This is a genomic window from Thiocapsa sp. (genome assembly GCF_035467215.1).
Taxonomy (GTDB): Bacteria; Pseudomonadota; Gammaproteobacteria; order Chromatiales; family Chromatiaceae; genus Thiocapsa.
On the sequence record NZ_DATITZ010000225.1, the window covers coordinates 1 to 49618 of the forward strand.

At 65.1% G+C, this 49618-nt stretch carries 51 protein-coding genes and 1 tRNA gene; 22 read left to right on the plus strand and 30 right to left on the minus strand.

Going from position 1 to position 49618, the window contains the following annotated elements; genetic code table 11:
- Positions 1 to 2 precede the first annotated feature (2 nt).
- Positions 3 to 149, plus strand: a complete 147-nt coding sequence (locus VLR48_RS12660; RefSeq protein ID WP_325292186.1) for an AIR synthase-related protein — start codon at positions 3 to 5, stop codon at positions 147 to 149.
- A complete protein-coding gene (purN, locus tag VLR48_RS12665) occupies positions 142 to 804 on the plus strand; it encodes a phosphoribosylglycinamide formyltransferase (protein ID WP_325292137.1) in 663 nt (220 codons plus the stop codon). Before VLR48_RS12660 ends, purN begins: the two co-directional genes overlap by 8 nt.
- A 163-nt stretch (positions 805 to 967) precedes the next feature.
- Here the strand turns inward: purN and VLR48_RS12670 are convergent, their stop codons facing one another.
- The 3 genes from VLR48_RS12670 to VLR48_RS12680 form a co-directional block, all read right to left on the minus strand.
- Complete coding sequence (locus tag VLR48_RS12670) at positions 968 to 1222, minus strand: hypothetical protein (RefSeq protein ID WP_325292138.1); 255 nt, start codon at positions 1220 to 1222, stop codon at positions 968 to 970.
- Between the two features lie 43 nt (positions 1223 to 1265).
- Positions 1266 to 1556: a DUF6489 family protein gene (locus tag VLR48_RS12675; RefSeq protein WP_325292139.1), complete on the minus strand. Its 291-nt coding sequence runs from the start codon at positions 1554 to 1556 to the stop codon at positions 1266 to 1268.
- Positions 1557 to 1680: 124 nt separating this feature from the next.
- Entirely contained in the window at positions 1681 to 2160 is a 480-nt protein-coding gene (locus VLR48_RS12680; RefSeq protein WP_325292140.1) for a hypothetical protein, read from the minus strand.
- Between the two features lie 149 nt (positions 2161 to 2309).
- Between VLR48_RS12680 and VLR48_RS12685 the strand changes: the two genes are divergently transcribed.
- Both VLR48_RS12685 and VLR48_RS12690 read left to right on the plus strand, forming a co-directional pair.
- Entirely contained in the window at positions 2310 to 2624 is a 315-nt protein-coding gene (locus VLR48_RS12685; protein WP_325292141.1) for an MTH1187 family thiamine-binding protein, read from the plus strand.
- Between the two features lie 139 nt (positions 2625 to 2763).
- Positions 2764 to 3606, plus strand: a complete 843-nt coding sequence (locus VLR48_RS12690; protein ID WP_325292142.1) for a metallophosphoesterase family protein — start codon at positions 2764 to 2766, stop codon at positions 3604 to 3606.
- 56 nt (positions 3607 to 3662) lie between these two features.
- Here VLR48_RS12690 and VLR48_RS12695 read toward each other — a convergent pair whose 3' ends face one another.
- The gene (locus VLR48_RS12695) at positions 3663 to 3830 is read right to left on the minus strand and encodes a hypothetical protein (RefSeq protein WP_325292143.1); all 168 of its coding nucleotides are present in this window, start codon (positions 3828 to 3830) and stop codon (positions 3663 to 3665) included.
- Positions 3831 to 4084: 254 nt separating this feature from the next.
- Here VLR48_RS12695 and hslO point away from each other — a divergent pair, with 254 nt between their 5' ends.
- The 6 genes from hslO to VLR48_RS12725 all read left to right on the plus strand — a co-directional run bounded on the left by hslO (position 4085) and on the right by VLR48_RS12725 (position 12275).
- Positions 4085 to 4957: an Hsp33 family molecular chaperone HslO gene (gene hslO / locus VLR48_RS12700; RefSeq protein ID WP_325292144.1), complete on the plus strand. Its 873-nt coding sequence runs from the start codon at positions 4085 to 4087 to the stop codon at positions 4955 to 4957.
- Between the two features lie 15 nt (positions 4958 to 4972).
- Positions 4973 to 6223, plus strand: a complete 1251-nt coding sequence (locus tag VLR48_RS12705; protein ID WP_325292145.1) for a NupC/NupG family nucleoside CNT transporter — start codon at positions 4973 to 4975, stop codon at positions 6221 to 6223.
- Positions 6224 to 6325: 102 nt separating this feature from the next.
- Complete coding sequence (locus tag VLR48_RS12710; protein WP_325292146.1) at positions 6326 to 6694, plus strand: HIRAN domain-containing protein; 369 nt, start codon at positions 6326 to 6328, stop codon at positions 6692 to 6694.
- Between the two features lie 359 nt (positions 6695 to 7053).
- Positions 7054 to 9228 (plus strand): catalase/peroxidase HPI, encoded by a 2175-nt coding sequence (katG, locus tag VLR48_RS12715; protein ID WP_325292147.1) that lies wholly within the window; start codon positions 7054 to 7056, stop codon positions 9226 to 9228.
- Between the two features lie 446 nt (positions 9229 to 9674).
- A complete protein-coding gene (locus VLR48_RS12720) occupies positions 9675 to 11327 on the plus strand; it encodes a cation:proton antiporter family protein (RefSeq protein WP_325292148.1) in 1653 nt (550 codons plus the stop codon).
- Between the two features lie 51 nt (positions 11328 to 11378).
- A complete protein-coding gene (locus tag VLR48_RS12725) occupies positions 11379 to 12275 on the plus strand; it encodes a DMT family transporter (RefSeq protein ID WP_325292149.1) in 897 nt (298 codons plus the stop codon).
- 81 nt (positions 12276 to 12356) lie between these two features.
- On the opposite strand, the gene VLR48_RS12730 is transcribed toward VLR48_RS12725, so the two are convergent.
- Entirely contained in the window at positions 12357 to 12794 is a 438-nt protein-coding gene (locus VLR48_RS12730) for a rhodanese-like domain-containing protein (RefSeq protein ID WP_325292150.1), read from the minus strand.
- A gap of 235 nt (positions 12795 to 13029) precedes the next feature.
- On the opposite strand from VLR48_RS12730, the gene VLR48_RS12735 reads away from it, so the two are divergent.
- On the plus strand, positions 13030 to 13731 hold the full coding sequence (locus VLR48_RS12735; RefSeq protein WP_325292151.1) for a cupin domain-containing protein: 702 nt from the start codon (positions 13030 to 13032) through the stop codon (positions 13729 to 13731).
- A gap of 28 nt (positions 13732 to 13759) precedes the next feature.
- On the opposite strand, the gene fghA is transcribed toward VLR48_RS12735, so the two are convergent.
- The 5 genes from fghA to VLR48_RS12760 all read right to left on the minus strand — a co-directional run bounded on the left by fghA (position 13760) and on the right by VLR48_RS12760 (position 18781).
- The gene (fghA, locus tag VLR48_RS12740) at positions 13760 to 14605 is read right to left on the minus strand and encodes an S-formylglutathione hydrolase (RefSeq protein WP_325292152.1); all 846 of its coding nucleotides are present in this window, start codon (positions 14603 to 14605) and stop codon (positions 13760 to 13762) included.
- Positions 14606 to 14615: 10 nt separating this feature from the next.
- On the minus strand, positions 14616 to 15725 hold the full coding sequence (locus tag VLR48_RS12745) for an S-(hydroxymethyl)glutathione dehydrogenase/class III alcohol dehydrogenase (protein WP_325292153.1): 1110 nt from the start codon (positions 15723 to 15725) through the stop codon (positions 14616 to 14618).
- A gap of 103 nt (positions 15726 to 15828) precedes the next feature.
- Positions 15829 to 16533: a uracil-DNA glycosylase family protein gene (locus tag VLR48_RS12750; RefSeq protein ID WP_325292154.1), complete on the minus strand. Its 705-nt coding sequence runs from the start codon at positions 16531 to 16533 to the stop codon at positions 15829 to 15831.
- Positions 16530 to 17111, minus strand: coding sequence for a DinB family protein (locus tag VLR48_RS12755; protein ID WP_325292155.1), 582 nt, complete (start codon positions 17109 to 17111; stop codon positions 16530 to 16532). The genes VLR48_RS12750 and VLR48_RS12755 overlap by 4 nt, the downstream gene beginning before the upstream one ends.
- Positions 17108 to 18781 carry a glutamine--tRNA ligase/YqeY domain fusion protein gene (locus tag VLR48_RS12760; protein WP_325292156.1) on the minus strand — a complete coding sequence of 558 codons (1674 nt, stop codon included), beginning with the start codon at positions 18779 to 18781 and terminating at the stop codon, positions 17108 to 17110. The genes VLR48_RS12755 and VLR48_RS12760 overlap by 4 nt, the downstream gene beginning before the upstream one ends.
- A gap of 403 nt (positions 18782 to 19184) precedes the next feature.
- Between VLR48_RS12760 and VLR48_RS12765 the strand changes: the two genes are divergently transcribed.
- Together VLR48_RS12765 and VLR48_RS12770 are read left to right on the plus strand one after the other, a co-directional pair.
- Positions 19185 to 19508 (plus strand): DUF1840 domain-containing protein, encoded by a 324-nt coding sequence (locus VLR48_RS12765; protein WP_325292157.1) that lies wholly within the window; start codon positions 19185 to 19187, stop codon positions 19506 to 19508.
- Positions 19509 to 19659: 151 nt separating this feature from the next.
- Complete coding sequence (locus tag VLR48_RS12770; protein ID WP_325292158.1) at positions 19660 to 19848, plus strand: hypothetical protein; 189 nt, start codon at positions 19660 to 19662, stop codon at positions 19846 to 19848.
- Between the two features lie 76 nt (positions 19849 to 19924).
- Here VLR48_RS12770 and VLR48_RS12775 read toward each other — a convergent pair whose 3' ends face one another.
- From VLR48_RS12775 to VLR48_RS12805, 7 genes are all read right to left on the minus strand, one after another.
- Positions 19925 to 20602 carry a heme-binding protein gene (locus tag VLR48_RS12775; RefSeq protein ID WP_325292159.1) on the minus strand — a complete coding sequence of 226 codons (678 nt, stop codon included), beginning with the start codon at positions 20600 to 20602 and terminating at the stop codon, positions 19925 to 19927.
- A 78-nt stretch (positions 20603 to 20680) separates the two neighbouring features.
- Positions 20681 to 21703 (minus strand): hypothetical protein, encoded by a 1023-nt coding sequence (locus VLR48_RS12780; RefSeq protein ID WP_325292160.1) that lies wholly within the window; start codon positions 21701 to 21703, stop codon positions 20681 to 20683.
- 50 nt (positions 21704 to 21753) lie between these two features.
- The gene (locus tag VLR48_RS12785) at positions 21754 to 22983 is read right to left on the minus strand and encodes a glycoside hydrolase family 57 (RefSeq protein WP_325292161.1); all 1230 of its coding nucleotides are present in this window, start codon (positions 22981 to 22983) and stop codon (positions 21754 to 21756) included.
- Positions 22984 to 23108: 125 nt separating this feature from the next.
- Entirely contained in the window at positions 23109 to 25199 is a 2091-nt protein-coding gene (gene glgX, locus VLR48_RS12790) for a glycogen debranching protein GlgX (protein ID WP_325292162.1), read from the minus strand.
- Positions 25200 to 25388: 189 nt separating this feature from the next.
- A complete protein-coding gene (locus VLR48_RS12795) occupies positions 25389 to 26552 on the minus strand; it encodes an MFS transporter (RefSeq protein ID WP_325292187.1) in 1164 nt (387 codons plus the stop codon).
- A gap of 200 nt (positions 26553 to 26752) precedes the next feature.
- Complete coding sequence (aroC, locus tag VLR48_RS12800; RefSeq protein ID WP_325292163.1) at positions 26753 to 27844, minus strand: chorismate synthase; 1092 nt, start codon at positions 27842 to 27844, stop codon at positions 26753 to 26755.
- Positions 27845 to 27847: 3 nt separating this feature from the next.
- Positions 27848 to 29200 carry a TolC family outer membrane protein gene (locus tag VLR48_RS12805; protein WP_325292164.1) on the minus strand — a complete coding sequence of 451 codons (1353 nt, stop codon included), beginning with the start codon at positions 29198 to 29200 and terminating at the stop codon, positions 27848 to 27850.
- 174 nt (positions 29201 to 29374) lie between these two features.
- On the opposite strand from VLR48_RS12805, the gene VLR48_RS12810 reads away from it, so the two are divergent.
- Positions 29375 to 30352 (plus strand): hydrolase, encoded by a 978-nt coding sequence (locus tag VLR48_RS12810; RefSeq protein ID WP_325292165.1) that lies wholly within the window; start codon positions 29375 to 29377, stop codon positions 30350 to 30352.
- Here VLR48_RS12810 and VLR48_RS12815 read toward each other — a convergent pair.
- Both VLR48_RS12815 and VLR48_RS12820 read right to left on the minus strand, forming a co-directional pair.
- A complete protein-coding gene (locus VLR48_RS12815) occupies positions 30349 to 31191 on the minus strand; it encodes a hypothetical protein (protein ID WP_325292166.1) in 843 nt (280 codons plus the stop codon). The two genes, VLR48_RS12810 and VLR48_RS12815, sit on opposite strands and share 4 nt — an antisense overlap.
- 221 nt (positions 31192 to 31412) lie before the next feature.
- Entirely contained in the window at positions 31413 to 33491 is a 2079-nt protein-coding gene (locus tag VLR48_RS12820; protein WP_325292167.1) for a molybdopterin-dependent oxidoreductase, read from the minus strand.
- Between the two features lie 98 nt (positions 33492 to 33589).
- Here VLR48_RS12820 and VLR48_RS12825 point away from each other — a divergent pair, with 98 nt between their 5' ends.
- From VLR48_RS12825 to VLR48_RS12840, 4 genes are all read left to right on the plus strand, one after another.
- Entirely contained in the window at positions 33590 to 34342 is a 753-nt protein-coding gene (locus tag VLR48_RS12825) for an ATP-binding cassette domain-containing protein (RefSeq protein WP_325292168.1), read from the plus strand.
- An 8-nt stretch (positions 34343 to 34350) separates the two neighbouring features.
- Positions 34351 to 35955 (plus strand): glycine betaine ABC transporter substrate-binding protein, encoded by a 1605-nt coding sequence (locus tag VLR48_RS12830; protein ID WP_325292169.1) that lies wholly within the window; start codon positions 34351 to 34353, stop codon positions 35953 to 35955.
- 100 nt (positions 35956 to 36055) lie between these two features.
- Entirely contained in the window at positions 36056 to 36691 is a 636-nt protein-coding gene (locus VLR48_RS12835) for a Uma2 family endonuclease (protein ID WP_325292170.1), read from the plus strand.
- Positions 36688 to 37122, plus strand: coding sequence for a nuclear transport factor 2 family protein (locus VLR48_RS12840; protein WP_325292171.1), 435 nt, complete (start codon positions 36688 to 36690; stop codon positions 37120 to 37122). The genes VLR48_RS12835 and VLR48_RS12840 overlap by 4 nt, the downstream gene beginning before the upstream one ends.
- A 160-nt stretch (positions 37123 to 37282) precedes the next feature.
- Here the strand turns inward: VLR48_RS12840 and VLR48_RS12845 are convergent, their stop codons facing one another.
- Together VLR48_RS12845 and VLR48_RS12850 are read right to left on the minus strand one after the other, a co-directional pair.
- A complete protein-coding gene (locus VLR48_RS12845; RefSeq protein ID WP_325292172.1) occupies positions 37283 to 37981 on the minus strand; it encodes a DUF6064 family protein in 699 nt (232 codons plus the stop codon).
- Between the two features lie 8 nt (positions 37982 to 37989).
- Complete coding sequence (locus VLR48_RS12850) at positions 37990 to 38922, minus strand: aldo/keto reductase (protein WP_325292173.1); 933 nt, start codon at positions 38920 to 38922, stop codon at positions 37990 to 37992.
- A 261-nt stretch (positions 38923 to 39183) separates the two neighbouring features.
- Between VLR48_RS12850 and VLR48_RS12855 the strand changes: the two genes are divergently transcribed.
- Positions 39184 to 40467 (plus strand): RNA-binding domain-containing protein, encoded by a 1284-nt coding sequence (locus VLR48_RS12855; protein ID WP_325292174.1) that lies wholly within the window; start codon positions 39184 to 39186, stop codon positions 40465 to 40467.
- 21 nt (positions 40468 to 40488) lie between these two features.
- Here VLR48_RS12855 and VLR48_RS12860 read toward each other — a convergent pair whose 3' ends face one another.
- The 5 genes from VLR48_RS12860 to uvrC all read right to left on the minus strand — a co-directional run bounded on the left by VLR48_RS12860 (position 40489) and on the right by uvrC (position 44281).
- Positions 40489 to 40977 (minus strand): GNAT family N-acetyltransferase, encoded by a 489-nt coding sequence (locus VLR48_RS12860; RefSeq protein ID WP_325292175.1) that lies wholly within the window; start codon positions 40975 to 40977, stop codon positions 40489 to 40491.
- A complete protein-coding gene (locus VLR48_RS12865) occupies positions 40965 to 41258 on the minus strand; it encodes a DUF1778 domain-containing protein (RefSeq protein WP_325292176.1) in 294 nt (97 codons plus the stop codon). The genes VLR48_RS12860 and VLR48_RS12865 overlap by 13 nt, the downstream gene beginning before the upstream one ends.
- Before the next feature lie 368 nt (positions 41259 to 41626).
- Positions 41627 to 41701: transfer RNA gene (locus tag VLR48_RS12870), tRNA-Gly, on the minus strand.
- A gap of 129 nt (positions 41702 to 41830) precedes the next feature.
- Positions 41831 to 42406, minus strand: coding sequence for a CDP-diacylglycerol--glycerol-3-phosphate 3-phosphatidyltransferase (pgsA, locus tag VLR48_RS12875; protein WP_325292177.1), 576 nt, complete (start codon positions 42404 to 42406; stop codon positions 41831 to 41833).
- A 3-nt stretch (positions 42407 to 42409) separates the two neighbouring features.
- Positions 42410 to 44281 (minus strand): excinuclease ABC subunit UvrC, encoded by a 1872-nt coding sequence (gene uvrC / locus VLR48_RS12880; RefSeq protein WP_325292178.1) that lies wholly within the window; start codon positions 44279 to 44281, stop codon positions 42410 to 42412.
- Positions 44282 to 44591: 310 nt separating this feature from the next.
- Here uvrC and VLR48_RS12885 point away from each other — a divergent pair, with 310 nt between their 5' ends.
- Positions 44592 to 45773, plus strand: coding sequence for an NnrS family protein (locus VLR48_RS12885; protein WP_325292179.1), 1182 nt, complete (start codon positions 44592 to 44594; stop codon positions 45771 to 45773).
- Positions 45774 to 45791: 18 nt separating this feature from the next.
- Here VLR48_RS12885 and VLR48_RS12890 read toward each other — a convergent pair whose 3' ends face one another.
- The 3 genes from VLR48_RS12890 to VLR48_RS12900 are packed head-to-tail and all read right to left on the minus strand — an operon-like array spanning position 45792 to position 47460.
- Positions 45792 to 46202 carry a nitrous oxide-stimulated promoter family protein gene (locus tag VLR48_RS12890; protein WP_325292180.1) on the minus strand — a complete coding sequence of 137 codons (411 nt, stop codon included), beginning with the start codon at positions 46200 to 46202 and terminating at the stop codon, positions 45792 to 45794.
- Complete coding sequence (locus VLR48_RS12895; RefSeq protein ID WP_325292181.1) at positions 46199 to 46915, minus strand: c-type cytochrome; 717 nt, start codon at positions 46913 to 46915, stop codon at positions 46199 to 46201. The genes VLR48_RS12890 and VLR48_RS12895 overlap by 4 nt, the downstream gene beginning before the upstream one ends.
- A complete protein-coding gene (locus VLR48_RS12900; RefSeq protein ID WP_325292182.1) occupies positions 46912 to 47460 on the minus strand; it encodes an HPP family protein in 549 nt (182 codons plus the stop codon). The genes VLR48_RS12895 and VLR48_RS12900 overlap by 4 nt, the downstream gene beginning before the upstream one ends.
- A 369-nt stretch (positions 47461 to 47829) precedes the next feature.
- Here VLR48_RS12900 and VLR48_RS12905 point away from each other — a divergent pair, with 369 nt between their 5' ends.
- Positions 47830 to 48486, plus strand: a complete 657-nt coding sequence (locus tag VLR48_RS12905) for a CBS domain-containing protein (protein ID WP_325292183.1) — start codon at positions 47830 to 47832, stop codon at positions 48484 to 48486.
- An 84-nt stretch (positions 48487 to 48570) separates the two neighbouring features.
- Here VLR48_RS12905 and VLR48_RS12910 read toward each other — a convergent pair whose 3' ends face one another.
- Complete coding sequence (locus tag VLR48_RS12910; RefSeq protein WP_325292184.1) at positions 48571 to 48876, minus strand: hypothetical protein; 306 nt, start codon at positions 48874 to 48876, stop codon at positions 48571 to 48573.
- A 103-nt stretch (positions 48877 to 48979) separates the two neighbouring features.
- Here VLR48_RS12910 and VLR48_RS12915 point away from each other — a divergent pair.
- The coding region (locus tag VLR48_RS12915) for a Druantia anti-phage system protein DruA (RefSeq protein ID WP_325292185.1) at positions 48980 to 49618 on the plus strand (639 nt) is incomplete at its 3' end.

Sequence of the window (49618 nt, forward strand, 5' to 3'; positions counted from 1 at the left end):
GGATGGTGGTTGCCGTCGACGCGGGGGATCTCGACCAAGCACTCGCGCTGCTGCGCGCCGGCGGCGAGAATGCCCGGGTGATCGGACAGGTCGAGGCGGGACAAGGACCCTCGTCGGTACGTTATGTCGGCGAGGCCGCGCATGCCTGATGGCGGACGTCTGCGCGTCGTCGCCCTGATCTCGGGCAGCGGCAGCAACCTGCAGGCCCTGATGGACGAAGCGGCAAACGGCGAGGCCTTCGAGATCGTCGCCGTCATCAGCAACCGCGCGGATGCCTTCGGCCTGGAACGGGCCCGGCGCGCCGGCATCCCGGCGCAGGTGCTGGACCATCGTGACTACACGGGGCGCGAGCCCTACGAAGCCGAGCTGCGCGCCCTGATCGATCGCTATGCGCCCGGCTTGGTGATCCTGGCCGGCTTCATGCGCATCCTCACGCCGGCTTTCGTCGAGCACTATGCCGGGCGGATGCTCAACATCCATCCCTCGCTCTTACCCAAATTCAGGGGACTGCAAACCCATCAGCGCGCTCTTGATGCCGATGAGCGCGAGCATGGCGCCAGCGTCCACTTCGTCACACCGGAGCTCGACGGCGGACCTGTCGTCATTCAGGCTCGACTTGCAATCCATCCGGGCGAGGATGCCGCGACATTGGCGCAACGGGTGCTCGCGCTGGAGCACATCATCTATCCGCAGGCCGTCGGCTGGTTCGCGCAAGGGCGCCTGCGATTGGGGGAAGATAGACGACCCTGGCTGGACGACGCGCCGCTGATGTCGCCGATCGTGATCAATGCCGCGGTCGGTTGAGGGGATTTCCAGGCATAAGCATCCCGACTGCACGTGGCCCGTAGACGACTTTAGTCGTCCAGACCGGGTCGTCGCTCCTTCTAAACCGCGCCGACTCCAACGGTCGTCAAGTCTGCGGGGGCCGGTCCCATCCAAAAACATCGCATATCGGGCTGGGCGCGGTTTAATGCTCACACTTGTCGAGCTTCTCGCGAGCGCCCGGGATCACCGACAGGAGAAAGGTCGACACAAGCACGACCGGCGCAAGGATGATGAGCACGAGCGCGAAGAACAAGACGATCTGCTGCAGGTAGGCCAGGTCGGGCAGGACATAGCGCACGGCCATGAAGAGCAACAGGGCCGCGACGAAGAAGATCGCCGAAACGACCACCCCGTCGCGCATGGTCCTGCAGCCGAGGATCAGCAACCGATGAACCATTCGTCATCTCCTCCCCGTTGTCGTGCGCCCGTTGTCGCGCGCACTATTTTCGTCGCGGCGTGGACTCGGCGCTTGAGCTGTCGCTCCCCGAGCCCGTTGCGCCCGACGACGTGCTCGTCGCGTTCGTCAGCATCTTCTGGAACATGTCCCAAGAGGCCATGGTCCCGGTCACGTAGGGCTGGAAGAGTTTGATCGGGTCGTAACCCTCGGTGCCGGCGACCATGCGCTCGCGGATGTCGTCCATCAACTGGCGCTGAAAGGCTTCGACGTCCGGCAAGCCCAACAGCTTGCGCATCTCTTCCGGCGTCATCTCGACATCGAAACTCATCTTCATGCTTCTCTCCTCGGGAGCGCGGCGCGGCACGTTGCCCCGCCTGCCCGATAACTCTGGACGATGACGAGGGTCTAATCAAGCCGCCTCACAGCGACCCCCGAGCCCGAGATGTGTCCGGCTCGCGCTAGTGACGACTCGCGCGCGGGACCGAGTCGGTCGGCGCGGGATCCTCCACGGCCATGGTGCGACGCACACGACGCCCGACCAAGAGACAGGCGCGCTCGAATGCCTGACTGGCCTCGCGTGCGTTCCACTCCCACTCCGACGGATGCGCGGTCACCGGGAACTGCCAGTGTCCGGTGGTCAGCACGGTGCCGATGCGCACCTCGAGCGTCCAGTCGTGCCAGACGGTGCCGGGCTGATCGTCCTCGACGAACTCCTGCTCGGCGAGTCGGATATAGTTGCCGGCGCGATCCTCCATCGACACCAGGTCGGAGAGCACCAGGGAGTCGTCGATACAACTGGCCCAGCCGGTGTGGACCGCGCTGGCCGTCCCCATTAAAGAGTGGATGAGGAGCGACGGTGTCAAGGTCAGCGACAAGGGGGTTTCCCAATCCGGCTCGGCGACGTCGCTCGGGCTCTCGGGGTCGGTCTGGATGGCCATTGCAGATCCTTCATGGTCGACTTGTTCCCGGCTGATGCAGGGCGTCTAATGGGGTTCAGTCTATAGTTCAGGTCCGCCGCAGGGCAATCCTCGTTCGGTTTCCAGGCCGCGGCTCTCGGTCGGGCCAGGCGAATTTCCAAGGTTTCATCATGTCCGTTCTGCTCGATCTCAGTATCTTCCCGGTCGACCGAGGCGCCGGTGTCAGCGGCTTCGTCGCCCCCGTCATCGCCATGATCCGCGACAGCGGACACGACTACCGGCTCTCGCCGATGGGCACCGTCGTGGAGACGGACACCCTGCCGGAGGCGCTCGCGCTGATCGAGCGGGCCCATGAGATCCTCGATGCCTTGGGCTGCGAGCGCGTCTATGCGACGGCTAAGCTCGACATCCGGAAGGGTCAGGGCGGGCGGATGGAGGGGAAGGTCGAGTCGGTGCGCAAGCAGATCGGCCAGGTCGCCTCCTGAACCGCGTCTTCCGGGCGCGATACGCCGTTAAATACTTGAACCGCGTCGACGCCGACACCGCAGAGGGATGCCGAACCGGCCGCCCACTCGAAACGACGCATACTGCACAGGACGCGGTTTAACAGGAGACGCCCCAATCATGAAGGTTGCGATCTTTTCCGATGTTCAAGCCAACCTGCCGGCGATGGAGGTCGCGGTAGAGCGGATCCTCGACTGGGGTCCGGATCTGGTCGTGATGGACGGGGACCTGGTCAATCGCGGGCCGAGCAGCCTTGCCTGTGTGGAGCTGTTTGATGAGTTGCGCCGGACACGCGGATGGTTGCCGGTGAAGGGCAATCACGAGGCTTGGATCCTGCGCTGCGCTCAGGAGCCTCCCCGCACCGAGCTGGAGGGACAGATGCGGCGTTTTGCTGACTGGACCTACGAGCAGCTTCGCGAGCGCATCGTGGCGCTCGAAGGCTGGCCGGACCATCTGTGTTTCCACGGCGAGAGCGATGCCAGCTGGGTGCACGTCACCCACGGGACCATGGCCGGGAATCGCTTCGGGATCTCGGCCGGCGTTTCGGACGAGGAGATCCGCGGCAACCTCCCGTTGGATGTCGCCCTCTTCGTGACGGCGCACACCCATCGACCCTTGCACCGCGAGCTGGACGGTACGCCCATCCTGAACGTCGGCTCGGTCGGCTCGCCGTTCGACGGCGACACGCGCGGAAGCTATGCCTTGCTCGAAGAGCGTCGGGGGCGTTGGACCTGGGAGATCGTGCGGTTCGATTACGACCGTGCTCGCGCGGAGCGGGATTTTCGCGATTCGGGCTTTATCGAAGAGGGTGGACCCTTGGCGCGCATCCTCTTCGAGGAGTGGCGTCAGGCACGTCTGTTGATGCCCTATTGGAGGCGAGGATTCGAGCCGGCCGTTCTCGCGGGAGAACGCGACCTCGGCGAAGCAGTCGAGGAGTTCTTGCGGGATTCAGGTCAAGGCTGAGCGGGTCGGGCGCCGGTGCGCCGAGGCGCACCGGGGTTGGAGGTATGGCATAACGGTCACTGCTTCGCCTGCTCGCTCAGGATGAAGACGGTGACCCCGGATCCGAGCAGCCCCAAGAACACCATCGGGATCCAGGTGTCGGTCAGGAGTGCTTCGGCTCCGTAGGTCGCGCCGGCCAAGATCAAGAAGAAGGTTGCGGTGATCAGACTTAAGATAAGAGGCATCATGTTTGTTTCCTTTTAGCTACAACGTTGGCTCTAATATTAGTCTTTGCTTAAATACTTGCAAGCCTCGCCGAGCTGTCTAGAACGCCTGAAACCGACCTGCGCAGCCCATGTAACGGATTGAAACTAGAAGAGACGTCAGGCGCGATAAGGGCGTGCAGGAGAATCCGACGCTGCGGATCGGACACACGCCTCGATCGATGACAAATTGCAACAAGATGTAACAGAGCCACAGTGAGCCCTTGGAGTACCGGATGAGCGACTCGGACCGTCTTTACCGCTTCACCTTCGAGAACATCGGGATTCGCGGCAACCTGGTCCACCTGGATGCGACCTGGCGTGCCGTCCTGGGAGCACACCCCTACCCGGAAGCGGTTCGCGATCCGCTCGGCGAATCACTGGCCGCCGTTACCTTGCTTGCCTCGACGATCAAATTCGAAGGCTCGCTGATCCTGCAGGCGCAAGGGAAAGGCCCCATCCGCACCCTGGTTGCTCAGGCGACTCACGAACACAAGGTCCGCGGGCTTGCCCGCTGGGAAGGCGAGGTGCCCGCCGAGGGGACACTCGCGGCGCGGTTCGGGCAGGGCCATCTGGCCTTGACGATCGAGCGACGCGGCGCCGAGCCCTATCAGGGGATCGTGCCGCTGGAAGGGGCGGATCTCTCCGCGGCGATCGAGCGTTATTTCGTCGACTCCGAGCAACTCCCGACGCGACTCTGGCTCACGGCCGGAGAGCACCGTGCCGCCGGACTGCTGCTCCAGCGTCTCCCCGGCGAGGGTTTGAGCGATGAGGATTGGGCGCGGATCGGCATCCTCGCCGGCACGCTCACGCGCGAGGAGCTGACCGGCCAGTCCGCCGGCGATCTCCTCTATCGGCTCTTCAACGAGGAATCGATCCGGCTCTTCGAGCCCGAGCCGATCGCCTTTCGTTGCGGCTGCTCGCGCTCCCGCATCGAGGAGACGCTCAAGCTCCTCGGTCCGGCCGAGGTGGACGACATCCTCGCCGAAGAGGGCGCTGTCAGCGTCACCTGCGAGTTCTGCAACCGCAACTATGCCTTCGACGCGGTGGATGCCAAACAGCTCTTCGCGGAGCTGACCCGCCACGAGCCCTCGCCCTCGCAGCACTGATCCGGTCTCCGCCTCATGCCGAGCACCTTGCAGCCCTTGCTCGGGCTGGGCGTCATCCTCGCTCTGGCTTGGCTCGCGAGCGAGCGGCGTCGCGCGGTCAGTCCGCGCCTGGTTATCGCCGGTCTGGCCCTCCAGATCCTCCTCGCGCTCCTGCTGCTGAAGCTGCCGCTCGCCCAGTCGGCCTTCCTGTCGCTGACCGACCTGGTCCTGTCCGTGCAGCGCGCCACCCAAGCCGGCACAGAGCTGGTCTTTGGCTACATCGGCGGCGGCGCGACACCCTTCGAGACGCGCTATCCGCAGAACAGCTTCGTGCTCGCCTTTCAGGCGCTCCCGCTGATCCTGGTGATCAGCGCAGTCTCCGCCCTGCTCTTCCATTGGCGGGTGCTGCCGCTGGTTGTGCGCGGCTTCGCCTGGCTGTTGCGACGGACCATGGGAACCGGCGGCGCGCTGGGGCTGGGGGCGGCGGCGAACGTCTTCGTCGGCATGACCGAAGCGCCCCTCCTGATCCGGCCCTACCTGGCGGGACTGTCGCGCTCGGCGCTCTTCGCGCTCATGACCTGCGGCATGGCCACCGTTGCAGGGACTGTGATGGTGCTCTATGCCGGGATCCTCGCCGATACCGTGCCGGATGCGATGGGACACATCCTCACCGCCTCCCTGATCAGCGCACCGGCAGCCTTGATGATCGCCGGCATCCTGGTGCCGGAGCATGCCGACGCGGAGGACCGGGCGATCGTCGCCATCCCGATCGAGTCGCGCAGCAGCATGGACGCCATCACGCGCGGCACGCTCGACGCCGTCCCGCTGTGGTTCAACATCCTCGCAATGTTGGTCGTCATGGTCGCGCTGGTGAGTCTCGCCAACCAGATGCTGGGACTGCTGCCGACGGTCGCCGGCGAGCCCTTGACCGCGCAGCGCATCCTCGGCTGGGCCATGGCCCCGGTCGTCTGGTTGATCGGCATCCCCTGGTCCGAGGCGCAGGTCGCCGGCTCGCTGATGGGCATCAAGACGATCCTCAACGAGCTGATCGCCTACCTGGAGCTGGCCGGCACCGCGAGCGCCGAGCTCAGCGACCGCAGTCGGCTGATCATGACCTATGCACTGTGCGGCTTCGCCAATCTCGGGAGCCTCGGCATCATGATCGGCGGGCTCGGGGCCATGGCTCCGGAACGCCGCGACGAGATCGTCGCGCTTGGGCTGAAGTCGGTCCTCGCCGGGACCATGGCAACGCTGATGACCGGCGCGGTCGTTGCCTTGATCCTCTGAGGAGGTGACCCTCTCGATCCCGAAAAAAACCGCTGGGTGGCTCACCTTTTGAGCCACCCACCTCTGTAGGATCAGACTATCCGGATCCATGAGGCGACCGCGATGTCCCGTCTGCAACGATCTGCAACGAATCTCCCCGAGCCCTCCCTCGACGAGGCGATCATCGGCCGTCATCTCGTGATCCAGCGCAGCCGCCTCGCGGGTTTCCGACACCACGAGGCGCCGGCCGTCCTGCCCGTCCTGCGGGCCGGGTCACCCTTGACCCTGAGCGCGGAGCGCGACAACCCTTACGACAATGATGCCGTCGCCATCCATTGGCACGGCCATATGCTCGGCTACCTCCCGCGTGGCGAGAACCTGGTCGTCGCCCGACTGCTGGCCCGACAGCGCCAGTTGAGCGCCCGAGTCCGCCGCCTCGACCCGGACGCCGAGCACAACCAGCGATTGCAGATCGAGATCTTGCTGCATTGACTCGAAGAGCCGCCGCCGGCGATACCTCTGCGAACAGACCGCCGAAGACACGCCGACCCTGATCGTCGCCCGCCGCGCCCGCAACCCGCATGAGCGGCAGCAGAACCACTCGGCGGCGCCATCGAACGCTTCACCGACTTCGGCCCCGAGAGCGGCTTCTGGGGGCTGCGGCTGCCGGTGGGTAGCCAGATTACTCGCTTATAACTATCAAAGGTTTATATTCGATAGTCATAAACGATTTTCGGCATACAGCCAAACGATTAGCCATCTTCCTTTGCGGTCCGTATTCTCGTTTCGTGCTCGACGAGCACCCAAGATAAACCGACTTCAGACCATGAAGCCACGAACGGAGGTTAGAGATGGACAAGACTGTGACGACGACTGCGGGCAAATGCCCGGTGATGCACGGCGGAAATACCGCCGCCGGAACATCGGTCATGGACTGGTGGCCGAAGGCGTTGAATCTCGACATCCTGCACCAGCACGACACCAAGACCAATCCGATGGGGGCGGACTTCAACTATCGTGACGCCGTCAAGACGCTCGATGTGGAGGCGCTCAAGAAAGACCTGCACGCCCTGATGACCGACAGCCAGGACTGGTGGCCCGCGGACTGGGGCCACTACGGCGGCCTGATGATCCGAATGGCCTGGCACGCGGCGGGCACCTATCGAATCGCAGACGGCCGCGGCGGTGCCGGCACGGGCAATCAGCGGTTTGCCCCGATCAACAGCTGGCCCGACAACGTGAACCTGGACAAGGCGCGGCGTCTGCTTTGGCCGATCAAGAAAAAATACGGCAACAAGATCAGTTGGGCCGACCTGATCGTCCTCGCCGGGACGGTGGCCTATGAATCGATGGGTCTGAAGACCTACGGCTTTGCCTTCGGACGCGAGGACATCTGGCATCCCGAGAAGGACACCTATTGGGGCTCGGAGAAGGAATGGCTGGCCCCCAGCGACAACCCCGACAGCCGTTATTCGGGCGATCGGGAGCTGGAAAACCCTCTGGCCGCCGTGATGATGGGTCTGATCTACGTCAACCCCGAGGGTGTCGACGGCAACCCCGACCCGCTGCGGACGGCACACGATGTACGCGTGACCTTCGCACGTATGGCCATGAACGACGAGGAGACCGTCGCACTGACCGCCGGTGGTCATACGGTCGGAAAGTGCCACGGAAACGGCGACGCGGGCCTGTTGGGGCCTGCGCCCGAAGGGGCCGATGTCGAGGAGCAGGGGCTCGGTTGGATCAACCACACCAGCCGCGGCATCGGCCGCGACAGCGTGACCAGCGGTATCGAAGGCGCCTGGACGACCCACCCGACCCGGTGGGACAACGGTTATTTCGCCATGCTGCTCGAGCATGATTGGGAGCTCAAGAAGAGCCCGGCAGGCGCCTGGCAGTGGGAGCCCAAGGACATCAAGGAGGAGGACAAACCCGTCGACGTCGAGGATCCTTCGATCCGCGACAACCCGATCATGACCGATGCCGATATGGCCTTGAAGATGGACCCGGCGTATCGAGAAATTTCCGAACGGTTTTACAGGGATCCCGACTATTTGTCGGAGGTCTTCGCGCGTGCCTGGTTTAAGCTGACGCATCGCGACATGGGCCCCAAGGCGCGCTACATCGGCCCCGATGTCCCGCAGGAAGACCTGATTTGGCAGGATCCGGTGCCCGCAGGCCGCACCGATTACGAGGTCGATTCGGTGAAGGCCAAGATTGTTGACTGCGGCCTGAGCGTCGGCGACATGGTCGCCACGGCATGGGACAGCGCGCGAACCTTCCGTGGCTCGGACATGCGCGGCGGCGCCAACGGTGCACGCATCCGTCTGGCCCCGCAAAAGGACTGGGAGGGCAACGAGCCCGCGCGTCTTGCGAGGGTTCTGGGCGCCCTCGAGGGCATCGCGTCCGAGACCGGCGCCAGCCTGGCCGATGTCATCGTCCTGGCCGGCAACGTCGGCATCGAGCAGGCGGCCAAGGCAGCCGGTGTCGACATCCGCGTCCCCTTTGCCCCCGGTCGCGGCGATGCCACCGACGCGATGACGGATGCCGAGTCGTTCGAGCCTCTGGAGCCGATCCATGACGGCTACCGTAACTGGCTCAAGAAGGACTACGTCGTCGCCGCCGAGGAGCTGATGCTCGACCGGACGCAGCTGATGGGGCTCACCGCCCATGAGATGACGGCGCTCGTCGGCGGCATGCGCGTGTTGGGCACCAATTACGGCGGCACCAAGCACGGTGTGCTCACCGATCGGGAAGGCGTTCTGACGAACGACTTCTTCGTGAATCTGATGGATATGGGCTACACCTGGAAGCCGACAGGCAACAACCTGTACGAAATCCGTAGCCGCAAGACGGATGAGTTCAAGTGGACGGCGACCCGGGTGGATCTCGTGTTCGGGTCGAACGCGATCCTACGCGCCTATGCCGAGGTCTATGCGCAAGACGACAACAGGGAAAGGTTCGTGCGGGACTTCGTTGCGGCATGGACGAAGGTCATGAACGCCGACCGCTTCGACTTGGCTTAAACCGCGCCCGGCGCGGTATGCGATTTTTTGGATGGGATCGGTCCCGGCAGACTTGACGACCGTTGGAGTCGGCGCGGTTTAAGATATTCAAAAGATTATTTTAAACCGCGTCGCCGCTAAGTGTCGTGGATGCACTGAACGTCGATCTCACACGAAAATGCGCATGTCGCTCTGGACGCAGTTTAGGTTTCGGCGTCGCTTCCCGCACCTCCCACGATCGTCGCGAGTACGTCGCAAAGCCACCGGAAGCCTCTGAGTGACAGCGGCTCCCGGTCGTTCATGAATGACATGCTCAACGAGCCCCGGGCCTCCCGAGATCCTAAAGATCCGCCCGAGCGCCCTGCGATCGCGATCGATGATGTCGCATCGCCCCCGAGAACGCGACGACACCACACGAGGATGAGCGAGCACATGTGGAATGCGGCAGGTCGAACGACGGGATTGCGATGACCGACGCCTTTGCCGAGCTTGCCTTCCTTCTCGTGATCGCCGCCGTTGCGGGCGCGATCGCGGTGCGCCTGAAACAACCGCTGCTGATTGCGTACATCGTCGTCGGCATCGCGGTCGGCCCGGCGGGATTCGCGTTGGTCACCTCCCACGATCAGATCGAGGTGCTCGCCCAAGTCGGCGTGGCGGTGCTCTTATTCGTGGTGGGGCTGAAGCTGGACCTGACACGGGTGCGCGACATCGGCCCGGTCGCCTTGGCCACCGGCTTGGGCCAACTCGCCTTCACGATCGTCTTCGGCTTTCTGCTTATCCTGGCCTTGGGCAAGGGACTGGTCGAAGCACTCTATGTCGCGGTCGCGCTGACCTTCTCGAGCACCATCATCATCGTCAAGCTGCTCTCCGACAAGGGCGAGCTCGACTCGCTGCACGGGCGCATCGCGATCGGTTTCCTGATCGTGCAGGATATCGCCGTCGTGCTCGCGATGATGGCGATGAGTGCGCTCGGCACGGGCGTCGACGCCTCGGTCTGGAGTGTCGCGATCGCGCTGACGGGGCGCATCACGGCCGCGGCGGTCCTGATGTTCGTGCTGATGCGCTACGTGCTCCCGGATCTCCTGCACCGTATCGCGCGCTCGCAGGAGCTGCTCCTGATCTTCGCGATCGCGTGGGGCACGGGGCTCGCGGCTCTCGGCGAATGGGTCGGATTCTCCAAGGAAGCAGGCGCCTTTTTGGCCGGATTCTCATTGGCGTCGACCGCCTATCGTGAGGTGATCAGCGCGCGCCTGACGGGCATCCGCGACTTTCTGCTGCTGTTCTTCTTTATCCATCTCGGTGCCGAGCTTGACCTGACGACCCTCGGTGCCGAGGTCTGGCCCGCCGTCTGGCTCTCGCTGTTCGTGCTCATCGGCAATCCGTTGATCGTCATGGCCATCATGGGCGGGATGGGTTATCGCAAGCGAACGGGGTTTCTGGCGGGCCTGACGGTCGCCCAGATCAGCGAATTCTCGATCGTCTTCGTGGCGATGGGGATCAGCCTGGGTCATGTCGGGGTCGAGGCGCTCGGGCTGACGACCTTGGTCGGGCTGATCACCATCACCCTGTCGACCTACATGATCCTCTACTCGCACCCCTTGTATCGCACCCTCGCGCCTCTGCTCGGGGTGTTCGAGCGACGTCGGCCCTACCGCGAGCTCGCCGCCGAAAGCCCAGTGTCGGACGAGGAGCAGCCGGAGGTGCTGGTGATCGGGCTTGGCCGCTACGGACTGCGCTTGGCGCGACGCCTGGGCGAGGAGGGTCTGCAGGTGATCGGCGTAGACTGTGATCCGGACGTCGTACGCCGCTTATCGGAGACCGGCTTGAGCGTGCGCTTCGGCGATGGACATGACGCGGCCTTTCTGGACAGTCTCCCCATGGACGGGCTGCGCTGGGTCATCAGCACCTTGCCCGACCTGGACTCAAACCGCGTGCTGCTCTACGCCTTGGCCGAGCGGCGTTTCGCCGGCGAGATCGCCGTCGTCGCCCGCGACGACGCGCAGGGTGCACAGCTCTGGCAGATCGGCGCCCCCGTCATTCTGTACCCCTTCCGCGATGCGGTGGACTTCGCCGCGGACAACATCATGGCCATCATGCGCCGCCGGAGCCAAGCGGATTGACCGCCGGGCTCGCAAAGCCATCGCTTGATCCTGCACCGGATTCGCCGGCCTATGAACGCCATTCCTCCGATTTGGTTGTTGGCCGCGCTGCCGCCGCTGTTTTGGGCCGGCAACTTCGTGTTGGCCCGGGCACTGCACACCGACATCAGCCCCTTCGCACTCTCCTTTTGGCGCTGGGCAATCGCGCTGCTCGTTCTGCTGCCGTTCGCGTACACCGACCTGTGGCGGCAGCGTGCACTGCTGCGGCGTCATTGGCCGGTGCTCACCCTGTTCGCCTTGCTGGGGATCACCAACTACAACACCTTCGCCTACCTGGGCCTTCAGAGCACGACGGCGACGAACGCCGTGTTGCTGACCTCGGTCACGCCCGTGGTGATTCTCGGCCTGTCCGTCCTGCTCTTTCGCGCACCGCTGCGGCGCGCGCAGGTTCTCGGCATCCTGCTGTCGCTCGCAGGGGTGGTCCTCGTCGCGACCGAAGGTCGACCGCAGATGCTCGGGGAGATGAAGCTCAACCGCGGCGACCTCTGGATCCTGGCCGCAAGCCTGGACTGGGCGCTCTATTCGGTCTTCCTGCGTTGGCGTCCGGCGGAGCTGGAGCCGAAACCCTTTCTCGCCGCGATCATCGCCATCGGTCTACTCCCGCTGCTCGGACTCTACGCCTGGGACCTCGCCTCGGGACATCGCTTCAAGCCGAACCAGACCAATCTCGCTGCAATCGGCTATGTGGCCGTGTTTCCATCGGTGCTGGCCTACGTGTTCTGGAACCGCGCCGTTGTGGAAATGGGGCCGAATCGCACCGGGCAGTACATGCACCTGATACCGATTTTCGGTGCAGGACTGGCTGTCGTCCTGCTCGGGGAGCGTCTGCATGTCTACCATCTGTTCGGCGCACTGATGATCGCCGCGGGCATCGCTCTCGCGACCGGAATCCGATGGCGGAGACCGTGAGGAAAGACCGTCGTGCCCGGATAGCGGCAGGCGCCCCGGCCAGGCGAACCGCAGCGAGGCCGGCGCCGCCGAACACTGCCTCTAGCAGGTCTTGCAGCTCTCCACCGGCAGCCCACGGCGCACCCAGCCGGGACCGGCTTTGCTTCCCGACATGCCTTCGGCGACATGCGAAACGTTGGTGAACCCCAGCTTTTCGAGTGCATCTCGGGTGTAACCGGTCCGGTTTCCGGTACGGCAGATGAGTACGATGGGGGCGTTGAGATCGCCCTCGACGGCCTTCGCGACATCCTGCACGAAGGTCGGCGCGGTCATGTCGAGCGTGAGCGCGCCCGCCGCAACGCCGGTCTGGCGCCATTCGGCCGGAGTGCGGATATCGATGAAGGTGATCTCGCCGGCGCGAGCCTTCTCCAGCGCCTCGGTGGCGGAGAGGGTCGAGCCGGCTTGCGCTGCGCCGCCGATCAGGAAAAGCGCGGCGAGCACGACGACTGTATGGTGACGGACGGATCGAAGAACGGACATGGTTAAAGGCTCCTTTTGGAACTGCTCTCTTTGGATGGCGTCGGAGATCGGGTCACGCGGCGCCAATCCAAGGCGCAAGTGCGCACTGTCTTCGGGAGGCGAACGCCGGTGGACCGAAACCGAAGCAGGGGCTTGTATTCGCCGCTCCGTTGACGAGGGCATCGTCCGCCGCCAACTCGCCGTCAACGGCGTCGATGCGCTCCGACCGATCGGTAGTCTTACGATGAACACACCTATGCAGACCAAAGAGACCCCGCCCACGCCGTCCCCGGCACTGGCAGACGTCAACCCCGACACGACGCAGCGCGTGGTGGTCGAGACGGCGTCGATGACCTGGGAGCCCAGCCCGAGCGGCACGGTGTGGCGTAAGCCGCTGTACCGACAAGGTGGCGAGTCCGGACCCGTGACCAGCCTGGTGCGCTATGCACCGGGCGGCGCCTTCCCGGAGCACGCGCACCCGCAGGGCGAGGAGATCCTCGTGCTGGACGGGGTCTTCTCCGACGAGCACGGCGACTACCCGGCCGGGACCTTCCTGATGAATCCCCACGGCAGTCGTCATTCGCCGCGTTCGCAGACCGGCTGCACCCTGTTCGTGCGGCTGCGCCAGTACCCGGGAACGGATCGGCCGCGGCTGGTCGAGGACACGACCGCGACGGACAGCTGGCGACCCGGACTCGTGGACGGGCTCGGGGTGCGCCCGCTCTATTCGCAGGGCGGCTATCCGGAGAGCGTGGCGCTGGTGCGCTGGGCACCGGGGACGCACTTCCAGCGCCACACGCATTGGGGCGGCGAGGAGATCCTGGTGCTCGAGGGCGAATTCGCCGACGAGCACGGCCGCTATCCGGAAGGGACCTGGATCCGCAGTCCGCACATGAGCCAACACACCCCGTTCTCGGATGCAGGGTGTCTGATCTACGTGCGCGTCGGCGGGCTATGACACGGGCCGATCGAACGGACGAGCGAGCTCAACTCCGGGCCGTCAGGGCGCGTGCGTGGTAGGCCAAATGCTCCCCGATGAAGGTCGCGATGAAGTGATAGCTGTGGTCGTAGTCGGGTTGCATCCTCAGAATCAGCGGGATGCCGTGTTCCTTGCACGCTTGAGACAGGGCCTCGGGTCTGAGCTGTCCATCGAGTAGAAACTCGTCGCCGCTGCCCTGATCGATGAACAAGGGCATCGCCTCGGCGCCCGCGCGAATCAGCTCGGTGGCGTCCCAGTCCTTCCAGCTCGCCGGATCCTCGCCCAAATAGGCGGCAAAGCAACCGCGACCCCAGCCGGATTCGACCGGGTTGCAGATGGGCGCAAAGGCGGACACCGAGCGGTAAAGTCCGGGGTTCTTCAATGCGCTGATCAAGGCGCCATGCCCGCCCATCGAATGCCCGGTGATGGAGCGCCGTCCGGGGATGAGCGGCAGCTCGCGTTCCACCAGGGCCGGCAGCTCCAGATTCACGTAGTCGAACATCCGGTAGTGCGCGGACCAAGGCTCACGCGCGGCGTTGATATAGAAGCCGGCGCCCTGCCCCAGATCGTAACGGTCCGGCGCATCGGCCACCTGCTCGCCGCGCGGACTGGTGTCCGGCATCACGAGCGCCAGACCCAGCTCGGCTGCATAGCGCTGGGCACCGGCCTTGACCCGGACGTTGTCGTCGGTGCAGGTCAGTCCGGAGAGAAAATAGACGGCAGGAACCGGGGCGGCTTCGGCCTGCGGGGGTAGATAGACCGAGAAGGTCATGCGGCAGTTGCAGGCGTCGGAGTCGTGGGTGTAGCGCTCCAACCAGCCGTCGAATTCGCGAATGCGTTCGATGCGTTCCATCGTCAGACCCTCAGAATAGGATCACGGAGCGGATACTCTCTCCGCTGTGCATGAGATCGAATGCGCGGTTGATGTCTTCCAGCGGCATGGTGTGGGTCACCATGCGGTCCACCTCGATCTCCCCGGCCAGGTATTGCTCGACGTAGCCCGGGAGTTGGGTGCGGCCCTTGACCCCGCCGAAGGCGCTGCCCTTCCAGGTGCGGCCGGTCACCAGTTGAAACGGCCGGGTGCGGATCTCCTGTCCGGCGCCCGCGACCCCGATGATGGTCGAGACACCCCAGCCCATGCGGCAGCACTCGAGCGCCTGTCGCATCACGTCGACGTTGCCGATGCATTCGAAGGAGTAATCCACGCCGCCGCGGGTCATCTCGACGATGGCCTCGGTGATGCTGCCGGCCAGCTCACTCGGGTTGATGCAGTCGGTGGCGCCGAGCTGACGCGCCATCTCGAATTTGGCTGGATTCAGATCCACCGCGATGATGCGGGCCGCCTTCGCCATGACCGCACCCTGGATGACGGACAGGCCGATCCCGCCAAGGCCGAAGACAGCGACCGTCGAGCCGGCCTCCACCTTGGCCGTGTTCAATACCGCACCGATGCCGGTCGTGATCCCGCAACCAAGCAGGCAGACCTTGTCGAGTGGGGCCGCGGGATTGATCTTCGCCAGGGCGATCTCGGGCACGACCGTATATTCGGAGAAGGTCGAGCAACCCATGTAGTGAAAGATCGGCTTGCCCTTGCGCGAGAAGCGACGTGTCCCGTCCGGCATGTAACCGGTCCAGACGGTGGAGGCGATGGATTGGCACAGGTTGGACTTGGTCGAATGGCAGTATTCGCAGTCGCCGCATTCCGGGATATAGAGCGGGATGACATGATCCCCCGGCTTCAGCCCCTTCACGCCCGGCCCGCACTCCACCACCTCGCATCCGCCCTCGTGACCGAGCACGCAGGGGAAGGCACCTTCCGGATCTTGTCCGGACAGCGTGAAGGCATCCGTATGGCAGACGCCCGAGGCGATGACCTTGAGCAGGACCTCGCCCTCCTTCGGACCCTCGACATCGATCTCTTCGATGGACAGGGGCTTCGCGGGCTCCCAGGCGACGGCGGCTCTTGCTTTCATGGTTCTCTCCGGTGTTGATCCGCGGAAGGTGGCGCCGCGGGCGGGACGCACAATCGAGTGTTCCCGAAGAAGACCGATCGCGATGACGCGACCGCTTTTTGCATCAGGCTGCGCCCATCCGACCGGCACGGGGTGTTTGCGCCGCAGGAGACGCGGCCCGAATCTCCCGCCAGGCCGGGTGCACCTCGATCAGGGACAGCGCCTGTTCGAGCAGTGTCTTGCCCGGCTCCATCTTGAACCAGGTGGAGGCGCCCGAAGGATGCGGGAGCGGGATGAGGTCGGCCTCCAAACCGCTGGGGGAGCGATAAGGCCATTGGGCTCCGACGACATCGTTCAGACGCTTGGACGCCATAAACTGGACGATGGCGAGCTTACCGACCGGGATGATCAATCGGGGCCGCGCAAGCTCGACCTCCGTTTGCCACCAGCCGCTGCATTGCTCGACCTCGACGGCATCGGGAACGCGGTCGCCGCCTTTCGGCGCCTTGCCGGGAAAGCAGCGGCACACCGCGCTCATGAGGGCGCGGCTGCGAAAGGTCGGCTCGTCGATCCCGATGGATTCGAACCAACGAAAGAGCGTCTTGCCGGCGGTCCAACAAAACGGAATGCCCTGCAGGATCTCGCGCGTGCCCGGGGCCTGACCGACCATCATGACCGGCGAGACGACCGCCTGACCGTGCACGGGCGGCCCCTGCATCCCGGAGCAGCGCCGACAGCCGACGAGATCGCGATACAGGTGCACGAGCGCGTCGAAGCCCTGCGTTCCCTGCCCCACGGTCAAGTCCTCGCCATCATAATCACCCGTCATGTTTGGAGAAGCCGCAGGATCTTTTCGATCTGAGCGCGATGCGTCCGATTATGGATCGCCGCCACGGCGTGCCACTGACGGGCATTGAGCGGACCGAACCAAGGATGCGGGTGTCGCTCGCGCGAGCGCAGCGTGCCCAGTCGCTGGACCACATCCGTGTAGCGCTCGACCGCGGCTCCCAACGCCGTGATCCGGTCCGGCCCGGCATCATCGTGCGGCCGGACGTCCTCCAGACCGATCTCGGCGCCGTGATTGTGATCGGTGCAGATCGCGTGGATCAGGACCATGACGGCGGTGTTGACCATGACGAGATGGTCGAGCGTCATGTAGACGGACCAATCGCAGCTGCTCTCCTCGATCCCCGGAAAGCGCGCAATCCGGACCCGAGCCCTCCCCTGCTCTTCCGAGAGACCTTGCGCGAGCGTTCTGGCCTGCAGGGCATCGCGCCGGAATGCCCGCAGGATCGCTGCCGGGGAGACGAAGGAGGCGTAGAGACGCAGTCCGAGATCGGCAGCGCGGCGCTCGTGCCAGGGCAGCCCGGCAGGAGCGGCATCGAGATCGTCCCGCGCCTCGGTCATGGGTGGCTCTTGCCCCAGGTGTCGCGGAGCCCGACGGTGAGATTGAAGACGGGTCGTTGCGGCGTCGAATCGGCGTCGACGACGAAGTAGCCCTCGCGCTCGAACTGAAAACGTGTGCCCGCCTCGGCGCCTTGCAAGGCCGGCTCTAGGACGGCGCCGGTGAGGATCTGCAATGAATCGGGGTTGATGTCGGGACGAAAATCGGCCCCGCCTGCGCCCGGCACCGGTACACGGAACAGCCGGTCGTAGAGTCTGACCTCCGCCCGTACCCCATGCTCGGCCGACACCCAATGGATGACGCCCTTCACCTTGCGGTCCTCGGGGTTACGGCCGAGGGTGTCGAGATCGGCGCTGACCCGAAGCTCGAGGATCTCGCCGTCGGCATCCTTCACGACCTCCTCGCAGCGGATCACGTAGGCATTGCGCAGTCGCACCTCGCCGCCAGGGATCAGGCGCTTGAAGCCCTTGGGCGGGATCTCCTCGAAGTCGGTCCGGTCGATATAGATCGCGCGTCCGAACGGGACAACTCGTTCGCCCATCGACGCATCCTTGGGGTGATTGTGCGCTTGGATCGACTCGGTCTTGCCTTCCGGATAGTTGACGATCACGACCTTCAGGGGGCGCAGCACGGCCATCCGACGCGGTGCGGTCGCGTCCAGGTCGTCGCGAATGGTGCTTTCGAGCAGGGCCATCTCGACCAGGTTGTCGGACTTGGTGATCCCGACACGCTCGCAGAAGTCGCGGATCGCACCCGGCGTGTAGCCGCGGCGTCGCAGGCCGGCGACGGTCGGCATGCGCGGGTCGTCCCAGCCGTGGACATGACGCTCGCCGACCAGCTCGGTCAGGCGGCGCTTGCTCATCACCGTGTATTCGAGGTTCAGCCGGCTGAACTCGATCTGACGCGGCTTGCAGGGCACCGAGACGTTGTCCACGCACCAGTCGTAGAGCGGGCGATGATCCTCGAACTCGAGCGTGCAGAGCGAGTGGGTGATGCCTTCGAGCGCGTCGGAGATCGGATGGGTGTAGTCGTAGGTCGGATAGAGACACCAGGCGGAGCCGGTCTGATGATGGACGACACCGTGCTTGATGCGATAGAGCACCGGGTCTCGCAGGTTGATGTTCGGGGATGCCATGTCGATGCGCGCGCGTAGGGTGCGGGCGCCGTCCGGGAACTCCCCGGCACGCATCCGTTTGAAGAGGTCCAGATTCTCCTCTACGGTGCGATCGCGATAGGGACTGTCCCGACCGGGCTCGGTCAGGGTCCCGCGGTAGCTGCGCGTCTCCTCGGCGCTCAGGTCGCAGACATAGGCGAGGCCCTTCTCGATCAGCTCGATCGCGAATGCGTAGAGCTGCTCGAAATAATCGGACGCGAAATAGACCCGATCGCCCCAGTCGAACCCGAGCCAACGCACGTCGGCCTTGATGGAGTCGACGAACTCGACGTTCTCCTTGTGCGGATTGGTATCGTCGAAGCGCAGATTGCAGGTACCGCCGAACGCCTGCGCAAGGCCGAAGTTCAGCACGATGGACTTGGCGTGCCCGATATGCAGATAACCGTTCGGCTCCGGCGGGAAACGCGTCACGATGCGCGCGTGCTTGCCGGCGGCCAGATCGGCCTCGATGATCTGGCGGATAAAATTGGTGCGTGGCGTCTCGACGGTGTCGCTCATGATGCTCTTAAACCGCGCCCGGCGCGGTATGCGATGTTTTTGGATGGGATCGAGCCCGGCAGACTTGACGACTGCCGGAGTCGGCGCGGTTTAAGATATTCAAAGCTATATTCTTTCAAACCGCGCCCCCGCTAAGGGCGGTGGATGGACCGAACGTCGAGCTCACTCGAAAGTCAGCATCTCGCTCTGGACGCAGTTTAACCGAGATTGGCGTGTCGGCCGTGCGATCCCCGAAGCGGCTCCGAGCCCCGCATTCTAGCGTCTGCAGCCGGGATTGAAAGGGGCGCGGGCGGCTCGGTATCCATGCCCGAGGCCATCGCGTGAACGACCCACTCGCCGCGACGAGTTGCGCTATCCTGACCTGCCGTCCGTCCAGGACAGACTCAACCCGGTCGAGGTCCTTATGCTGGTTACATTTCGAACCAAGGCGTACGCCAACATCACCATGTTCGGCGACGTCGCCGTCGCGCTCCTAAAACTGATGGGACAAAGCGGCACGGTCCCGGGCGCACTTATGCCGGAGGATATCCCGGCGGCCTTGGCGAGATTGAAGGCCGCGGTGGAGGAGCACGCACAGGAGTCGCTGGACCCGGCTCCGAGCAGCGCTCAACCTGCCCCGCAGGACGGCAAAGAAGGTCAATACGTGAGTCTCGCACACAGGGCGCTGCCTTTGATCGAGCTGCTGACCGCTGCGGCGGCCGACGGCGAATTTGTGATGTGGGATTGAAGCGCGTCCGACGCGGGTTCTGATTTCCATGAAAAGGACAGCGTTGAGTGGCGGTCCGGTTGAAACGACATCAGGTAGGTCGCGTGAGCCAATCGACCTAAGTTGGAGACCACGCGGCGACTCGATCATCCACCGCCGAACGAGACCACCGATGGAATACGCTACCTTCAAATCACTCCAGGCCCTCTTGTTCTTCGGCAGCGCTATGGGCTTTTGCCTGTGGCAGCTCGCCGTGATTCGCCGCATCCGGCGCGAGGACGCCGAGGCGCGCGAGAAGAAGCAGGCCGAGACGTCGGTCGCCGGACCGATCCTTGCCGAGCAATCCGTCGAGAGCCATTGAAAGCCGCTCGGAGGCTGGTCGAGTGCGAACAGACGGAGCCTCGCCCTCGGCCGGACTCGGATGGTGCAGCACCCGATCAGGGGTTCGTTCCGGTCTCCGCGACCTCGACCATGACCTCGTTTCGCCGCATGAACCAGAGCGAGAAGGGCGAGTTGTAACGCGCATAGACGGGCGCGGCGACGGGCTTCAGGCCGGCCGCTTCGACTGCACGCAGGAGTCCGCTCTCGTTTTCCCGATAGCTCTTTTCGGTCCAGCGTCCGGAATAGCGCCGCACCGCCATCAGCTTGCCGGGCTCTTCACGCAACTGCACCCGCGGGTCGACCGGCTCGGGCAGGGTGTCCAGTGTAAACCGATCCGGCATGACGAAGCTGACCACGAAGGTCTCGCCCTCGGTCCCGCTCGCCGGGCGCTGCACCACGGGTGCGGTCATCTCGATGCGCTCGCCCTCGCGCACCGCCGGCCGCTGACTGACCGGCGCGGTCATCTCGATCTTGGTATCCGCGCGATTGTCTCCGAAGATGTAGCCGGCAAGGATGCGAAACGCCTGATTCCCGGCCTCGTCGAAGGGGCCGGCGACTTTGGTCTCGGCAACCGCATAGGACGGATAACGGCGTAGCTCGAAATCGGGAAAGGTTCGAACCACCGTGTAATCGGGTTCCTCGACCGCCATCGCTTCGATCACTCCGAACGCCATGAGAAGGGCGCACACCAGGGTCGTGGTCGTGCGCAGGGTCTTGAATCTTGATCCGGTCATCGCAGGTGCCTCTTGTTCCCAGTATCGGGGGTTGACTGTTGGCACGGCCCGGTATCGACATTGTCCGGACCAAGGTGTTCACCTTGTTTCTGAATCGTCGCTTTCGGCGGGGCGTTCGGGCAGATCCGGCGGATGGAGCTGGAAAGCCCGCCGGATCAATTCCGGATCATCGACCCGAATGACGAGCTGAAAGCGACCTCCCGGCCCGACGCGATAAGGGTGTCCGTAGAGGTCGATCAGCGTGCCGGGTGCGGCACAGCCGTTGATGCGCAGCTCGGCCTCGATCAACAGCTCGGTGCCGCCGGGCGTCGGCTGGCCGTAGCGCATCGGCGCGGTCGGCGATGGGCTCGCGCGCCGCTCGGCGGGATGAGCGGGCCCGGGGATGGTGTCTTCGCCCCTTGATGCAGAGACGGCGTCGTGCGGCGCCGGGGCTTCCGAATCGGGATCCGGCGACCTGATCGGCGATTGACCGACGCGATCGGGCTGTATCGGGATCTCGGCGACCGGCGTGACCTCGCGGTCCGGGACACGGCCGAACTCGCGACCGGGGCCGAGCTCAAGGCCCTCACGCCGTCGGGCCAAGACGTCGACGGCGCGGATTCCGGGCTGCTCGGGAACAACACGCGGCGTGCCAATCGGTGCTCGCGCCGGCGATGATGTCGGCTCTGCCGATCCCTGCTGCGGAGGAGCGGTCCGGGGCGTCGCGGGAGGCGCCGCAGCCTCGCTCGACGCAGCGTGGGGTGCCTCGCGTCGCTCGACGGGCGGCTCCAAGCGGATATCGACACGCGCGCCATGATCAAGGGCGTTGGATCGGGCGAGCATCACCCAACCGCCCGACCCATCGCTCAGACCCAACTCGGCGTCGTAACGCGCCGGCCGAGCATCGACCGAAAAGACCTGCTCCCCGTGGCCGCCCGGGCCACGCAGCTGCAGGGCGATTTCGTCCACCTGCGTGGCGCTGTCGCCATGAAGACGCCGCAGACGCAGCACGGGCGCCGCCTTGGCGCCGTCGCGCCCGAAACCGACTGCCGCGGGGATGAGGTCGTCGCCCGAGAGGTGCCAGAAGGCGCAGAGTCCGCCCTCCCCTGCGCTCGCCAGCACGAGATGCGTCCCGCGCTCGCGTAAGGGGAATCGTGGTACCAGCGGCCGTTTCACTCCGGGAGACCGCCCGAACCAAGCCCGGTCGTATCCGCCGGGGACGCCTGCGTGAGCGCGATTTGCGCGTCGTCCAATGCGAGCGACGCGTCATGGGTCCGTGCGTGCAGGTGCGGGATCCAGGAATCGCCCCAGAAGAGAAAACAGCTGGTCTCGGCCTCGAGGATCAAACGACGGGCGCGCGCGAGGTGCTCGCAGCACCGAGCGGTCGCCCCCGCAGATCCACGCTTGAGCTGCCAGTAGCGGGCGCTCAACTGCGCCACCTCCGCGACGGCTTCGCGTTGGCGCTCGCTGCCCGCCCACTGGGAGAGATCCTCACCTGAGGTGGATCCGACGTTCCAGGCGCCGGTCTGGACCTGTGCGTAGGCGGTCGGCATCACCCGACCGAGATAGTCCGCGAGACGGACCGGGATAATCGGGCAGGTCCCGTCGCGGACCTGCTCCATATAAGGCGCGAAGAAGTGGCCGAAGAATCCGGATGGCTCGTGGGTCTGGCGAAACCAGCCGCCGTTCTCGCCGTCCGACCAGGTCGTGACCAGTCGTCTCTCGTCCGGCCTAGGCGAGCCCGCGGTCCGCCACAGGACCTCGTCGCGAAACCAACGTGGATTCAGCCCGCTCTCTTGGGCGTTGGAGACCTCGCGATCGCGCGGGACGACGCTGATGCAGACACCCTCGTGGCATGCGATATAAGGGCGAAAGATATCGCTGATGCCGTCCTCGGGGCGGACGTGCACGCCGTCGACGACCACGTAGTCGTAGCCGGCCTGCACCAGCGCGGGGATCATGGCCATGGTGAAGGCCATCTCCGGGGGCCAAAAGCCGCGCGGGGCGCGACCGAAGACCTGCTCCATCCGTGTCCGCCCCAAGGCAAGCTGCTCGGACCAATCGGCATGCGGGATCAGGGGGAAGATGGGGTGGGAGTAGCCCATGCCGATCAGCTCGATATTGTCGGCCTCGCGGTAGCGCGCGAGCACCTCCGGAATATCCACGATGTGACGATACCGATCGACGATCTCGGGATCGAGGAGCTGCTCGAGCAAGACACCTGAGAAACCGACATGAAGCCGGGCGACGTCGCGATACTGCAGGGCATAGCGCGGCACGCGCTCGTAGCACCTGATGATCTCCTCGGCCTCCCAAGGATTGGCATCGATCAGGAGGCGCAGGTTTCCGGGCGGCTGGTGCATGTGCAACCCGAGGGCGTGATGGATGTCGGTCCGAGTCATGAATCACCACAGTCAGGGGGATGCCTGTATGGATCGTCGGCGGTCGGCCTTCAGCGGGGGATGGGTTCGCTGCGATCTACCCATCCTACGCCCTCGGAGCGTCGGCGCACTTCTCTTCTTTGGGCTCAGCGTCCCTCGAAGATCTGAATACTGCGCGAGCGCACCAGGACGGCGTCTGTTTCGAGCGCGACCTGATCCTCGGGCAGGATGAGATCGGTCGGGCTGGCCCGTCCGGTGTCGAGCGCGGTGTGCCAACGACACTGCTCGATCGCCGGGATCTCGAAGCGCTTCGCCTCGGCATCCATGTTGATGAGGACGCACAGCAAGTCGTCGTCTTGGCGCGCGCGCGCCAAGGTGAAGGCGAGCACCCGCGCGTCCGGGTCGTCCCAGGGCGGATCGCCCGGCGTGGTCCCGTGCCAGACCACATCCGGAAGATCGCTGCCGTTGCGCGGATGTCCGGAGAGGAAGTGGCGGCGACGCAGACTCGCGTGACGCTTGCGCAAGGCGATCAATCCGCGCACGAAGCGCAGCATATCGCCGTTGCGCTCGACCAACGACCAGTCGAACCACCCCAAGGGGTTGTCCTGGCACCAGGTATTGTTGTTGCCTTGCTGGGTGCGCAGCACCTCGTCGCCGGCCAAGAGCATCGGGATACCCTGGCTCATGAACATCAGGGTCAAGAGGTTCTTGGCCTGACGCCTGCGCAGCGCGAGGATCTCGGGATTCTCGGTCTCGCCCTCCACCCCGCAGTTCCAGCTTAGGTTATTGTTGGTCCCGTCGCGATTCTCTTCGCGGTTGGCGCGGTTGTATTTGCGCTCGTAGGAGACGAGGTCCCAGAGGGTGAAGCCATCGTGGCAGGTGACGAAGTTCACGCTGTTGATGGGCTGACGCAGGTTGGCCTGATAGAGGTCGCTGCTGCCCGCAATCCGGGTCGCGATCTCCGGAACCAGCCCCGGGTCCCCGCGAACGAAACGCCGCACGCTGTCGCGAAAACAGCCGTTCCATTCCATCCAGCGGTAACCGGGAAAGCTGCCGACCTGGTACAGACCCGCAGCGTCCCATGCCTCGGCGATGATCTTGGAGGCGTTGAGCGTATCGGAGAGCTCGATCGCCCAGAGCACGGGCGGGTTGGCCATCGGCCGGCCGTCCGAATCCCGCGCCATCGCGCTGGCGAGATCGAAACGGAACCCGTCCACATGCATCTCGCGGACCCAATACTCGAGGGCGTCGATGATGAAGCGGGACACGACGGGGTGATTGGCGTTGACCGTATTGCCGCAGCCCGTGAAGTCCAGATAGATGCGCTTGTCCAGGCTGTCCAGGCAGTAGAAGGTCTCGTTGCCCAGCCCCTTGAAGCTCATGGTCGGGCCGCCGCTGCCGCCCTCGCTGGTGTGGTTGAAGACCACATCCAGGATGACGCCGATCCCGGCCTTGTGCAGGGCCTTGACCATGTCGCGGAACTCGCGCCGATGCGTGCCCTGCTCGGGCGTCACACAGTAGCCGGGGTGGGGCGAGAAGAAGCCGAAGCTGCTGTAACCCCAGAAGTTGCGCAGCCCCGCGTCCCAGACGCCCGGCGGGACATCCTGCTCGTCGAACGCCATGACCGGCATCAACTCGACATGGGTGATGCCGAGGTCCTGCAGATAGGGGATCTTTTCGATCAGGCCCAGGAAGGTGCCGGGATGATGCACGCCCGAGCTGGCATGGCGGGTAAAGCCGCCGACATGCAGCTCGTAGATGATGGTCTGCTCGGTCGGGCGGCGGATCGGCGTGTCGCCCTCCCAGTCGTACTCCTCGGCGAGAACCAAGGCGCGAGGGGAATCATGCGGCTTCACGCCGTTATTCAGGCGATCCCAGCGATCCCAATGCAACAGGTTGACGGCGCGTGCCCAGGGGTCGAGCAGCTCGGTTCCGGCATCGAAACGCCAACCGTGGGCACGGGGCTCGAACGGACCTTCCATACGCCAGGTGTAGTGCGTCCCGGGCGGCAGATCCACGACCAGAACGTGCCAGTAGAAGAAGGTGTGGTTGACCTCCGGATCCAGCCGGATGATCTGAAAGGGCTCAGCGCTGTCCGCGCTGCGATAGAGCAGCAGCTCTGCCCCGCAGGCATGGCGGCTGAACACGGAGAAGTTGACCCCGTCGTCTTCGACGCTCGCCCCGTTGGGATAACGACGACCCGGAAGGATCTGAAAAGGACCTTGATCGACTGGCATGGCTATGATGGCTGAGGTCAAACCGAGCGAGCTCGGTGCGGTTGGCGGCGTCGGCGGACCCGCGAAAGAAAATAGAATAACACGCACCCCTTTAATCCGGTTCCGTGATGAGTCCACGGATGCACGCTGATTGGACCCCGGGATTCGACCTCGGGATGGATGGATTCGGGATGCGAAGGATCCATCCGATCAATGCGCAGACCGGCGGCCGTCAACCTCCCTCGGGGGACGATCCACCCAGCGCCAAGCCGCGAGCAGTCCGAGCGCCGCGGCACCGGATGCGATCCCGAAGCTGACACCGGCGCCCTCGGCGCTCCAGAGCAGACCCCCGATCAGACTACCCAGCGCCCCGCCCGCGCCGAAGCTCAAGCTGTTGTAGAGCGCCTGTCCGCGCCCCTGGGTGCGTCCGCGGAAGTACTGATGGACAAGATGGATCGCCGCGGCGTGAAAGGTCCCGAAGGTGGCGGCGTGCATGAGTTGGGCAGAGATCGCCACCGCCGGGATCGCGACGAAGGCGCCGATCAGCAGCCACCGCACGACCGCGATCGCCAGACTCCAGATCAGGACATGGCGCGCACCGAAACGCTCGAGCAGGTTGCGCATCACCAGAAACACCAGGACCTCGGCGATGACGCCGAGCGCCCAAAGCGCGCCGATCGCCGAGGTCGAGTACCCCACCGCCGCGAGATGAATCGAGTAAAAGGCGTAATAGATCCCGTGACTCGCCTGCATGAGAAAGCAGGCGGCGAGGAATGCCATGACGTCCGGACGCGCCAGGATCGAGCGCAACGACGCGGTGGGATGCTCCCCGGTGACGGGCGCGCTGTCCGGGACGGTCAGGGTCGAGAGCCAGATGCCGACGAAGAGGAGCAGCACCCAGATCGGCACCACGCCCATCGGCGCGGACTCCAACTGAACGCCCAGGATCGCAACCACCAGGATAAACCCGACCGAGCCCCACAGCCGGATCAGGGCATAGCCCGCAGGCCGATGCCCCAGATGATTGAAGGTCACCGCCTCCATCTGCGGAAGGGATGCGTTCCAGAAGAAGCTGAACAGGACCATGGCCGCGGCGATGGTCCAGAAGCCGTCGGCCGGGAAGACGCCGAGGAAGGTCACCGCCGAGACCAGCGAAGCGAAACGGACGATCGGCATGCGCCTGCCGGTGATGTCGACGATATGGCCCCAAAGCATCGGAGCGACGATCTTGGTGCCCACCAGGATCGCCATGAGCTGACCGATCGCCAGGGCGTCGAACCCCTTCGATTGCAGATAAGGCCCCCAAAAGGGCACCAGTGCACCGAGCGCGGCGAAATAGAAGAAGTAGTAGCCGGAGAGTCGCCAGTAAGGCATCGCATCTGGCCAAGCGCCGAACGGCGTCCGCTGTGACATGCTTTCTTTGCGCCCTGGATCGACCTTTAGCCGGCCCATCGGGGGCATCGTCGACGCGGGTCAGTTCATGGAAATCGTGACCGACCCGCGTCGCGCAAACGTCGCGGGCGGGACTGATGCGGGACAGGCACCGAATCGGCTCCCGCCGCCGCGAAACCGGCTCAGGCGGCGATCGACGGGGTGGGCGGCACCACGCCGGCGTTCTGGCCGCGGTGCCGCAGCAGGTGATCCATCAGGACCAAAGCGAGCATGGCTTCGGCGATGGGTGTGGCCCGAATGCCGACGCAGGGGTCATGTCGCCCCTTGGTGACCACCTCCGTAGCCTGACCCGAGGTGTCGATAGTGCGACCCGGCAGCCGGATGCTCGAGGTCGGCTTCAAGGCGATGCGCACCAGCACGTCCTGGCCCGATGATATGCCGCCGAGGATCCCGCCGGCGTGGTTGGAGAGAAACCCCTCGGGGGTCATCTCGTCGCGATGCTCGGTGCCCTTCTGCTCCACGCAGGCAAAGCCGGCGCCGATCTCCACACCCTTCACGGCGTTGATGCTCATCATGGCGTGGGCGATGTCGGCATCGAGCCGATCGAAGACCGGCTCGCCGAGACCCGTCGGCATGCCGCTCGCCACCACCGTGATGGCCGCGCCGATCGAGTTGCCTTCCTTGCGCAGATCGTCCATGTACGCTTCGAGACGCGGCACCGTCTCGGCACAGGGGCAGAAGAAGGGGTTGCGCTCGACCTGATCCCAATCGAGGCTCGCGGGCCGAATCGGGCCGAGTTGCGACAGATAGCCGCGCACCGAGATGCCTGCGTGCTCGGCGAGGTACTTTTTGGCGATTGCGCCGGCCGCGACCCGCACGGCCGTCTCGCGTGCGGAGGATCGCCCGCCGCCGCGATAGTCGCGTCGGCCGTATTTCTGATCGTAGGTGTAGTCGGCGTGTCCCGGGCGATAGCGCGCGGCGATCTCGGAGTAATCCTTCGAGCGCTGGTCCTCGTTGCGGATCAACAGGCCGATCGGAGCCCCCGTGGTGCGGCCCTCGAAGACGCCCGAGAGGATCTCAACCGTATCGGACTCGCGTCGCTGGGTGGTGTGACGTGACTGGCCCGGCTTGCGGCGATCCAGGTCATGCTGCAGGTCCGCCGCTTCAAGCGCGAGCCCGGGCGGACAGCCGTCGACGACACCGCCGATGGCCTGACCGTGACTCTCGCCGAAGCTAGTGAAAACGAAGACCCGCCCGAAGCTGTTGCCGGACATGATTCAGTACGCCAGCGGGGCAATCGTGTCGGCGGGGTTGAGCCAAGCATTGCCGCGCGCGAGGATCTCGCGCGTCAGCGTGCTGGTGGCTTGGTGCAGACGTACGCCGTTGAGGATGTAGTCGTAACGTGAGCTCAAGTAATCGAACTCGGCCTGGAACAACAAACGTTGCGCATTCAGGACATCGACCTGGGTGCGGGTGCCGACCTCTTGGCCTGCCTCGGTGGATTCGAGCGATGACCTCGCCGAGACGACTGCGGCTTGACGTGCCTTCACGTCCTCGATGCTCGAAATGACGCCGCGAAAGGCGTCCTTGACCTGTTGGTCGACCTGCCGCCGTGTCGCATCGAGCTGATCCTGCGAGGCGCGAAAGTTGAACCCGGCCTGGCGCGTCCGCGAGGCGACCGCGCCGCCCTGATAGATGGGCACGTTGAGCGTGAGTCCGACGAACCCGGTGTCCGAATCCGTGTTGAATTCGGCCCCCGAGCGGGCAACGTCGTAGCCGGCCTGCAGGTTCACCGACGGGTAATAGCCCGACTGCTCGATCTGGATCCCCTTCTTGGCCGCACTCACCGCCTCGCTGGCGGCGATGATGCCGTAGTTGGAGCGCCCGGCGGTTTCGGCCCAGATCTCGATGTTGTTGGGCTCGGGCGGGGTCAGCGGCAGCGTGTCGCCGAGTCGCGCGAGCGGCACCTGGATCGGACCGACGATGGTCAGGAGCGCCTGCCAGGCGTTGTCGAGATCGTTCTTCGCCGTGATCAGGTTGGCGCGCGAGCGGTCGTATGCGGCCTGGCTGTCGTTCACATCCGTGATGGCGACCAAGCCGACCTCGAAGCGTTGCCGGGATTGCTCGAGCTGACGCTCGTCGGCGCGCACCAGCGCTTCCTGCACGGTCACCGCATCGGCGGCGCGCAAGACCCCGAAATAGCGATCCGCCGTATCGACCATCAAGGTGATCTGGGCGTCGCGGTATTGGGCCTCGGCCTGCGCGATGATGTTGTCGGTCTGCTTCAGGGTCATCCAGTTGGCCCTGTTGTAGACCGTTTGACTGACGACGGCCTGGGCACCCTGGGTGCTGAAGCTATCGTTTCTGCTGAAACTCGTCCCGAAACTGCTGGTTCCGCTCGCATCGACGTTTTGATAGTCCGCCGTGCCCACGACGCTCAGATTCGGCAAGAGAAGGGATCGGGCCTGAGGCTTGACCTCGCGCGTTGCGAACAGCTCCTGCTCGGCTTGACGGATCTGGGGGTCGCTCTGAACCGCCAGGTCGTAGATCTGCAGGAGATCCTCGGCTTGGCTCGCCGATGCCAGACCGCAAAGCAATGCGGCGATCAGGGTCGAAAGGCGTGTTCGCATGTTGAATTCCTTGGTCGGGCTCGCGGGGTCAGGTGATACCCTGAAGGCTATCAGTATAGGGGACAACAGGGCCGGCTCTCAATCCGACGCCCCTCGAACAACCCGACTCGGCTGTCGCTCCATTGGTCTCGGGCGGATGTCGAATCGGCTGGATCACCGGAGATATCGTAGGCAATGGGCTTGATCACACGCAGCACCTTCAGGCCGGCCTGGTGGCTTCCCGGAGCACACCTGCAGACGCTTTGGCCGAGTCTGTCGCGACCTCGTCCGCGACCCGATCTCGCGCGCCGACGCATCGAGCTGACCGACGGGGACTTCATCGATCTGGCGATCGGCCATGGCGCAGGGCCGCGGGTCCTGGTGATTCATGGCCTAGAGGGCGGGCTCGAATCGCACTATGCGGCGACCCTGGTCGCCCGCCTGGAGCACGAGGGCTATCAACCGATCTTCATGTTCCTGCGCGGCTGCTCCGAGGAGGCGAACCGGCTCGACCGTGCCTATCACTCGGGCGCCACCGAAGACCTCGCGGAGGTGCTGGCCGTCCTTGCAGGCGATCCCCAAGGTCCGCCCGCCGCCGCGATCGGTTTCTCGCTCGGCGCGAACCTGCTGCTGAAATACCTCGGCGAGACGGAGCAGCCCGCCGTCGGATCGGCCATCGCGGTGTCGGTCCCCTTCGTGCTGCGCGATGCCATGCTCAGGCTGGATATCGGATTCTCCAAGATCTATCGGCGCTATCTGCTTGGAAAGCTTAAGGTCAGCCTGCGGCGAAAGTTCGCGGGGCGACGCTTCCCGCTCGACGTCGATCTCGATGCGATCCGGGACTTCAACGCCTTCGACGACCGGGTCACGTCCCCGTTGAACGGGTTCGAGGGCGTCTTCGATTACTACAGCCGCGCGAGCTGCCGGCAGTATCTGCCGTCCATCCAAACGCCGACACTCATCATCCAGGCCGTCGATGATCCCTTCATGTTTCCGACCACGATTCCTTGGGCGCATGAACTCGGCCCCGGGATCACCTTGGAGCTCGCCGATCACGGGGGTCATGTCGGCTTCATCGACGGCCCCTGGCCGTGGCGTGCGCATTATTGGCTCGAAGACCGGATCATCCGAGGTCTGAGCGAGACAGGTCCGCCGCGCCGGGTCAAGGGTTAAGCCGGGGTCCGCCCGGTCAGTCTCCGCAGAACGTCCAGACCGGCATCCTTGTCCGAGCAGCGCAGGATGGCGGACCGATCAGCCGTGCGGGTGTCGAGATCGACCCGGACGCCTTGCTCCGCCGCAGCCTTGCGCTGCGCCTCGTCGATCGCGACCTCGCCGAAGACGGAGATCACGAAGCCGCCCGGGATCGGCGGCGGCGGCGCGAGATCGACCCCGTCGACCAGCGCGACCCACGCCGGGATGAAGTCAGGACCGTAAAAGTCGAAGAACCCGTTCGAGCCCCGCAGATGCACCTCGATCGGTCGTCCGCCGATCATCTCCAGGTTGCACAGACCGCTGTAACCCCTTAAATGGCAGGCGACCCATTCCGCAATCAACGGCTCCAAGTCCGGAAGAGCAGCACCGACCTCCCAGTAGATCGGGCGCTCTCGGTCCTTCTCCTCCGAGCCGCGCGTATGGGCAAACCAGACCGCCTGCCCGTCCTGCACCAGGCAATCGCTGCTGGTGTGCGGCCCTTCGAGCCGCTCGCTCCAGAAGCTACCCGGCTCGTTCGGCACGGCATCCGCCGGCACCGCACGCGCTCGGACGGCCATACCGGCAAGGTTGACGATCGGTTTCACGAAGACCTGCGCATCCGGGCCGATCCCGCAGTCGCGTGGGTCGACACCGCAGGGCGCCGCGCGCAGACCCGCGTCGAGCGCGAGCGAGAGCTTGTCGTAGACCTGTCGATGCGCCGGGTTCAAACGCCAGGCGGCGGCGTCATTCACCCCGACATCGCGTCGGGGCGATGGCTGAAACAGATGCTCACGTTCGGGTAAGACGCCGATGAAGGGCACGATTCGGGGGCCTCGGGTTCGGGGTTCGGGGTTCGGGGTTCGGGGTTCGGTTTAGCCTCCTGCCTCCTGGCTCCTGCCCCTCCAGCCGGGATGGTGCTGGGCTGGGGGCGTGAGCCTTCGAGGTCTTTTCGATCTCGAAGGGCTGATGGCTGATAGCTGATAGCTGATAGCTGATAGCTGATAGCTGGTCGCAGGAGGCTGGAGGCAGGCGGCTGGAGGCTCTAAACCACCCGCTCCACCTGACACAACAGCGACTTGAACGGCGGAAACCCGCTGATGGGATCCAGATGCCGATCGTCGGTCAGCTCGTTGATATTGGCGTCGTTGCGACCGTGGGTGCAGTGCACGACACCCGGCTTGATCCGATCGGTCACCTTGGCGACGAAGCGCACCGCACCGCGCGGCGAGCTGATCATGACGGGATCGCCGTTCTCGATGCCGCGCGACGCGGCATCGTCCGGGTGGATCTCGGCCAGCGGGTGCGGGATCGCGCGGCGCATCCGATCGATATAGTTGTGCTGCGAATGGGTGTCGAACTTGGTGCGCGCCCCGCTGGTTAAGACGAGTGGATAGTCGACCGCCAGCGCGGGTGTGGAGATCGGGCTCTCGGCCGGCTCGCGATAGATCGGCAGACCGTCGTGACCGGCCTCGCGCAGCTCGATCGAGTCGAACTCGACCTTGCCGGACCGCGTCCGGAAACCGCGCAGCCGGTAGAGCCGATCGGCGTCCATGAACCCGTGCTCGACCAGATCCTCGATCGCCTCGGCATAGACGACTACGCCGTCCGGATTGTCGTAGACCTCCCGGCGGATCTCTTCCGGGATACCCTCCGCCGCCTCGGCCCAGGAGGCCGCGAGATCGCCGTTCCAGAACTGCTCGGCCATGCCCAGACGCACACCGAGCTGCAGAAAGATTTCGCCGTCCGGCCGGGCCTCGCCCTTGGGTGCGACGACCGGCCGGCGATAGCGGAGCTCGCCCTGATAGGCGCAGCCGGGATAGGCGATCAGCGCGGGACGCTCCAGACTGGTCGCCGCGGGCAGCACGAAGTCGGCCATCCGCGTCGCCGGGTTGTGGAAGAAGTCAGTGGCGACGAAGAAGTCAAGCGCGCCGAGCGCCTGCTCCATCCGCTTGGAATTGGGCCACATAGCCGTGTTGATGCCCATCGCCAGCAGGGCGCGGATGCGTTGCGGGCGCCCGTCCAGGATGCAGTCGGGCAGCAGCATGCTCTGGGCCGCCGGCCAATAGCGGGTCCAGACCGGATAGACCTCGTCGCCGACGCGCGGCGGAAGATGGGTGCGGCAGTAGTCGAACAACTCGATCGGCTTGGGCGTGGCTTTGTCGTTGAAGAAACGGTTGCCGCCCTCGCGATCCAGGTTGCCTGTTACCGCCGAGAGCAGGATCACGGCCCGATGGTTCTGGAAGCCGTTGCTGTGCTGTACCGTCGCGGTCGGGGAAAGCGTGATCTGCGCCGGCGGGGTGGTCGCGAACAGCTCCGCAGCAGTACGCAGATCCTGTTCCGCGATCCCGCAGATCTCGGCGACACGCGCGGGCGTAAAATCACGGACATAGTCTCGGAAGCCTTCGACGCCGTTGGCCCATTCGTCCAGGAAGGCCTGATCCTGCCAGCCGTTCTCGAAGATCAGATGATGAAAGCCCAAGGCGAGTGCGCCGTCTGTCCCGGGTCGAATTGCCAGATGGATATCGGCCTCCTCGGCGAGCGGCGTGCGTCGCGGATCCACCACGATGAGGGTCTTGCCCGGCCGGCGCAGCACGAGCGGGTGCGTATCGAAAGGCGGGATCGAGCCGCGCGGATTGGTCGACCAGATGAGATGACAGCGCGTCTTCGGCGAGACCACCGTGGACGTGGTCTTGATCTTGTAGCCGAAGGTCACCTTCTCGGCCACCATGGTCGCGGAGAAGCAGCAGCCGCTCTCGGTCAGGTAGTTGGGCGAGCCGAAGGCATGCGCCAGACGTTGTAGCTGGGGCCTCGCCTCCTTGGTGTAGCCGGCGAAGAAGCCCACGGCCGGTGCGCCGTGCTCGGCCTTCGCGGCGCTCAGGCGCTCGGCGATGGTGTCGAGCCCCTCGTCCCAGGAGACCCGCTCGAACTCGCCGCTCCCGCGGGGCCCGACGCGTTTGAGCGGATAGAGGATGCGGTCGGGATGATTGCGCCGGTCCAGCTGCACATAGCAGCGCGGACAATCAGGGCCTTGGACGCGGATTGGCTCGCCGTCGTCGTCGAGCTCGACCTGAATCCCGCAGTTGGCATCACACTCGTAACAGGTACTGGTTTTCCACGACATACGACGAGAATCCTGAGGCTCCCTTTAGCGATGCACTGGAATTCGAGCCGATAGGCACGAATTCAAGCGGCTCATGCACAGTCGACGGGAATCAACCGATGCTGCGATTCGAAGAGGTCTTCAAGGACTATGGCGGGACACCGGCGTTGGCGGGAGTCGATCTGGATGTCCCGGAGGCGCAGACCACGGTCCTGATCGGCCCGAGCGGTTGCGGCAAATCCACGTTGCTGCGCCTCGCCGCCGGGCTGATTCGGCCCGATCGCGGCCAGGTGTGGTTCGAGGGCGCTCGGCTGGACACCGGGAACCTGCGCCCTGCCCGGCTGCGCATGGGCTACATGATCCAGGACGGCGGTCTCTTCCCGCATCTGAGCGTGCGCGACAACGTGACCCTGATGGCGCGCCGGCTGGATTGGGCGCGCGAGCGTCGCGAGGAGCGTCTCGCTGCGCTTGCGGACCTGGTGCAACTCCCCAGCGCGATGCTGGCGCGCTATCCGATCGAACTCTCGGGCGGTCAGCGTCAGCGTGTCGCCCTGATTCGCGCACTCATGCTCGACCCCGATCTGCTGCTGCTCGACGAGCCGCTCGGCGCGCTTGACCCCATGATCCGCTTCGAGCTCCAACGCGAGCTCAAGGCGATCTTCGGCCGACTCGGCAAGACGGTGCTGATGGTGACGCATGACCTGGCCGAGGCGGTCTTCTTCGGGCATCGGATCGTCCTGCTGCGTGCCGGTCGCATCGTCCAGCAGGCCGAGCCGCAGGTGATCCTCGACAGTCCTTCCGAGCCCTTCGTCGCGCAGTTCGTGGCGGCGCAGCGCGAGCCGCAGCGGGTTTTGCTGGGAGCGGGAGGATGAGGCGCGGCATGTTGCGAACGGCCTCCAGCCGCCGGCTTCCGGCCACCGGCCTTGCGCTTGCGACGCTCGTCGCCTTGCTGCTCGCGGTCGGACCCGTCGCCGGGTCGGCCGAGCCCTCCGCGGAGGATTCGACACCCCGTCCGGTCGTCATCGGCTCGAAGAAGTTCACCGAGTCGGTCATCCTGGGCGAGACGCTGCGCCTGCTCGCGCTCGACGCGGGTCATCCGGCGCGTCATCGCGCCGAGCTGGGTGGGACACGCATCCTCTGGGGTGCGCTGCTGAGCGGCGAGATCGACGTCTATCCGGAATACAGCGGCACGCTGGTGCGCGAGATCCTCTCCGGCGAGGACGTGTCCTCGCCCGAATTGCTGGAGGCGGCGCTCGCAGCCCGCGGAGTCCGATCATCGGCCTCGCTCGGCTTCGAGAACACCTACGCGATCGCCGTACCTGAGCCCTTGGCGGAGCAGCGCGGCCTGCAACGCATCTCCGACCTGCGCGAGCATCCGGATCTGCGGCTAGGCTTCAGCAGCGAGTTTCTAGAGCGCGCCGACGGCTGGCCGGGCTTGAGACAGCGCTATCGGCTCCCGCAGGCCCGCGTGCAGGGCCTGGATCACGATCTGGTCTATCGCGGCATCGCCGCCGGGCATCTCGACGTGACGGTGGTCTACACCACGGATGCCGAGATCGCCCGCTACGGGCTGCGCATGCTCGAGGACGATCTCGGCTATTTCGAGGACTACCAAGCGATCCTGCTCTACCGGGCGGAGCTGGCCGAGGAGGCGCCGGACGCCCTGGCCGCCTTTCGCCGTCTCGAGGGCGCGATCGACGCGCCGACCATGGCGGGCATGAACGGTGCGGTGAAGCTGGAGGGCGATTCGGAGCAGGCGGTCGCCGCGCGCCTCTTGTCGGAGGGACTCGGGCTTGCGGTGGCGATCTCCGGCCAAGGCTTTTGGAGCCAACTGGGTCAGCGCACCCTCGAGCATCTGGGACTGGTCGGGGTCTCGCTCGGCGCGGCCGTCCTCTTCGCCGTGCCGCTCGGCGTGCTGGCTGCACAGCAGGCGCGCCTCGGTCATCTGATCCTCGGCATCACCGGGATGATCCAGACCATCCCCTCGCTCGCGCTCTTCGTCTTTCTCATCCCCTGGCTCGGGATCGGCTGGCTGCCGACGGTGGTCGCACTCTTTCTCTACAGTCTGCTCCCGATCGTGCGCAACACCCACGCCGGGCTGATGGACATCCCGGTGCCGATCCGCGAATCGGCAGACGTCATCGGGTTGACCCGCGGCGCACGCCTGCGCTTGATCGAGCTGCCGCTGGCGGCCAATACCATCCTGGCCGGGATCAAGACCTCGGCCGTGCTCAATGTCGGCACCGCCACGGTCGCGGCACTCATCGGCGCCGGCGGTTACGGACAGCCGATCCTCACCGGGATTCGCCTGGACGACACCGCACTCATCATGCAGGGCGCCGTCCCGGCCGCACTCCTCGCACTCGGGCTCCAAGGGCTCTTCGAGTTCGCCGAGCGTTGGGTGGTGCCGCGCGGCCTGCGGTTGAAACCGACGGACGGGGTCAAGGCGGACGCGGATCCCGATCCCGAAAGACCCCGGCCTTAAGCGTGCCCAGTGTCCTTGCCGCGGCTCGGGCAGGCGACTAACCTTCGAATCGACAGCGGCTCGAGCACCCCATGCGATCTCACCGAGAGCAACCACAGCCATGATGCCCGCCAACCACCCGTCGGCCGCCTGCGACACCGACCATGTCGATCAGCGTGTCTTCCTGCGCGACGTCGGCTGGGACGACTACGAGGCCATCCTCTCCGCCCGTGGGGACGACGGCGGGGTGCGCATAACCTATTTCAACGGCGAGCTGGAGCTGATGACGCCTTCCGTCGATCACGAATCACTCAAGAAGCGGCTTGCCCGTCTGCTCGAGACCTATGCAGAGGTTAGGAACATCGAGCTCGAAGGCTACGGCTCCTGGACCCTGAAGGAAAAGGCGAAGCGGCTCGGTGCCGAAGCCGACGAGTGTTATCTGGTGGGCCCGGTCCGTCGGACGCCGAAGGTCCTGGATATTGCGATCGAGGTGATCTGGACCAGCGGCGGTATGAACAAGCTCGCGGTCTATCGCGGACTCGGCGTACCCGAGGTCTGGTTCTGGGAGGACGGCACCCTGCGCTTCTTCTTCCTGCAGGACGAGACCTATCTCTCATCGACCTGCAGCCGCGCGCTGCCTGAGTTGGATCCCGCGCTCATCGTGCGCTGCATGGGCGAGCCCACCCAGACACGCGCGATCCGGGCGTTGCGCGCCACGCTCCTCGGTACCCCGGCGGCACCGGATTCCGGCCGATGAGCCGATTCCAGACCCCGGACGACGTCGAAGCCGCCTTCTATGCCGCCTTCCAGACCCTCGACATCGCCTTGATGGGAGCGGTCTGGGCGGAGGAGCCAAGCCCGGTCTGTGTCCACCCCGGCGGCGATCTCCTGCAGGGTCGCGGCGAGGTCCTCAGCAGTTGGCGCGAGGTCATGACCGGGGCCGAGCGCCCCGAGCTGCACTTCCGCGTGATCCAACGCACGGCGACCGACGGCCTTGCCGTGCATCTGGTCGAGGAGCTGATTCGCCCGAGCCGCTCGCGCGAGGAACCCAACCGAATCCTGGCGACGAACGTCTACCGTCACACGGCAGAGGGCTGGCGAATGACCGCCCATCACGCCTCCTTGCCGCTCATGCGCAAGCGACCCGCTACGGCGACGTCCGAGACCCCGAAGCCGCGGATGCACTGAATCCGTCGGACCCGGCTCCGCCGGTCGCCTCCCGGTTGTGCGAGTCCGCCGACGGTTGGTTGTCCCTCCTCGCATGGGTCGGCGCAACCTACAGCCTTCGCAATGCCCGGAAAACCAGTAGCGCCTGTAGGGGCGAATTTATTCGCCCCTGATATGCCTGCTAGATCCTCTCCCGGAATTCACCTTGGGGGCCTTTGAGCCGGCTTCGCCCGGAAACCCATGACCAAGCGACGACGCCCAGGTAGAGCGCCGCGGCAAGCGGCATGAGCGCCCAGGTCGGAACCCCCAAGACCCAGAGCGTCGCCCCGCTGATCAAACACCAAGCGAGCGGGATGATCGACAGCAGCCAGCGCAGCGGATGGCGCACGAGCAGTAGAAAGCCCAGTGTTGCGACGACTGTCGGATCCGGTGCGCTGCCGAAAACCTCAAGACCGTACCAAGGGCGGCCGGACAAAAGCCCGAGCAGGGGTTGCAGCGCCAAGGCGAAGAGGAGAATCCAGAGCCCCGGACCGGGATCCCGATCCGTAGCTTCCGAGCCCACGATCGGACCCCGCCCGAGCACGACCGCCATGAGGACGCCCTGCAACACGAAGCCGATCCCGAAATAGACCCCTGGCCAGCTCAGAGGCGCGTACCAGTGGATCTGAAAAACCCAGCCGACCCAAATCCAGCAGGCCGCGGTCAGTAGAAACGGTGCCCGCAGCACCCATCCCTCTGCCCGACGCGCCGTGACCAAGGCCGTGAGACCCATCGCCAGCCCGATGATCGGCACCGGCCAGACCCCGATGTTGTAGCGCTCGAACAGCCTGAAATAGGTCTCGCGCGAAAACGGAATCAGGTCGACGAGGGAATAGCTCAAGAGGTCCATCAGAGCGCCGCGACGTCTGCGGCCATGCGGCGTCGCAGCGCCGCATCCGGCAGGGCACCGCGCGCCGCGGCCATGTTCTCCTCCATGTGGTCCACCCGGCTGGTTGCCGGGATGACACAGGTCGCCGCCGGGTGCGAGACGATGAACTTCAGCAGGACCTGCGACCAGTCGGTGCAGTCGATCTCGCGCGCCCAACCCGGCAAGGGGTGACGCTTGACACGATCGACCAGGGCGCCGCCCTGAAAAGGCCGATTGGCGATCACCGCGATCCCCCGCTCAGCAGCCAACGGAAGCAGGCGGGCCTCGGCCTCGCGATCCGCGATGTTGTAGGTCAACTGCACGAAATCGATCGGCTGCGTCTGCATGATCTGCGCAAGCTCGGCGTGACGGCGCCCGTGCGAGGTGGTGATGCCGATATAGCGCACCTTGCCGTCGGCCTTCATCGCCGATAGGGTCTCCAGATGGCCTCTCCAGTTCAGCAGGTTATGAACCTGCAGAAGATCCAGCCGCGGCAGACCCCAGAGCCGCTCGGACGTGGCGATCTGCTCGATACCCTCCGCGGTCGAGGAGGTCCAGACCTTGGTCGCCGAGAACAATCCCGCGGGGCGATCCAGTCGCGCCAAGCAGCCGCCGACGACCGCCTCGGCCGTGCCGTACATGGGCGAGGAGTCGATCATGCCGCCGCCTGTAGCGAAGAAGGCACGCAGGACATCGGTGCGCGCATCCCGCGCCACCGGGTCGTCGCCGACGTTGAAGGTAATCCAGGTCCCCATGCCGATGACCGGCAAGGGCTCGCCGGTCGAGGGGATGGGCTTGGTGAGGGGCTGCCCGTCCGACGCCCGCGCCTGACCCGGGAGCTTCAGGAAGGACAGAGGCGCGACTGCGAGGGCCGCGAGAAAGGCACGCCGACTCGATACGCAAGATCGATCCATAGATAGCCTCCAGAAACCGTCCGCCGAGCGGACTCGAGCATTCCGGAGTTTGACCATGATCGCGGGGATGGTTGCACAGAGTCGACGAGGTGCCGGCCTTGGAATGCGCACCTTGGGGCGCGCAAGTACACTACATGACGGCAAACCCGCGCATCGGAAAGGCGGATACTCGCGGAGCGAGGCTCGATCGCATCACCCCGAGAGGGAACCGGCTTTCGGGTCCTTCATGCCCTTCATGGTTCGCATCAAAAAGGCATCGGCATGACCAAAACCGAACTGCTCGAATTGATCAAAAACGGCGAGAACTCCGGCGTGGAGTTCAAACGCGACGACGTGCGCCCGGAGCAGCTCGCCAAGGAGATCGTGGCGCTGGCCAACTTTCAGGGCGGCGTGATCCTCCTCGGGGTGGAGGACGACGGGGCCATCACCGGCATCCAGCGTGAGCATCTCGAGGAATGGGTGATGGAAACGGTCTTCGGGCGCTACGTGCATCCGATGATCCTACCGTTCTTCGAGACCGTGCGGCTGGATGACGGACACCGGGTGGCCGTCATCTCGCTCACGCAGGGGACGGCCAAGCCCTACGTGGTGCGCGACAAGGACCGGGAGGAGATTTACGTCCGCGCCGGGAGCACGTCGCGCAAGGCATCGCGCGAGCAACAGGCGCGGCTCTTCGCACTCGGGGGCATGCTTCACGCGGAGCTGCTGCCGGTGTCCGGCACCGGGCTTCAAGACCTCGACCTGGAGCGACTGCACGACTACCTGGCCCAAGTGCTCAATGATCCCGAGGTGCCGGCAGATCCGGCCAGCTGGACGAAACGCCTCGTGGGATTGGGGTTCATGACGGAGCGACCGGGCGGCGAGCCGGTGTGCACCATCGCCGGCACCCTGCTCTTCGGGCGTCGGCCACGCTGGGCGCTCCGTCAGGCCGGGGTGCGCTGGATGGCCTTTCCCGGCGACACGATGGGCTATGTCGCAAGCGACGATCACATCCTGGACGAGCCCCTGGTGGGGCTCTGGCGCACGCGCGACGGCAGCCGTGTCTTGGAACGCGGAGGACTCCTGGAGTCCCTCATGGATCGGATGCGACCCTTCGTTTCGGCGGAATCCGCCGAGCTTGCGGACGGGGTGCGCCGAGAGCGGCGCTGGCACTATCCACAGGCAGCAATGCGCGAGGCACTGGTAAACGCCCTCGCCCATCGCGACTGGACGCGCATCGAGGATGTGGAGGTCGTGTCCTATGCGGATCGGTTGGAGGTCCGCAGCCCCGGCGCCCTGCAGAACTCCATGACCGTGGAGAAGATGCTCGCCGGTCAGCGCTCGCCCCGCAACCCACTGCTCGTCGACGTGCTGCGCGACTACGGCTACGTGGACGCGCGCGGCATGGGGGTGCTGAGCAAGATCGTTCCCCTCTTGCGGCAACACAACGGGGTGGATCCGGAATTCGCGGCGACCGAGGACTATCTCCTGGTGCGGTTCTGGCGGAATGCCGAAGCCGGAGCGAAGGCATCGGGAGCTGATAAACAAGCGGTAGCCGCGGACTGACGCCGTTCTACCCCACGGCACCTAAGACCGCTTGAAGGACAACACAAGCGTCAAGGGGTTTGTCGGCGACGGGACGAATCCGTAACGGACGTAAAAGGCCGCGGCCGCAAGTGATAGGGCATGCACCAGGAGTCCGCGAATGCCAAGGATCATGCTCGCGGCCCGGGTGCGCTCGACGGCATCGCGGAGCAACGCGACACCGAGGCCCCGTCCCTGCCAGGTCCGATCGACGGCCAACCGACCCAAGATCGCCATAGGAATGGGGTCAGGCATATTGCGCCGGATGGACGCGGGCGCCTCGCGCAGCGCCAGCGCGCCCGAGGCCAAGCAGTAATACCCGACCACTGCCCCCGCAGCTGAAACGACGTAGGTGCGCGATGCGCCGCTGACCTGATTGTTCCGGGCGCGGCGGATCAACCACTCGTCGAGCGGCTGGACACCGGAGGAAAAACTATCGACTCGATGAGTTTCGGAAAGCGGCGCGGGGGCTTCGAGGGTCACGCCTTCCATGGGCTCGGGGCGGCCATCAGACGCTCGTAACCCGCTCCTCCCGGGGGATGGTCCAGCACAGCCAGGAAGTAGTCGTACGTCTCCCGATCGACCCTCACGAGCGTCTGGTCGAGCAGCGTCTCCTCCGCGGCCCGCCGGGCGGCGTCGATCATGAAATCGGAGCGCGTCCGACCCTGGATCCTGGCGGCCTGATCGATCAGGTCTCGAATCTCTTCCCGAACCCGAAGGTTTACGGCTCGGGTGGTTGGTTCTGGGTTGGCGGTGGACGGTGAAGCGGGCATGGCGCACCTTGGCTTTAGGATTGGAATGCAGGGTCGACACACATCGTATATCGGGCACCCAAGATGTCAATCGTGTCGGGCTGTTGGCCCGCCCTGGTCCATCAACCTAGATCCGTCAGTTGATCGCTTCGTGCCGCATGCAAGGATTTGACGTCGTTGACGATCTTTCTCATCTGACGCCTCACCCGCCGGGTGATGGCCGCTACGGCCGGATCTAGGATCAACGGTCTGCGGCCTGCCTTCGCAGCTATTCGGGATCGTGGCCTCCGAAGGCCATAACCACTATCCGATCGCCGAAAATTTTGGGCACCGTTTCGCCACGCAAACAAAAGCCGGCTCAAGGCCGGCTTCTATTGTCTTGAGAAATTTGGAGCGGGAAACGAGATTCGAACTCGCGACCCCAACCTTGGCAAGGTTGTGCTCTACCACTGAGCTATTCCCGCTTTGGAGCCGCGTATTTTAATGCCTTTCGCGATGCTGTCAACCCCTCGATTGCATCCGATCTCGCGGCGCGCAGGGGCGGTGTGGACAAGGCACACCTGACGGCTTCGCGCCATCGCTCGAGGCCGGACTCAACCACGCCCCTCGACATCGACCTGACCCGACAGGCTCGGCCAAGCGGCGCGCAGATAGAGCACCATCGACCAGAGTGTCAGGACGGCGGCGACGTAGAGAAGAACGACACCCAACCCGTAGACCCAGGGTCCGAAGACGGTGTCGCGCAGGATCAGGAGCACGATCGAGATCATCTGTGCCGTGGTCTTGATCTTGCCGGTCATGGAGACGGCGACCTTGGCGCGCGCACCGATCTCGGCCATCCACTCGCGCAGTGCGGAGACCGTGATCTCGCGTCCGATGATGACCATCGCGGGGAGCGCCAAGAGGGTGCGGGGGTCGTACTGAACGAGCAGGACGAGCGCGACCGCGACCATCAGCTTGTCGGCGACCGGATCGAGGAAGGCGCCGAGCGGCGAGGTCTGCTCCCAGAGACGCGCAAGATAGCCGTCGAGCCAATCGGTCAGAGCGGCCGCACCGAAGACCGCAGCGGCGACGTAGGGCGCCCAAGGTGCCTCGATATAGAAGACGACGACGAACACCGGAATCAAGACAATCCGGAGCATCGTCAGCAGGTTGGGGATATTCCACATACGTCAGGGCCCCGCGGCCTCCTCGTGAAAGGCATCGTAGATCTGTTGGGCCAACTGCCGGCCGATGCCGTCGACGCAGGCAATGTCCTCGACCCCTGCGCGGGCCAGGCCGCGGATGCCGCCGAACTGCTTCAAAAGACGTTGGCGGCGCCGCGGTCCGATCCCGGCGAGCCCTTCCAGCGTGGAGGTGGTGCGTGCCTTGGCACGACGCTGGCGATGACCGGTGATCGCGAACCGATGGGCCTCGTCGCGGATCTGCTCGATCAGATGCATGGCGGGGGAATCGCTCGCCAGTATAAGCGGCGACTCGACGTCCAACAACCAAAGCAGCTCGGTGCCCGGGCGACGATCGGGCCCCTTCGAAATCCCCACCACCTGCAGGCCGGCGAGACCGAGCTCTTGGAGCGCATCGCCGACCGCGCGGATCTGTCCGCGTCCGCCGTCGATGAAGAGGATATCGGGGATCGGATACTCGCCCTGCTTCACCCGGGTATAGCGCCTGGTCAGGGCCTGATGGAGCGCCGCATAGTCGTCGCCGGGAGTGATGCCTTCGATGTTGAAGCGGCGGTAATCCGACTTGCGCGGCCCCTCGCCGTCGAAGACCACGCAGGAGGCGACGGTGCGCTCGCCTTGGGTGTGACTGATGTCGAAGCATTCCATGCGCTGGGGCCGCTCGGAGAGATCCAGGACATCGCGCAGTGCCTCGATGCGGCGGCCGTAACCGGCCTGGCTGCCGAGCCTGGACTTGAGCGCGACCTCGGCATTGCCGCGGGCCATCTCGAGCCAGCGGGCACGCTCGGCGCGCACACGCCATTTGATGTGCACGCGCCGCTCGGCGCGTTGCGAGAGCGCCGTCTCCAAGAGCGCGCGCTCCTCCGGCTCGACGCTGACGACCAGCTCGGGCGGGATCTGCTTGTCGGCGTAGAACTGGGCCAGGAAGCCGGCCAGGAGGGTCGCGTCGTCCGTGTCGTCGGGGGTCTTCGGAAAGAATGCCTTGTTGCCGAGGTTGCGCCCGGCGCGGATGAAGAAGACCTGCACGCAGCTCGTCCCGCCCTCTTGGGCGCAGGCGATGATGTCGAGGTCTCCACCCTCCCCGCTCACGTATTGGCGCTGCTGGATCCGGCTCAGGGTCGCGATCTGATCGCGCAGGACGGCGGCGCGCTCGAATTCGAGCGCGGCGGCGGCCTGCTCCATGCCGCGACCGAGATCCGCGATCACATCTTCGGCACGCCCGTCGAGGAACTGGATGGTGTGGGCGACGTCCTCGGCGTACGCTTCCGGGCTGACGAGCCCGACACAGGGCCCGCTGCAGCGCTTGATCTGATATTGCAGACAGGGTCGCGAGCGGTTGTTGAAGAAGCTGTCTTCGCACTGGCGCACCGGGAAGAGCTTCTGCAGCAACTGGAGTGTCTCGCGCACCGCCCAAGCGCTCGGATAGGGGCCGAAGAGACGCCCTTTGGATTTGCGCGGCCCCCGATAGAAGGCCAGTCTCGGGAAGTCGTCCTGTGTGCTGAGATAGATGAAGGGATAGCTCTTGTCGTCGCGCAGCAGGACGTTGAAGCGCGGACGCAAGGACTTGATGAGGTTGCTCTCGAGCAGCAGCGCCTCGCCCTCGGTGCGGGTCACCGTCACCTCGATGTCGGCGATCTGGCTCACCATCAACTGAAGGCGACGTGTCAGGGCCCGGCTGAAATAGCTTGAGACCCGGCGTTTGAGGTTCTTCGCCTTGCCGACATAGAGCACGGTGGCTTCGGCATCGAGCATGCGATAGACGCCGGGGCTTTGGGGGATGCGTTCGAGGAGGGCTCGCGCGGGCGTGTCGAGCGCGGGCTGAGCGCCCTCAGCATCCGGGTTTGGAGCAGTGGTATCGTTCATGTGCGGATTAGAGCGCAATCGAGCGATGCCGATCCAGAGCGGACATCCCGGACCGCGGATACGTCGTTCGAGAGCCGACCGGCGCGTTCCCGGACCGGACCATGCGCTTGACCCACGTCAAGGCCAAGCCGTCGGGCCATCGCTAGGGTAAGGGACTGCGACCACGCGCCCCGAAATCCCGCGACCTCGTGCGACATCACCGCGGGACAACCCGCGTGAATCGGCTCGACCGCCTCCGACACCAACTCCCGACGCTCGGGAGCCGCCCCGCTCGGGCTCGCCCCGACCACCGACAAGGAAAACCACCCAGATGCGCGTCGACCCGCTCACCAAGACCAAGCGACCGCTCAGCGTCCTCGCGCTCGGCTTCCGGCCGTTCTTCCTGGCCGCGGGGATCGCCGCCATCCTATCCGTTTTGGTCTGGCTCGCGATGCTGACCGGGCATTTTCCGCAGCCCGGCTATCTCGCCGGGCCGGCCTGGCACGCCCATGAGATGCTCTTCGGTTATCTGGCGGCCGTCATCGCGGGGTTCCTGCTGACCGCCGTACGCAACTGGAGCGGCATGGACACGCCTACGGGCGCGGCACTCGCGGGGTTGGTCGCGCTTTGGCTTGCCGCGCGTCTGATGCCCTGGCTCGGACTTACGCCGCTGCTGGTCGCCATGACGGATGTCGCCTTCTTCCCGGTTCTGGCATTCGCACTGCGACGGCCGCTCTGGTTCGGCCCCAATCCGGTGAACCGCGTCTTCCTGCTGCTGTTCGCCGGCATGACCCTCGCGAGTGCGCTGGTGCATCTGGATGTGCTCGGCGTCCTGCCGGGCGGCGCGGCGCGGGGTCATCGTCTGATGCTGGACCTGGTCATCCTGACGATGCTTCTGGTCTCGGGTCGCGTCATGCCCTTCTTCATCGAGCGCGGGATCACCGGCGCCAAGCCGCGAAGCTTTCAGTTCGTCGAGCGCTTGACCTTCCTCCTCGCCGCAGCACTCCTGCTCGCGGACCTCGTCCAGCCCTACGGGTTTCAGGCGGGCGCCTTCGCGATCGCGTTGGGTCTGGTGCTTTTGGTGCGGATCGTCGGCTGGCACGATCGACGTCTCTTGACGACACCCATGCTGACCGTGCTCTATGTCGGCCTGCTTTGGCTTGCGCTTGGCCTGATCCTCGACGGCCTACCCGCCTTTACCGATCTGCCCGCGCGCGGCGCGCTGCACACACTGACCATCGGGGCGATCGGCGTGGTGACGCTGGGGATGATGTCGCGGGTCGCGGTCGGCCACACGGGTCGCGCGATGCAGGCCGCTCGCCTGACCATCGTCGCCTTCGTCCTGATCAACTTCGCCGCAGGCCTGCGCGGTCTCGCTCCACTGATCTACCCCGCCGGTTACCACACCTGGCTGATGAGCGCGGGGCTCTGCTGGATCCTCGCCTTCGGGCTCTTTCTCTGGGTTCATGCACCCATGCTGGTCGCGCCGCGACCGGACGGGCGACCCGGCTGACGCGTCATCGGGGCGCGATCACCGGCGCTTCTTGTCCGACTGCGCCCGAGCCTTCAGCTTCGGCGCCGGACGGAGCTTATCGAGGATGTGTCCGAGACTCAGGATTGGATGGGGCCAGAGCATGCGGGGGCCGGCATAGCGCATCACATCGCGCACCCGCTCGCGCATCAGGGCGCTGTAGCAGTGCACCTCGCAGAGATTGCAGGCCGGCTTTTCTTCCTGGAAGGGACAGGTGTCGAGACGCCGATGCGCATAATCGAGCAAGGATGTGCACTCGGCGCAGAGTCCCTTCTGGTCGGTGTGATGGTCTCGGCAGTAGATGGCCATCATGGCGGTGATGGTCTTCTTCTCGCGCGTAATGCGTCGGCCGAACGGCATGGGTCGTCCTCGGATGCGGATATGGAGTCCGGCCAGGCCCTCGACGATCAATCGTCGAGGATCGAGATGTAGGCGAAGATGTCGTTCAGCTCCTCGGCGGTGAAGGTCGCAAGCAGCTCCTCGGCATCCGGGTCGGACGGGTCATGCACACGCCGTTTGTCGATGTATTTGGCGACCTGCCGTTGCAGGTAGCCGGTGTACTGCCCGGCCAACATGGGTACGGCATCGCGCTCGCGGCCCTGCCCTTCGCGACCGTGGCAGGAGGCACACTCCTTGGCATAGATGCGCTCGCCGGCAACCGGATCGCCCGGTGCACGCGGAATCTGAACCATGCGTTTGGTGGCCATCAGCCGCTCGTAGGCGTTGAAGTCCGGCGCCGTCTCGTCGACCGGCGGGAGGCGACTCGGCAACTCGATTGCGGCGAGAAAGGCCGAGATATCGCGGATATCCGAGTCCGGCATCTGGCGATGCTCCGTGTGCTCCACCATGGCGAGGTTTTCGCGCTCGCGCGCGCGGAACAGGTCGAGCTGCCGCGAAATGAAGGCGGCGGGGAGACCCGCCAGTCGGGGGTATTCGCCGTCCTTGCCGCCTTGGCCATGTTCGCCGTGGCAGCCGGCACAGACCTCGTTGATCTCGGCGGCGTTGTCCAGGTCCGCATCGGCGAACGGATCCTCGGCCTCTTCGGCGAGCGCGAACGGCGCGGTCATCAGGCAGCCGAGGACGAGACCGACGTATCGGAGCAGATGCAACGCGGGTCGGCTCATATCCAGTTCTCCGGATAACGTCTGGTTGCCGGGATATTGTTGACGATCAGGGCGACGCCCAACAGGATCAGCGGCCCGAGCGTCGCCGGAATCAGCACGTAGTAATATCCCATCGCATGAATCTCCTCCGAGCCGATGACCGCGATCAACGCGGTTGCCCCGCCCGGCGGGTGCAGGGTTCGGCTCAGATGCATGAGCGCGATCGCGGTGGCCACGGCCACCGCCTGTGCAAGCCAGGGATCCGCGGACAGCAGCTTCCAGCTGGTCACGCCGACCAGCGCCGAGATGACGTGACCGCCGACCAGATTACGCGGTTGGGCCAATGGACTGCGCACTGCCCCGTAAAGCAGGACCGCGGACGCACCGAGCGAGCCGATCGTGAGCGCGAGGTCGGTCTCCGAGAAGAACGCCTGATTGATCAAACCCACTAGGCCGATCCCGAGAAAGGCGCCGATCCACGACCAGAAGACCTCTTGGTTGCTGACTCGCGGCGGACTTCCGCGGGTGGTCCCGCGCATCTTTCGGACGTAGGCCTTCAGGCTCAAAGCATGCCTCCAATCGGCTTGCGTACCGGGGATTTCGATACGACTGCGGAGCGGATCGGGCGCGTTCGACCCGTTCCACAACCGCGTGGAATCCTCGATCCCGATTTGAATCTCGCGACGCGGCAAGGGCCTTGACCCACATCAAGCCTAATCCTCGAAACCACGACCGCCTGATCTCGGCCCCGGGAGCCCTTCCAACCCGACCGAGATCCGATGCGAGATTCGCCAGCCGGGTCCGAGCCGGTACGAAGCCTCGCGCTCGAAGAGATACGAAGCCACCGGATTGACCTGTCTCAAGGCTATTTCTGCATGATCCACGCCTAATAGCCATGCCAGCGGCGACGAAGCCGATCATTCGGGGGTCATCAGGTGACAGAGAACCATCTTCATCTCTTTCAGGAACCGGACCACGCCAGCATCGACGAGATCCGGGAGCTTGAGCTTTCGGACGCCGACATCATCGACGCGATGCGGGAGATTCCCGGCTATATCGACATCACGACGACGGACTTCAGAACCATCTATCACCTCGCCCATGCCCATGCCGTGGAGCGCATGAACAGCCGTATGTGTGCGAGGAACCTCATGCGCTCTCCGATCCAACCGCTGAATCCGACGACACCGCTTTACCAAGCGGCCGGACTATTCGTGCGACAAGGCGTGAAGGCGCTGCCGGTGGTCGTGGGCGGCGGACTGGTCAGCGGGATCCTGACCGAGACGGATATTCTCAAGCGACTGGGTGCGGACAGTTTTTTGGAGCTGCTTCCGCGATTGCTCGAACAGTGCGATCGACTCGCCGAATGCTGTCACGAGACAGCGACAAGCACGATGATGACATCGCCGGCGGTAACCGTGACAGAACGCGCAGGTTTTTCGGAGATCATGTGTGCGTTCAGGAGCCACGGCGGGCGCAGCATGCCGGTCGTGGACGGCCGCGGTCGTCTGGTTGGGCTCCTGATGCGGAAGGATTTTCTTGCTGCCTGTCAGCTTGATCTGCAGTCGCTCGACGAAGAAACGCTCGACTGAGGGGTGCTTTCGGCAAGCATCAGGCCTTCGCCCACCGCCCCGGACCTTGCGCCTTCGCGGCTCGAATTGTCGAGCATCCCGTCATCAAAGCGGGACACCGTGCGGCGCGGCCACCATGAACATCAGCATCGGGATCGAGAGCTCCGCGTTGATCCGCGCAACCGATGCAACGGTCTTTTTTGCCTTGGCAAGGTCCGCCTCGCCCTGCGAGGGCGCGAGGCCCATCAGCTTCTTCTGATTCGGCCAGAGCACGAACCAGACATTGATCAAAAGGACCGCACCGAGCCACACCCCGATCCCCATGGGAAGCGCGTAGTCGAGATCTCCGCCCGTCAGACCCAACGTAAAGACATCAAGTAGACTGTCGTTCTGCACCAAGTACCAGGCCATGCGATTACCCATATCTTCGCCTGCCCCGACGCCCCTGTGCCTGAACACAGCGCGCCTGAGCTGTTGAAATGTCGTCCCATCACCACCGATGGGGCAAGTGTCGATGAACGAGGAACCGGTTGGCAAGCTGTGCGGGCGCGCGCTGAGTGCGGCGGATCTGGAGAGCATCCGCACCGCGGTGCGCGAGGCCGATCCGCCGCAGCGTGCGGAGATCGCGCGGCGGGTCTGCACGGCGTTGAACTGGGTGGATGTGCAGGGACGTCCGAAGCTGATGAGCTGTCGGGTCGGACTGTTGCGCCTGCACCGTGCGGGGTTGATCGCGCTGCCGGCGCCGCGTAACGGCAACGGCAATGGCCTAGCGCTGCAGCCGCGCTGTGAGGCGCTGCCCGAGGCGGTGAGGGTGCGCGGTTCGGTGCAGGCGCTCGCCGGTTTGCGTCTTAAAGCCGTCGCCACTGCGGCGGACTCGCGGTTGTGGAACGCCTTGATCGCACGCTGGCATTATTTGGGCTATAGGCCGTTGTCCGGCGCGCAGTTGCGCTATCTGATCCGCTGGGATGGCGGTGTCTTGGGTGCACTCGGCTGCGGCGCGACTTCCGCGCCGCCTTGGGGGTGTCCTGATGGACGGGCTCGCAGCGGAACTGGCCGGCATCGACTTGGGCGATCGGCGATAAGAATCGGCGCGCGCAGCGCCTGGTGGAGACCTCAAGATACAACGGAGCTGGACTACACCAAGAAAAAGGAC

What these genes read in the sequence shown, in the direction of transcription:
- uvrC (WP_325292178.1), bottom strand. Translation starts at nt 44,281, where the DNA reads ATGAACGATACCACTGCTCCAAACCCGGATGCTGAGGGCGCTCAGCCC.
- purN (WP_325292137.1), top strand. Translation starts at nt 142, where the DNA reads ATGCCTGATGGCGGACGTCTGCGCGTCGTCGCCCTGATCTCGGGCAGC.
- VLR48_RS12855 (WP_325292174.1), top strand. Translation starts at nt 39,184, where the DNA reads ATGACCAAAACCGAACTGCTCGAATTGATCAAAAACGGCGAGAACTCC.
- VLR48_RS12720 (WP_325292148.1), top strand. Translation starts at nt 9,675, where the DNA reads ATGACCGACGCCTTTGCCGAGCTTGCCTTCCTTCTCGTGATCGCCGCC.
- VLR48_RS12760 (WP_325292156.1), bottom strand. Translation starts at nt 18,781, where the DNA reads ATGAGCGACACCGTCGAGACGCCACGCACCAATTTTATCCGCCAGATC.
- pgsA (WP_325292177.1), bottom strand. Translation starts at nt 42,406, where the DNA reads ATGTGGAATATCCCCAACCTGCTGACGATGCTCCGGATTGTCTTGATT.
- VLR48_RS12810 (WP_325292165.1), top strand. Translation starts at nt 29,375, where the DNA reads ATGGGCTTGATCACACGCAGCACCTTCAGGCCGGCCTGGTGGCTTCCC.
- VLR48_RS12865 (WP_325292176.1), bottom strand. Translation starts at nt 41,258, where the DNA reads ATGCCCGCTTCACCGTCCACCGCCAACCCAGAACCAACCACCCGAGCC.
- VLR48_RS12840 (WP_325292171.1), top strand. Translation starts at nt 36,688, where the DNA reads ATGAGCCGATTCCAGACCCCGGACGACGTCGAAGCCGCCTTCTATGCC.
- VLR48_RS12730 (WP_325292150.1), bottom strand. Translation starts at nt 12,794, where the DNA reads ATGTCCGTTCTTCGATCCGTCCGTCACCATACAGTCGTCGTGCTCGCC.
- VLR48_RS12680 (WP_325292140.1), bottom strand. Translation starts at nt 2,160, where the DNA reads ATGGCCATCCAGACCGACCCCGAGAGCCCGAGCGACGTCGCCGAGCCG.
- VLR48_RS12770 (WP_325292158.1), top strand. Translation starts at nt 19,660, where the DNA reads ATGGAATACGCTACCTTCAAATCACTCCAGGCCCTCTTGTTCTTCGGC.
- VLR48_RS12690 (WP_325292142.1), top strand. Translation starts at nt 2,764, where the DNA reads ATGAAGGTTGCGATCTTTTCCGATGTTCAAGCCAACCTGCCGGCGATG.
- VLR48_RS12860 (WP_325292175.1), bottom strand. Translation starts at nt 40,977, where the DNA reads ATGGAAGGCGTGACCCTCGAAGCCCCCGCGCCGCTTTCCGAAACTCAT.
- VLR48_RS12885 (WP_325292179.1), top strand. Translation starts at nt 44,592, where the DNA reads ATGCGCGTCGACCCGCTCACCAAGACCAAGCGACCGCTCAGCGTCCTC.
- glgX (WP_325292162.1), bottom strand. Translation starts at nt 25,199, where the DNA reads ATGCCAGTCGATCAAGGTCCTTTTCAGATCCTTCCGGGTCGTCGTTAT.
- hslO (WP_325292144.1), top strand. Translation starts at nt 4,085, where the DNA reads ATGAGCGACTCGGACCGTCTTTACCGCTTCACCTTCGAGAACATCGGG.
- VLR48_RS12775 (WP_325292159.1), bottom strand. Translation starts at nt 20,602, where the DNA reads ATGACCGGATCAAGATTCAAGACCCTGCGCACGACCACGACCCTGGTG.
- VLR48_RS12785 (WP_325292161.1), bottom strand. Translation starts at nt 22,983, where the DNA reads ATGACTCGGACCGACATCCATCACGCCCTCGGGTTGCACATGCACCAG.
- katG (WP_325292147.1), top strand. Translation starts at nt 7,054, where the DNA reads ATGGACAAGACTGTGACGACGACTGCGGGCAAATGCCCGGTGATGCAC.
- VLR48_RS12725 (WP_325292149.1), top strand. Translation starts at nt 11,379, where the DNA reads ATGAACGCCATTCCTCCGATTTGGTTGTTGGCCGCGCTGCCGCCGCTG.
- VLR48_RS12825 (WP_325292168.1), top strand. Translation starts at nt 33,590, where the DNA reads ATGCTGCGATTCGAAGAGGTCTTCAAGGACTATGGCGGGACACCGGCG.
- VLR48_RS12830 (WP_325292169.1), top strand. Translation starts at nt 34,351, where the DNA reads ATGTTGCGAACGGCCTCCAGCCGCCGGCTTCCGGCCACCGGCCTTGCG.
- VLR48_RS12895 (WP_325292181.1), bottom strand. Translation starts at nt 46,915, where the DNA reads ATGAGCCGACCCGCGTTGCATCTGCTCCGATACGTCGGTCTCGTCCTC.
- aroC (WP_325292163.1), bottom strand. Translation starts at nt 27,844, where the DNA reads ATGTCCGGCAACAGCTTCGGGCGGGTCTTCGTTTTCACTAGCTTCGGC.
- VLR48_RS12835 (WP_325292170.1), top strand. Translation starts at nt 36,056, where the DNA reads ATGATGCCCGCCAACCACCCGTCGGCCGCCTGCGACACCGACCATGTC.
- VLR48_RS12705 (WP_325292145.1), top strand. Translation starts at nt 4,973, where the DNA reads ATGCCGAGCACCTTGCAGCCCTTGCTCGGGCTGGGCGTCATCCTCGCT.
- VLR48_RS12755 (WP_325292155.1), bottom strand. Translation starts at nt 17,111, where the DNA reads ATGACCGAGGCGCGGGACGATCTCGATGCCGCTCCTGCCGGGCTGCCC.
- VLR48_RS12670 (WP_325292138.1), bottom strand. Translation starts at nt 1,222, where the DNA reads ATGGTTCATCGGTTGCTGATCCTCGGCTGCAGGACCATGCGCGACGGG.
- VLR48_RS12695 (WP_325292143.1), bottom strand. Translation starts at nt 3,830, where the DNA reads ATGCCTCTTATCTTAAGTCTGATCACCGCAACCTTCTTCTTGATCTTG.
- VLR48_RS12850 (WP_325292173.1), bottom strand. Translation starts at nt 38,922, where the DNA reads ATGGATCGATCTTGCGTATCGAGTCGGCGTGCCTTTCTCGCGGCCCTC.
- VLR48_RS12675 (WP_325292139.1), bottom strand. Translation starts at nt 1,556, where the DNA reads ATGAAGATGAGTTTCGATGTCGAGATGACGCCGGAAGAGATGCGCAAG.
- VLR48_RS12745 (WP_325292153.1), bottom strand. Translation starts at nt 15,725, where the DNA reads ATGAAAGCAAGAGCCGCCGTCGCCTGGGAGCCCGCGAAGCCCCTGTCC.
- VLR48_RS12820 (WP_325292167.1), bottom strand. Translation starts at nt 33,491, where the DNA reads ATGTCGTGGAAAACCAGTACCTGTTACGAGTGTGATGCCAACTGCGGG.
- VLR48_RS12910 (WP_325292184.1), bottom strand. Translation starts at nt 48,876, where the DNA reads ATGGCCTGGTACTTGGTGCAGAACGACAGTCTACTTGATGTCTTTACG.
- VLR48_RS12660 (WP_325292186.1), top strand. Translation starts at nt 3, where the DNA reads ATGGTGGTTGCCGTCGACGCGGGGGATCTCGACCAAGCACTCGCGCTG.
- VLR48_RS12795 (WP_325292187.1), bottom strand. Translation starts at nt 26,552, where the DNA reads ATGCCTTACTGGCGACTCTCCGGCTACTACTTCTTCTATTTCGCCGCG.
- VLR48_RS12685 (WP_325292141.1), top strand. Translation starts at nt 2,310, where the DNA reads ATGTCCGTTCTGCTCGATCTCAGTATCTTCCCGGTCGACCGAGGCGCC.
- VLR48_RS12765 (WP_325292157.1), top strand. Translation starts at nt 19,185, where the DNA reads ATGCTGGTTACATTTCGAACCAAGGCGTACGCCAACATCACCATGTTC.
- VLR48_RS12750 (WP_325292154.1), bottom strand. Translation starts at nt 16,533, where the DNA reads ATGACGGGTGATTATGATGGCGAGGACTTGACCGTGGGGCAGGGAACG.
- fghA (WP_325292152.1), bottom strand. Translation starts at nt 14,605, where the DNA reads ATGGAACGCATCGAACGCATTCGCGAATTCGACGGCTGGTTGGAGCGC.
- VLR48_RS12710 (WP_325292146.1), top strand. Translation starts at nt 6,326, where the DNA reads ATGTCCCGTCTGCAACGATCTGCAACGAATCTCCCCGAGCCCTCCCTC.
- VLR48_RS12735 (WP_325292151.1), top strand. Translation starts at nt 13,030, where the DNA reads ATGCAGACCAAAGAGACCCCGCCCACGCCGTCCCCGGCACTGGCAGAC.
- VLR48_RS12805 (WP_325292164.1), bottom strand. Translation starts at nt 29,200, where the DNA reads ATGCGAACACGCCTTTCGACCCTGATCGCCGCATTGCTTTGCGGTCTG.